General features: G+C 71.6%; 54 protein-coding genes (2 of these 54 running past the window's edge). 22 read left to right on the plus strand and 32 right to left on the minus strand.

The features are described from left to right. The 6 genes from ACIQNU_RS29910 to hemL form a co-directional block, all read right to left on the minus strand. Positions 1-1,580: the 5' portion of a cytochrome c biogenesis protein ResB gene (locus tag ACIQNU_RS29910; RefSeq protein WP_401372334.1), read on the minus strand. 193 nt of this gene lie to the left of the window's left edge; the window shows 1,580 of its 1,773 coding nt (coding positions 1-1,580); it begins with the start codon at positions 1,578-1,580; its stop codon lies off the left edge, out of view. A 3-nt stretch (positions 1,581-1,583) separates the two neighbouring features. After that, positions 1,584-2,348, minus strand: coding sequence for a cytochrome c biogenesis CcdA family protein (locus ACIQNU_RS29915; RefSeq protein ID WP_401372336.1), 765 nt, complete (start codon positions 2,346-2,348; stop codon positions 1,584-1,586). A gap of 5 nt (positions 2,349-2,353) precedes the next feature. Then, entirely contained in the window at positions 2,354-2,977 is a 624-nt protein-coding gene (locus tag ACIQNU_RS29920) for a TlpA family protein disulfide reductase (RefSeq protein ID WP_401372338.1), read from the minus strand. Between the two features lie 66 nt (positions 2,978-3,043). Further along, positions 3,044-4,447: a hypothetical protein gene (locus ACIQNU_RS29925; protein WP_401372339.1), complete on the minus strand. Its 1,404-nt coding sequence runs from the start codon at positions 4,445-4,447 to the stop codon at positions 3,044-3,046. Positions 4,448-4,596: 149 nt separating this feature from the next. Then, a complete protein-coding gene (locus tag ACIQNU_RS29930; RefSeq protein WP_401372340.1) occupies positions 4,597-5,316 on the minus strand; it encodes a histidine phosphatase family protein in 720 nt (239 codons plus the stop codon). Further along, a complete protein-coding gene (hemL, locus tag ACIQNU_RS29935; protein WP_401372341.1) occupies positions 5,313-6,647 on the minus strand; it encodes a glutamate-1-semialdehyde 2,1-aminomutase in 1,335 nt (444 codons plus the stop codon). Before hemL ends, ACIQNU_RS29930 begins: the two co-directional genes overlap by 4 nt. Before the next feature lie 456 nt (positions 6,648-7,103). Here hemL and ACIQNU_RS29940 point away from each other — a divergent pair, with 456 nt between their 5' ends. After that, positions 7,104-7,709 (plus strand): hypothetical protein, encoded by a 606-nt coding sequence (locus tag ACIQNU_RS29940; RefSeq protein ID WP_401372343.1) that lies wholly within the window; start codon positions 7,104-7,106, stop codon positions 7,707-7,709. A gap of 45 nt (positions 7,710-7,754) precedes the next feature. Here the strand turns inward: ACIQNU_RS29940 and ACIQNU_RS29945 are convergent, their stop codons facing one another. Both ACIQNU_RS29945 and ACIQNU_RS29950 read right to left on the minus strand, forming a co-directional pair. Then, positions 7,755-9,221: an ATP-binding protein gene (locus ACIQNU_RS29945; RefSeq protein WP_401372344.1), complete on the minus strand. Its 1,467-nt coding sequence runs from the start codon at positions 9,219-9,221 to the stop codon at positions 7,755-7,757. Between the two features lie 4 nt (positions 9,222-9,225). Beyond that, the gene (locus ACIQNU_RS29950) at positions 9,226-10,065 is read right to left on the minus strand and encodes a response regulator transcription factor (protein ID WP_401372346.1); all 840 of its coding nucleotides are present in this window, start codon (positions 10,063-10,065) and stop codon (positions 9,226-9,228) included. A gap of 285 nt (positions 10,066-10,350) precedes the next feature. Here ACIQNU_RS29950 and ACIQNU_RS29955 point away from each other — a divergent pair, with 285 nt between their 5' ends. Together ACIQNU_RS29955 and ACIQNU_RS29960 are read left to right on the plus strand one after the other, a co-directional pair. After that, positions 10,351-11,643 carry a glycosyltransferase family 4 protein gene (locus ACIQNU_RS29955; RefSeq protein ID WP_401372348.1) on the plus strand — a complete coding sequence of 431 codons (1,293 nt, stop codon included), beginning with the start codon at positions 10,351-10,353 and terminating at the stop codon, positions 11,641-11,643. 164 nt (positions 11,644-11,807) lie between these two features. Then, positions 11,808-13,403: a hypothetical protein gene (locus ACIQNU_RS29960; RefSeq protein WP_401372350.1), complete on the plus strand. Its 1,596-nt coding sequence runs from the start codon at positions 11,808-11,810 to the stop codon at positions 13,401-13,403. Positions 13,404-13,448: 45 nt separating this feature from the next. Here the strand turns inward: ACIQNU_RS29960 and ACIQNU_RS29965 are convergent, their stop codons facing one another. Next, on the minus strand, positions 13,449-14,111 hold the full coding sequence (locus tag ACIQNU_RS29965) for an FMN reductase (protein WP_401372352.1): 663 nt from the start codon (positions 14,109-14,111) through the stop codon (positions 13,449-13,451). Next, on the minus strand, positions 14,108-15,235 hold the full coding sequence (locus tag ACIQNU_RS29970) for an LLM class flavin-dependent oxidoreductase (protein WP_401372447.1): 1,128 nt from the start codon (positions 15,233-15,235) through the stop codon (positions 14,108-14,110). The genes ACIQNU_RS29965 and ACIQNU_RS29970 overlap by 4 nt, the downstream gene beginning before the upstream one ends. A gap of 196 nt (positions 15,236-15,431) precedes the next feature. Between ACIQNU_RS29970 and ACIQNU_RS29975 the strand changes: the two genes are divergently transcribed. From ACIQNU_RS29975 to ACIQNU_RS29985, 3 genes are all read left to right on the plus strand, one after another. Further along, a complete protein-coding gene (locus tag ACIQNU_RS29975; RefSeq protein ID WP_401372353.1) occupies positions 15,432-16,079 on the plus strand; it encodes a TIGR03086 family metal-binding protein in 648 nt (215 codons plus the stop codon). 70 nt (positions 16,080-16,149) lie between these two features. After that, a complete protein-coding gene (locus tag ACIQNU_RS29980) occupies positions 16,150-16,992 on the plus strand; it encodes a DUF6597 domain-containing transcriptional factor (protein ID WP_401372355.1) in 843 nt (280 codons plus the stop codon). 50 nt (positions 16,993-17,042) lie between these two features. Beyond that, positions 17,043-17,588, plus strand: coding sequence for a GNAT family N-acetyltransferase (locus tag ACIQNU_RS29985; RefSeq protein ID WP_401372356.1), 546 nt, complete (start codon positions 17,043-17,045; stop codon positions 17,586-17,588). 38 nt (positions 17,589-17,626) lie between these two features. On the opposite strand, the gene ACIQNU_RS29990 is transcribed toward ACIQNU_RS29985, so the two are convergent. Next, positions 17,627-18,547 (minus strand): NADP-dependent oxidoreductase, encoded by a 921-nt coding sequence (locus ACIQNU_RS29990; protein ID WP_401372449.1) that lies wholly within the window; start codon positions 18,545-18,547, stop codon positions 17,627-17,629. Between the two features lie 171 nt (positions 18,548-18,718). Between ACIQNU_RS29990 and ACIQNU_RS29995 the strand changes: the two genes are divergently transcribed. Beyond that, on the plus strand, positions 18,719-19,156 hold the full coding sequence (locus ACIQNU_RS29995) for a winged helix-turn-helix transcriptional regulator (protein ID WP_401372358.1): 438 nt from the start codon (positions 18,719-18,721) through the stop codon (positions 19,154-19,156). On the opposite strand, the gene ACIQNU_RS30000 is transcribed toward ACIQNU_RS29995, so the two are convergent. Continuing rightward, positions 19,144-19,656, minus strand: a complete 513-nt coding sequence (locus ACIQNU_RS30000) for a hypothetical protein (protein WP_401372360.1) — start codon at positions 19,654-19,656, stop codon at positions 19,144-19,146. The genes ACIQNU_RS29995 and ACIQNU_RS30000 overlap by 13 nt on opposite strands. Positions 19,657-19,923: 267 nt before the next feature. Between ACIQNU_RS30000 and ACIQNU_RS30005 the strand changes: the two genes are divergently transcribed. Beyond that, positions 19,924-20,262, plus strand: a complete 339-nt coding sequence (locus ACIQNU_RS30005) for a YnfA family protein (protein ID WP_401372362.1) — start codon at positions 19,924-19,926, stop codon at positions 20,260-20,262. 62 nt (positions 20,263-20,324) lie between these two features. Further along, positions 20,325-21,116 (plus strand): SDR family NAD(P)-dependent oxidoreductase, encoded by a 792-nt coding sequence (locus ACIQNU_RS30010; protein ID WP_401372363.1) that lies wholly within the window; start codon positions 20,325-20,327, stop codon positions 21,114-21,116. A 33-nt stretch (positions 21,117-21,149) separates the two neighbouring features. On the opposite strand, the gene ACIQNU_RS30015 is transcribed toward ACIQNU_RS30010, so the two are convergent. After that, positions 21,150-22,343: an RtcB family protein gene (locus tag ACIQNU_RS30015; protein ID WP_401372365.1), complete on the minus strand. Its 1,194-nt coding sequence runs from the start codon at positions 22,341-22,343 to the stop codon at positions 21,150-21,152. Positions 22,344-22,537: 194 nt separating this feature from the next. Here ACIQNU_RS30015 and ACIQNU_RS30020 point away from each other — a divergent pair, with 194 nt between their 5' ends. The 3 genes from ACIQNU_RS30020 (at position 22,538) to ACIQNU_RS30030 (ending at position 25,856) form a co-directional block, all read left to right on the plus strand. Continuing rightward, complete coding sequence (locus tag ACIQNU_RS30020; RefSeq protein WP_401372367.1) at positions 22,538-23,392, plus strand: DUF3558 domain-containing protein; 855 nt, start codon at positions 22,538-22,540, stop codon at positions 23,390-23,392. A 149-nt stretch (positions 23,393-23,541) separates the two neighbouring features. Beyond that, positions 23,542-24,321, plus strand: coding sequence for a DUF3558 domain-containing protein (locus ACIQNU_RS30025; RefSeq protein WP_401372369.1), 780 nt, complete (start codon positions 23,542-23,544; stop codon positions 24,319-24,321). Positions 24,322-24,413: 92 nt separating this feature from the next. Further along, positions 24,414-25,856, plus strand: a complete 1,443-nt coding sequence (locus ACIQNU_RS30030) for a DUF2637 domain-containing protein (protein ID WP_401372371.1) — start codon at positions 24,414-24,416, stop codon at positions 25,854-25,856. 54 nt (positions 25,857-25,910) lie between these two features. On the opposite strand, the gene lysS is transcribed toward ACIQNU_RS30030, so the two are convergent. Beyond that, on the minus strand, positions 25,911-27,641 hold the full coding sequence (gene lysS, locus ACIQNU_RS30035) for a lysine--tRNA ligase (protein ID WP_401372372.1): 1,731 nt from the start codon (positions 27,639-27,641) through the stop codon (positions 25,911-25,913). A 158-nt stretch (positions 27,642-27,799) separates the two neighbouring features. On the opposite strand from lysS, the gene argS reads away from it, so the two are divergent. Beyond that, positions 27,800-29,566 (plus strand): arginine--tRNA ligase, encoded by a 1,767-nt coding sequence (argS, locus tag ACIQNU_RS30040; protein WP_401372374.1) that lies wholly within the window; start codon positions 27,800-27,802, stop codon positions 29,564-29,566. A gap of 100 nt (positions 29,567-29,666) precedes the next feature. Here the strand turns inward: argS and ACIQNU_RS30045 are convergent, their stop codons facing one another. Together ACIQNU_RS30045 and ACIQNU_RS30050 are read right to left on the minus strand one after the other, a co-directional pair. Next, positions 29,667-30,902 (minus strand): PLP-dependent aminotransferase family protein, encoded by a 1,236-nt coding sequence (locus ACIQNU_RS30045; RefSeq protein ID WP_401372375.1) that lies wholly within the window; start codon positions 30,900-30,902, stop codon positions 29,667-29,669. Positions 30,903-31,005: 103 nt separating this feature from the next. Beyond that, entirely contained in the window at positions 31,006-32,268 is a 1,263-nt protein-coding gene (locus ACIQNU_RS30050) for a helix-turn-helix domain-containing protein (protein WP_401372377.1), read from the minus strand. A gap of 246 nt (positions 32,269-32,514) precedes the next feature. Here ACIQNU_RS30050 and ACIQNU_RS30055 point away from each other — a divergent pair, with 246 nt between their 5' ends. The 4 genes from ACIQNU_RS30055 to ACIQNU_RS30070 all read left to right on the plus strand — a co-directional run bounded on the left by ACIQNU_RS30055 (position 32,515) and on the right by ACIQNU_RS30070 (position 35,914). Beyond that, positions 32,515-33,246 carry a DUF4232 domain-containing protein gene (locus tag ACIQNU_RS30055; RefSeq protein WP_401372379.1) on the plus strand — a complete coding sequence of 244 codons (732 nt, stop codon included), beginning with the start codon at positions 32,515-32,517 and terminating at the stop codon, positions 33,244-33,246. A gap of 68 nt (positions 33,247-33,314) precedes the next feature. After that, positions 33,315-34,142, plus strand: a complete 828-nt coding sequence (locus tag ACIQNU_RS30060) for a DUF4253 domain-containing protein (protein ID WP_401372381.1) — start codon at positions 33,315-33,317, stop codon at positions 34,140-34,142. A gap of 39 nt (positions 34,143-34,181) precedes the next feature. Continuing rightward, positions 34,182-35,033, plus strand: coding sequence for a DUF3592 domain-containing protein (locus ACIQNU_RS30065; RefSeq protein ID WP_401372383.1), 852 nt, complete (start codon positions 34,182-34,184; stop codon positions 35,031-35,033). After that, positions 35,030-35,914, plus strand: a complete 885-nt coding sequence (locus ACIQNU_RS30070) for a glycosyltransferase family 2 protein (RefSeq protein ID WP_401372385.1) — start codon at positions 35,030-35,032, stop codon at positions 35,912-35,914. Before ACIQNU_RS30065 ends, ACIQNU_RS30070 begins: the two co-directional genes overlap by 4 nt. 117 nt (positions 35,915-36,031) lie before the next feature. Here ACIQNU_RS30070 and ACIQNU_RS30075 read toward each other — a convergent pair whose 3' ends face one another. The 5 genes from ACIQNU_RS30075 to ACIQNU_RS30095 all read right to left on the minus strand — a co-directional run bounded on the left by ACIQNU_RS30075 (position 36,032) and on the right by ACIQNU_RS30095 (position 40,073). Then, positions 36,032-36,385: a DUF805 domain-containing protein gene (locus ACIQNU_RS30075; protein WP_401372387.1), complete on the minus strand. Its 354-nt coding sequence runs from the start codon at positions 36,383-36,385 to the stop codon at positions 36,032-36,034. Positions 36,386-36,533: 148 nt separating this feature from the next. Beyond that, positions 36,534-37,775 (minus strand): ABC transporter permease, encoded by a 1,242-nt coding sequence (locus ACIQNU_RS30080; protein WP_401372389.1) that lies wholly within the window; start codon positions 37,773-37,775, stop codon positions 36,534-36,536. Further along, a complete protein-coding gene (locus ACIQNU_RS30085; protein ID WP_401372391.1) occupies positions 37,772-38,467 on the minus strand; it encodes an ABC transporter ATP-binding protein in 696 nt (231 codons plus the stop codon). The genes ACIQNU_RS30080 and ACIQNU_RS30085 overlap by 4 nt, the downstream gene beginning before the upstream one ends. Beyond that, a complete protein-coding gene (locus ACIQNU_RS30090; RefSeq protein WP_401372393.1) occupies positions 38,464-39,528 on the minus strand; it encodes a peptidoglycan-binding protein in 1,065 nt (354 codons plus the stop codon). The genes ACIQNU_RS30085 and ACIQNU_RS30090 overlap by 4 nt, the downstream gene beginning before the upstream one ends. Further along, a complete protein-coding gene (locus tag ACIQNU_RS30095; protein WP_401372395.1) occupies positions 39,528-40,073 on the minus strand; it encodes a hypothetical protein in 546 nt (181 codons plus the stop codon). The genes ACIQNU_RS30090 and ACIQNU_RS30095 overlap by 1 nt, the downstream gene beginning before the upstream one ends. A gap of 208 nt (positions 40,074-40,281) precedes the next feature. Between ACIQNU_RS30095 and ACIQNU_RS30100 the strand changes: the two genes are divergently transcribed. Continuing rightward, positions 40,282-40,938, plus strand: a complete 657-nt coding sequence (locus tag ACIQNU_RS30100) for a response regulator transcription factor (protein WP_401372397.1) — start codon at positions 40,282-40,284, stop codon at positions 40,936-40,938. After that, positions 40,935-42,347: a sensor histidine kinase gene (locus ACIQNU_RS30105; RefSeq protein WP_401372399.1), complete on the plus strand. Its 1,413-nt coding sequence runs from the start codon at positions 40,935-40,937 to the stop codon at positions 42,345-42,347. The genes ACIQNU_RS30100 and ACIQNU_RS30105 overlap by 4 nt, the downstream gene beginning before the upstream one ends. On the opposite strand, the gene hemB is transcribed toward ACIQNU_RS30105, so the two are convergent. The 6 genes from hemB to ACIQNU_RS30135 form a co-directional block, all read right to left on the minus strand. Further along, the gene (gene hemB / locus ACIQNU_RS30110; RefSeq protein WP_401372401.1) at positions 42,314-43,303 is read right to left on the minus strand and encodes a porphobilinogen synthase; all 990 of its coding nucleotides are present in this window, start codon (positions 43,301-43,303) and stop codon (positions 42,314-42,316) included. The genes ACIQNU_RS30105 and hemB overlap by 34 nt on opposite strands. 116 nt (positions 43,304-43,419) lie before the next feature. Continuing rightward, entirely contained in the window at positions 43,420-45,096 is a 1,677-nt protein-coding gene (locus ACIQNU_RS30115) for a uroporphyrinogen-III synthase (RefSeq protein WP_401372402.1), read from the minus strand. Beyond that, complete coding sequence (hemC, locus tag ACIQNU_RS30120) at positions 45,093-46,067, minus strand: hydroxymethylbilane synthase (RefSeq protein ID WP_401372404.1); 975 nt, start codon at positions 46,065-46,067, stop codon at positions 45,093-45,095. The genes ACIQNU_RS30115 and hemC overlap by 4 nt, the downstream gene beginning before the upstream one ends. Further along, the gene (locus ACIQNU_RS30125) at positions 46,064-47,470 is read right to left on the minus strand and encodes a glutamyl-tRNA reductase (protein ID WP_401372406.1); all 1,407 of its coding nucleotides are present in this window, start codon (positions 47,468-47,470) and stop codon (positions 46,064-46,066) included. The genes hemC and ACIQNU_RS30125 overlap by 4 nt, the downstream gene beginning before the upstream one ends. Next, positions 47,467-48,300, minus strand: coding sequence for a redox-sensing transcriptional repressor Rex (locus ACIQNU_RS30130; RefSeq protein WP_401372408.1), 834 nt, complete (start codon positions 48,298-48,300; stop codon positions 47,467-47,469). Before ACIQNU_RS30130 ends, ACIQNU_RS30125 begins: the two co-directional genes overlap by 4 nt. Before the next feature lie 374 nt (positions 48,301-48,674). Further along, the gene (locus tag ACIQNU_RS30135; protein WP_401372410.1) at positions 48,675-48,962 is read right to left on the minus strand and encodes a glutaredoxin family protein; all 288 of its coding nucleotides are present in this window, start codon (positions 48,960-48,962) and stop codon (positions 48,675-48,677) included. Between the two features lie 131 nt (positions 48,963-49,093). On the opposite strand from ACIQNU_RS30135, the gene ACIQNU_RS30140 reads away from it, so the two are divergent. From ACIQNU_RS30140 to ACIQNU_RS30150, 3 genes are all read left to right on the plus strand, one after another. Beyond that, positions 49,094-50,107 carry an HAD family hydrolase gene (locus ACIQNU_RS30140; RefSeq protein ID WP_401372412.1) on the plus strand — a complete coding sequence of 338 codons (1,014 nt, stop codon included), beginning with the start codon at positions 49,094-49,096 and terminating at the stop codon, positions 50,105-50,107. A gap of 326 nt (positions 50,108-50,433) precedes the next feature. Then, on the plus strand, positions 50,434-51,222 hold the full coding sequence (locus ACIQNU_RS30145) for an ECF subfamily RNA polymerase sigma factor, BldN family (RefSeq protein WP_401372414.1): 789 nt from the start codon (positions 50,434-50,436) through the stop codon (positions 51,220-51,222). 247 nt (positions 51,223-51,469) lie between these two features. Beyond that, complete coding sequence (locus ACIQNU_RS30150) at positions 51,470-52,732, plus strand: DUF5667 domain-containing protein (RefSeq protein WP_401372415.1); 1,263 nt, start codon at positions 51,470-51,472, stop codon at positions 52,730-52,732. An 85-nt stretch (positions 52,733-52,817) separates the two neighbouring features. On the opposite strand, the gene ACIQNU_RS30155 is transcribed toward ACIQNU_RS30150, so the two are convergent. From ACIQNU_RS30155 to ACIQNU_RS30175, 5 genes are all read right to left on the minus strand, one after another. Further along, entirely contained in the window at positions 52,818-53,864 is a 1,047-nt protein-coding gene (locus ACIQNU_RS30155; protein WP_401372416.1) for a lysophospholipid acyltransferase family protein, read from the minus strand. 109 nt (positions 53,865-53,973) lie between these two features. Beyond that, positions 53,974-55,119 (minus strand): NAD-dependent epimerase/dehydratase family protein, encoded by a 1,146-nt coding sequence (locus tag ACIQNU_RS30160; RefSeq protein WP_401372418.1) that lies wholly within the window; start codon positions 55,117-55,119, stop codon positions 53,974-53,976. 268 nt (positions 55,120-55,387) lie between these two features. Continuing rightward, positions 55,388-55,486, minus strand: a complete 99-nt coding sequence (locus ACIQNU_RS30165; RefSeq protein WP_003948845.1) for a 30S ribosomal protein bS22 — start codon at positions 55,484-55,486, stop codon at positions 55,388-55,390. A 139-nt stretch (positions 55,487-55,625) separates the two neighbouring features. After that, the gene (locus ACIQNU_RS30170; protein ID WP_401372420.1) at positions 55,626-55,835 is read right to left on the minus strand and encodes a helix-turn-helix domain-containing protein; all 210 of its coding nucleotides are present in this window, start codon (positions 55,833-55,835) and stop codon (positions 55,626-55,628) included. A 128-nt stretch (positions 55,836-55,963) separates the two neighbouring features. Further along, on the minus strand, positions 55,964-56,327 hold the 3' end of the coding sequence (locus ACIQNU_RS30175) for a phosphatase (protein ID WP_401372451.1). It continues 452 nt past the right edge of the window; only the last 364 of its 816 coding nucleotides appear in the window; its start codon lies off the right edge, out of view; its stop codon occupies positions 55,964-55,966.

Raw genomic sequence — 56,327 nt, forward strand, 5'->3', positions numbered from 1 at the left:
GCTCCGGTGGTGGCCCGCACCCACACGCGGCGGCGCTGGATGAACAGGGACCCGGCGAGTCCGGCGATGGCGGCGAGCGCACCGCCGAGCGCCCAGCCGCTGCCGGGCTGACGGGTGATCTGGAAGCCGGCCCACTCCCGGATGTCCTTCTCGAAGGTGATCGAGCCGGCGCCGTTCGGCAGCTTCATGGTCTCGCCGGGCCGCAGCCGCGTCTTCAGCAGTTCGCCCTTGGAGTCCTTGAACTCCTTCAGTTTGGTCTTGTCGAGCTGGTACACGTTCTGCGGCAGGCCCGCGTCGACGCCGAGGGAGCCGTGGTACGCGGAGAGCGCGAGGACGGGGTAGTCGAGCGCCGGGAACTGGGAGAGCATCTGGCCCTGGCCGAAGCCCGCGAAGGTCGGCACGAAGAAGGCGTTGAAGCCGAGCTGTTCCTTCTTGCCGTTCTTGTCGCGGTAGCCGTCGAGCACCTTGACGGCGCCGGACGAGGTGACGTTGGAGTCCAGCGGCAGCAGCGGCACGGCCTGGCTGAAGACGACCTTGCCGCGGCCGTCGCGGACGGTGACGACGGGCGCGTACCCGTGGCTGACGAGGTAGACCTTGGAACCGTTGATCTCCAGCGGCTCGTTGACCTTGATCCGCCGCTTCTGCTCGGCGCCGTCGACGCCCTTGCTGTACGTGACGTCCGCCTGGTAAGTGCGCGGGGTGCCCTTGTTGGGGCCGCTGGGCTCGTAGGTGCCGTCGAACTTGTCGAGGCGGAAGCTGAACGGTTCCAGCTCGTCCGGTGTGAAGAGGTTGCCGGACTTGAAGTCGTCGTACTGGGTGAGCGTGTTGGAGAAGCCGTCGCCCTCCAGGATCAGCTTGTTGCCCTCGGACTTGAGGAGCTGGCCTGCGGCGAAGGCGATCAGCATCACGATCAGCGCGATATGGAAGATCAGGTTCCCGGCCTCGCGGAGGTAGCCCTTCTCGGCGGCGACGGCGTCCCCGGCGAGGTGCGCGCGGAAGCGGCGCCGCTTCAGCAGGGCGAGCGCGGCCTCGCGTACCCGCTCGGGTTCGGCGTCGGTGCGCCAGGTCGCGTAGGCGGGCAGCCGGGTCAGCCGGCGGGGGGCGCCCGGCGGACGGCCGCGGAGCTGGCCGACGAACTGCCAGGTGCGGGGCACGATGCAGCCGATGAGCGAGATGAACAGCAGGATGTAGATCGCCGAGAACCACACCGAGCCGTAGACGTGGAAGAGGCCGACCTTGTCGTAGAGCGGGCCGAGTATGTCGTGGTTCTTACGGAATTCGTCGACCCGGAAGTCGTCGGTGCCGCTCTGCGGGATGAGGGAGCCGGGGATCGCGGCGAGGGACAGGAGCAGCAGCAGGATCAGGGCGACCCGCATCGAGGTGAGCTGCCGCCAGAACCAGCGGCACCAGCCGATGACGCCGAGCGCGGGGAGGTTGGGGAGGCCGGGGCCCGACTCCTCGACGGGGGCGGTGGACAACTGCGAGGCGGCGGCGCCGAGATCGCGGTCGTCGGCGGCTGCCCGGTCGCGGTCCGTCGCGGAACCGGCGCGCTCGTCGTCCGTCGTCCTGATGTCGCTCATGGATCAGATCCCCACCGTGAAGCCGTTGGACCAGACCTGCATCTCCTGGACGATGCTGTCCCACGCGCCGGTCAGCAGCAGCAGCCCGGTCGCGATCATCATGCCGCCGCCGATCCGCATCACCCACACGTAGTGCCGCTTGACCCAGCCGAAGGCGCCGAGCGCCTTGCGGAAGGCGATCGCCGCGAGGACGAAGGGGAGGCCGAGGCCGAGGCAGTACGCGACCGTCAGTAGGGCCCCGCGGCCCGCGCTCGCCTGGTCCATCGCGAGCGCGTTCACGGAGGCGAGGGTCGGGCCCACGCAGGGGGCCCAGCCGATGCCGAAGAGGGCGCCGAGCACCGGGGCGCCCGCGAGCCCCGCGGCCGGCCGCTTGTGGAAGCGGAACTCACGCTGGGTCAGCCAGGGCATCAGGCCCAGGAAGAACACCCCGAGCAGCACCATCAGCACGCCGAGCACCTTCGACAGGGTCCGCTGGTGCTCCTGGAGCGTCTCGCCGAAGAAGCCGAACAGGGCGCCGCCGGAGACGAACACGACGGTGAAGCCGAGCACGAACAGTCCGGCGCCCGCCGCCATCCGCCCGCGCCGGGCCTCCGCCAGGTCGGTGCCGGAGACCCCGGTGACGTAGGAGAGGTAGCCGGGGACGAGGGGCAGGACGCAGGGCGAGAAGAAGGAGACGAGGCCGCCGAGCACCGCGATGGGCAGGGCGAGCAGCAGGGCCCCGTTCAGGACGGTCTGGTTCGGGTCGCCGGCCGCGGCGAGTGCGCTCACACCGATCACTTCTCCGCGATCAGCGGCTTGAGGATGGAGCGCAGCTTCTCCTCGCTGAGCGCCGACAGCGACCGGACGGCGATCCTGCCCTCGCGGTCGAGTACGACGGTGGAGGGGATCGACTGCGGGTTGAGCGTGCCCTTCGGGAAGCGGAGCATCAGCTTCCCCATGGGGTCGTAGAGGCTCGGGTAGGTGACGCCGAAGTTCTTCTCGAACTCCTTGGCCGGGGCCCTGTCGGTGTCACGGGTGTTGAGGCCGACGAACTCGACGCCCTGCGCCTTGGTCTCCTTGGAGACCTTGGCGAAGCCGGGCGCCTCCGCGCGGCAGGGCGGGCACCACGAGCCCCAGACATTGAGGACGACGATCTTCCCTCTGAGGTCCGTGACGTCGAGCTGCTTGCCCTCCAGGGTCTCGCCGTCGAGCTGCGGACCGCTCTTGCGGTCGGCCGCCTTGACGGTGGCGATGCCGTCGGCCCCGGTGACGTAGTTGGTGTTCCCCGAGCCCCCGGAGGTGCCGCCCGAGGCGCACGCGGTCAGGGCGAGCGCGGCGGTCGCGGCGCCGGCGGAGAGCAGGGCGGCGCGGCCACTACGGGTGTGACGGCTCTGGGGGGTGCGGCGGGCGGCACTCATGTGAAAAGTTTCGCATGCCCGTTTCGGGGATCTTCCGCACCCCCCTCGGGGGAGAAAAACCCCCTATCAGGTGGCACTTCCGGTGTCCGGGGACGTGCTGGTGCCCGTGCTCGATCCGCTCGCCGGGGTCTCCTTGAGGAAGGCGTTCCAGCCGCCCGCCGGCTCCTGCCCCACGTCGAGCGTGCGGAGCTTGGCAAGGACCTCGGGGCGCTGGACGTCCAGCCAGTCCACGAACTGCCGGAAGGAGACCAGCCGTACATCCTTCTTGCCCGCCATGTGCTTGAGCGCTCCCTCGACGGCATCCATATAGATACCGCCGTTCCACTCCTCGAAGTGGTTGCCTATGAAGAAGGGCGCCCGGTTGCTCTCGTACGCGCGGCGGAACCCCGCGATGTACGCCTTGGTCGCCTGCTCGCGCCAGCGCGGGTAGTTCGCCGGGGGTGCCTTGGTCGAACTCTGGGACTGGTTGGCGAGGATGTTGTAGTCCATCGACAGGACCTCGAACGTGTGGCCGGGGAACGGGATGCCCTGGAGTGGCAGATCCCACACACCGCCCTTCTTCTGCGGCCACTGCTGCCGGCCGCCCGGCGATGACGCGTCGTACCGCCAGCCCAGCGCGCGGGCCGTGGGCAGCAGCTTGTCCTGGCCGAGCAGACAGGGCGTACGGCCGCCGACGAGTTCCTTGTCGTAGTCGAAGGGCAGCGCGGGCAGATCGGTCCAGCCCGAGTTGGTACGCCAGTTCTTGACGAAGGACTTGGCCTGGTCGATCTCGTCGCGCCACTGCGCCGAGGTCCAGTTGCCGACGGAACCGCTGCCTCCGCAGAAGTGCCCGTTGAAATGCGTGCCGATCTCATGGCCGTCGAGCCAGGCGCGCCGGACGTTCTTCAGGGTGTCCTTGATATGGGCATCGGTGAGGTACCCGATATCCGAGGCACCCACCGGGTTGTTCGGCGGGCGATAGAGCCGCTTCTTCGACTCGGGCAGCAGATAGATCCCGGAGAGAAAGAAGGTCATGTGCGCTTCGTGATCCTCGGCGAGCTGGAGGAAACGCGGGAAGAGACCATTTCCGACTTCACCGGCCCCGTCCCAGGAAAAGACCACGAACTGCGGTGGAGTTTCACCGGGTTCGAGCGGAACGGGCTTCGCGGGCTGCTTCGGCTGCTTTCCGGTGTACGCGGTCGAGCCGTCCCCGAGCGGCTTCACCGGGTGACCCGTGGGGCTGGGCCTGCCCCCGCCACCGCCACCGCCCGGCCGGTCGCCGCCCCCGTGCCCGGCCCCCGTACCGGAACCGGAACCGTCGCTGGTGCATGCGGCGAGGCCGAGCGCGGCGGCGGCCCCCGCGCCGATCCCGAGCGCGCCCCGGCGGCTGAGCCCCCGCCGCCGGGCGCCGCCCTGTCCGGCACCACCTTGTCCGCTGCCGCCACCGCTTCCCCTACGGCTCCGGTCTCCCCCGCGGTCGATGTCCCGCATTCCGTCCGTCCCCTTTTTCGTCGCGCCCCGTCGTGGTCCGTCCATTCCTGATGAACGACTTGTCAGAGGGCGCGCAGAACCCGCGGGTTCCGAACACGGGAACATATGCCGGGGATTTTGCGGAGATATAACTCACCGCAAGGCAATACCTACGCTCCGAATGCTTTGTCCTTGCCCTTGACCGGCTTGGCGCCCGCCAGGAGATGGGACGGGACGAGGTCCCTCGCCGGTTCCGTGTAGCCGACCGAGACGAGGTGGTCGCCCTCGTAGGTGAAGGACGTCAGTGACGCGAGGGTGCACTGGCGGCGGCGCGGGTCGTGCCACAGCCTGCGCCCCTCCATGGCGCTGCGCACGATCCAGATGGGCAACTGGTGGCTCACGCACACCGCTTCGTGCCCCCGCGCCGCGTCACGCGCCGACTCCAGGGCCGCCGTCATCCGGGCGACCTGCTCGACATAGGGCTCGCCCCAGGACGGCCGGAACGGGTTGACCAGGTGCTTCCAGTTCCCCGGGCTGCGCAGGGCGCCGTCGCCGACGCCGAAGGTCTTGCCCTGGAAGACGTTGCCCGCCTCGATCAGCCGCTCGTCGCTCGCCACGTCGAGGCCGTGCGCCTTGGCGATCGGGGACGCCGTCTCCTGCGCGCGCTCCAGCGGCGAGGCGACGACATGGGTGATGTCGCGGGTCGCGAGGTGTTCGGCGACCCGGTCGGCCATCTGCCGCCCCAGCTCGGAGAGGTGGTAGTCGGGCAGCCGCCCGTAGAGCACCCCGTCCGGGTTGTGCACCTCGCCGTGGCGCATGACGTGCACGACGGTGCGCTCGGCCCCGCGCCCGGTTCTGGCCCTGTCGTTGCTCGCCCTGTCGTCGCTCATCCGGCGACCTCCGTGGCCTCCGTGGCCTCCGCGGCGGCGCGGGCGGCGGCCGGGAGGGCCGCGGCGATGCGCTCGATCGCCCGCTCGTCGTGCGCCGTCGACACGAACCACGACTCGAAGGCGGAGGGCGGCAGATAGACGCCCTGCGCGAGCATCGAGTGGAAGAACGCGGTGAACCGGAACGACTCCTGCCGCTTGGCGTCCTCGTAGTTCCGTACCGGGCTCTCCGTGAAGAACACCGAGAACATGTTGGAGGCGTTCTGCACCTGGTGCGCGACGCCCTCCTTGGTGAGCGCGTCCCCGACGAGCCCGCGGAGCCGGTCCGAGACGGCGTCGACCGTGGCGTACGCGGCCTCGTCGAGGAGGCGGAGCTGGGCGAGGCCGGCGGCGGTCGCGACCGGGTTCCCGGAGAGGGTGCCCGCCTGGTAGACCGGGCCGACCGGGGCGAGCGCGGCCATCACGTCGGCGCGCCCGCCGAACGCGGCGGCCGGGAATCCGCCGCCCATCACCTTGCCGAAGGTCATGAGGTCCGGCTCGACCCCGTCGACCCCGAACCAGCCCGCCCTCGACGTACGGAATCCGGTCATCACCTCGTCGGAGATGTACAGCGCGCCATGGTCACGGCAGAGCTGCTTCAGCCCGGCGTTGAACCCCTCGCCCGGCGGCACGACGCCCATGTTGCCGGGCGACGCCTCCGTGATGACGCAGGCGATCTCACCGGGGTGCGCGGCGAAGGCGGCACGGACCGCGTCGAGGTCGTTGTACGGGAGGACAACGGTGTCGCCGGCCTGCGCACCGGTGACCCCGGGCGTGTCCGGGAGCGCGAAGGTCGCGACGCCGGATCCGGCGGCGGCGAGCAGCGCGTCGACGTGACCGTGGTAGCACCCGGCGAACTTGATCACCTTGGCGCGGCCGGTGAACCCGCGCGCGAGGCGGATGGCGGACATCGTCGCCTCGGTGCCGCTGGACACCAGCCGGACCTGGGCGACCGGCGACACCCGGGCCACGATCTCCTCGGCGAGCGCGACCTCACCCTCACCGGGCGTACCGAACGACGTGCCGCGGGCGACGGCCTCCTGGACGGCGGCGATCACCTCGGGCCTGGCGTGGCCGAGGATCATCGGACCCCAGGAACACACCAGGTCCACGTACTCCCGGCCGTCGGCGTCGGTCAGATACGGGCCCGTGCCGGACACCATGAAACGGGGCGTACCGCCCACGGCGCGGAACGCGCGCACGGGAGAGTTCACGCCGCCGGGCGTCACTAGGGCCGCGCGGTCGAACAGCGTCTGTGAGGCAGGGGCTTCATATCGATAGGGCAGTTCGGTCATGACCTGCGACTTCTCCGACTCCGGGGGCGGGTGACCTCCCCAGGGTAGGTCAGTGCTCCGACACGGCCACGAGCGGAAGAGCGGTGACCGAGGAGTGGGAGGAGGAGCGGAAGGAAGCGCGGGGCGAAGGGTGGGGCGAAGGGGGGAGGAAGCGCGGGGGAAGCGGGGGCGGCGCGGCGGAAGAGGAACGGAAGATCTCGGCCACCGAACGGCGTACGAACGCCCGCGTCGCGCCACGACCGGGCCTCAGCACGCTCGCGTCTGCGAAACTGGGGCCTCGTAGCTGCGGCTTCGTACGGACAGCTCGCACAAGCCATGGCGTCGGAGGCTTCCGTCATCCTGCGGACAGGTGTTTCACCGCACGTTTCACCGCGCGGACGTGGGGGAGGTCACTGACACGATGATCGGGTTGCGCGGCCGGGGCCGCGCGCCTTAGAAAAGCAGTCGGGTGGAGATATGCATCGCGGTGGCGGACTGGGCGAGGGGACCGACGACCTGGGTCCCGGGCGTGCCCGGCGGGGAAGGCACCGGCGCGAAGCGGAGGCGGCGGGAGCGGCGGGAGCACATGTCCCGTCGGCACGGGGCGAGGCGGAGCGGGCACACGCGGGAAGCAGGAGTGGGCGGGTGGGGGTGACGTACAAATATTTCGGTGCCCCGGACGGCGCCACAGCGGCACGCGTGCCGATCTCGATGCGCCCCGAGGAGCTGGGCGGCGACGAACTCGGCATGGGCGGCATGTTCACCAAGATCAAGCCGGAGACGATGGCCGCGATGGTCCTCACGGGCATCGAGGGCATACCCCTGTACGAGGTCCCCCCGCTCGAACTGGTCGTGCTCCACCCGGACTACGCGGTGGTGAGGCTCCCCATGACCGTCGTCGACCCGCTGCGCGGCATCGGCGAGGAGGCCGTGGGCGCGGCGGCGTTCATCTGGTCCACGGTCCCGGACCGCGGCGGCCCCCGCGACGCGTTCAACGTCTACCAGCTCCTGCACGAGTGGCAGGATTTCAGCCACCGCCTGCACGAGGCGGGCCACCAGCCTTACTGCCTGGTCTGGCCCTGAGTTCCCGATTGCCTTGTCCGGCCCTGAGTTCCCGGGTCGGCCGGTTCAGTCCCGCGAGGCGTCCGGTGGCGGGACCGTGAAGCCGATCGTGGCTCCGCCGCCCTCCCGGGGGGACGCGAAGGCCCTGCCTCCGTGGGCCGTGGCCACGTCCTGGACGATCGACAGACCCAGGCCCGAGCCGGGCAGGCTGCGGGCGTCGGCGGCGCGGTAGAAGCGGTCGAAGACATGGGCGAGGTCGGAATCGGCTATGCCGGGCCCCCGGTCCCGTACCTCGACGCGGCCCCCTCCACGGGCGTCGGCCGTGACCACGATCTCGATCGGCGCGGTGCCGTCCCGGTCGAATTTGGCCGCGTTCTCCACCAGGTTCGACAGCGCGCGCTGGAGCGCGGCCGGGCGGCCGAAGACGACCGGGCCGCCGGACGGGCCCGCCGAGACGGTCACCGTGCGGCCCGTGCGGCGCCGCGCCAGGGCCGCGACGTCCTGCGCGATGTCCCCGAGCGCGACCTCCTCGGGCGGCTCGTCGTCCTGCTGGCCCGCCGCGAGGTCGACCAACTCGTTGACCAGGTCGGTCAGTTCCAGGGACTCCTGGGCCAGGTCCGCGACCAGTTCGTCCCGGGCCGCCGGGGGCAGCTCCTCGATACGGCGCAGCAGCGAGATGTTCGTCCGCAGCGAGGTCAGCGGGGTACGGAGTTCATGGCCCGCGTCCTGGACCAGGCGCCGCTGGTCCTCCTCGGAGCGGGCGAGGCGGCCCAGCATCCGGTCGAAGGAGCGCCCCAGGCGCCCCACCTCGTCCCGCCCGGCGACCGGCACGCGCGCGTCCAGGATGCCGGTACGGGCCACGTCCTCGGCGACGCCGGTGAGCCGCACCAGGCGCTCGGTGATGCGGCGCGCGAGCCACCAGCCGACGATCCCGGCGGCGAGGACGACCGCCAGGGCGAACAGCAAGGTGCGCTGCTGGAGGGTCTGGAGCAGGTCCTCGGTGTCGCTCAGCTCCTGCGCGACCTGCACCGCGCCCCGCCCGTCGCCGAGCGACACGGTCGCCAACCGGTACTGGCCGTCCCCGGCCTCCGCGTTCCCGCGCACCGTCACGCCCGCCTCGCGCGCGTTCGCCACGGAGCGCTCCCGCTCCCCGACCGGCAGCTCGGGGTTGCCCTTGTCGGCGACCCGGCCGGCCGGGCCGAGGATCTGGACATCGGTGCGGGCGGGCCGGAACAGCTCGTCGCGCGGGCCGTCGTGGTCCGGGTCGGTCGTGGTGAAGTCCTGCGAGTTGAGCGAGTTCTGCACCACCTGCTGGCGCAGATCCTGCACCACACCGTCGAACACGGTCTGCTGGTCGACCCGGACCAGCCGGGCCGCCGCGTCGTAGCTGAGGAACCCGACGAGCAGCGTCACGGCGGCGGCGACCGCCGCGAACGACACCGCGAAGGTCGTCCGCAGCGACGCCGGAGGCAGCCGCAGCCACCGGCGGACCCGGAATCGCGCGAGAACGGCGCTCAGACGCCCGCGGAACACGGCGTCAGCTCTCGCGCAGGACGTAGCCGACGCCCCGCACCGTGTGGATCAGGGCAGGCCGCTCCGGCTCGTCGACCTTGCGGCGCAGATAGCCCACGTACACCGCGAGGTTCTTGGAGCCGGGGCCGAAGTCGTAGCCCCAGATGCGGTCGTAGATGGTGGCGTGGTCGAGGACGATGCCCTCGTTGCGTACGAGGAGTTCCAGGAGGTCGAACTCGGTGCGGGTCAGCTCCAGCTCGCGGTCGCCCCGCCAGACGCGGCGGGCCTGCGGGTCGATCAGCAGATCGGCGGCCGTCACCTGCCCGGCCGCCGGGCCGCCGTGCCCCCCGCCCGGATCACCCGACGGACCACCGGCTCCCTGACCCGCTCCCTGACCGGCACCGAGCGCGGAGGAACCCGTACCGGACGCAGTACTGATGGTGCCCGGCCCCGGACCCTCCCCACCGGACCCCGTACCGCCCCCGAAGCCTCCGCCGTCGCCCGTCCGCCGCAGCAGCGCCCGGAGCCGGGCGAACACCTCTTCGATGTCGAACGGTTTTACTACGTAGTCATCCGCTCCCGCGTCCAGACCCGCGATCCGGTCGGCGGTCTCCACGCGCGCGGTGAGCATCAGAATCGGCGTGCGGTCCCCCTCCGCGCGCAGGACACGGCACACCTGGAGCCCGTCGATCCCGGGCATCATCACGTCCAGGACGAGGACGTCGGCACCGTGCGTGTGGGCGCGCGCGAGGGCCGCGATCCCGTCGGCCACCGCGGTCACCTCGTAACCCTCCAGCGTCAGCGCGCGTTCCAGGGAATGGCGGATGGCACGGTCGTCCTCGGCGAGCAGCACAGTGTGGGGCACTCCCCCAGTGTGCCTACCCACGCGCGTCGCACGACCTGGCCGGCGCCCCAGCGGTGGTCTTCTTACCCGGCTCTCACCCGGGCCGGATGGTCGGCTTACCTCGCCCGGCCAGTCTGAGCCCGTACATACGCCGGGGGGTTCCGCGGGGGCCTGCCACACACAGGCCGTATGACGAGACGCGGAAGCCCCGGGAGGACATCGCGTGAAACCGCCGGAGGACGTGCAGGGACGCGGGCAGGACGACCCCGACCACACCCAGTCGACCGAGCCCACCGAGGACCCCGCATGAAGATCGTGTTCCTGCTCCACAACGCGTACGCGATCGGCGGGACCGTGCGGACGACCCTCAACCTCGCCGCCGCCTTCGCCGAGCGCCACGAGGTCGAGATCGTCTCGATGATGCGGCACCGCGAGGACCCCCGTTTCGGCGTCGACGCGCGCGTGGGACTCGTTCCGCTGGTCGACACCCGGGTGGGCAGCCAGGACTCGCGGTACGGGGCGTTCGCCGAGCCGGCCCGCGACTTCCCCGAGGAGGACAAGCGCCACCGCCAGTACAACCGGCTCATCGACATCCGCGTCCGCGAGTACCTGGAGCGTTGCGACGCAGACGTCGTCATCGGGACGCGCCCCGGCGTCAACGTCTACCTGGCGCTCTTCGGCCCCCGCCGCGCCCTGCGCGTCGCCCAGGAGCACCTGCGGCACGACGCCCACAGCAAGCAGCTCCGCGCGGTGCTCGCCCGGCACTACCGCACCCTGGACGCCGTCGTCACCATGACGGGCGCGGACGCGGAGGTGTACCGCGCGCGGATGCCGCTGCCGGGCGTCCCAGTGCAGTCCGTACCGAACATCGTGCCCGCGCCCCGCGACTGCCCGCCGTCCGACGGCTCGGCGCCGGTGATCGCGGCGGCGGGCCGGCTGGTCCGTGGGAAGCGTTTCGACCTGCTGATCGAGGCGTTCTCGGCGGTCGCCGCGAAGCAGCCCGACTGGCGGCTGCGGATCTACGGCGGCGGTGAGGACCGCGACCGGCTCCAGAGCCTCATCGACGGCCTCGGCCTCGACGCGCACGCGACCCTCATGGGCGCGCACTCCCCCATCGAGCCGCAGTTCGCGCAGGCGTCGCTCGTGGTGAGCGCGTCCGACGCCGAGTCGTTCGGGATGACCCTGGTCGAGGCGATGCGCTGCGGGGTGCCCGTGATCAGCACGGACTGCCCGCTCGGACCCGCCGAGATCATCCGCGACGGGGTCGACGGACGGCTCGTACCGGTCGGGGACGCCCAGGCGCTCGCCGAGGCGATGCTCGAACTGATCGACGACGGCGGCAACCGGCGCGCGATGGGCGCGGCGGCCCTGGAGAGCGCCCGCCGCTACGACCCGGACCCGATCGTCGGCCGCTACGAACTCCTCTTCGACGAGCTGCGGTCGACCCGGCTGCGCCGCTCCTGGCTGCGGACCAGCCACCGGTACTCGGCCTCGCTGCGCCGCCGTCGGCGCGCGCTCCTCCGCGCCGCCCGCGCGCTGCGCCGCCCCCGTCCCGAAACCCCGACCACCGCCCGTCGGAGCACCACCCGACGGGCATGAGCGCAGACGTCCCGTACGGAGAACCGCCTGACGGATGGCGGGCCCCCCGTACGGGCCGCCCGGGAGCCCCGTACCCGGGCACCCGGTCCCTGCCGGCCGGCCGCAGGTCCTCCTCGGCTCCGGTCCGGCCGGCAGGCACCGGCGTGGAAAGGGGGCGGGCCGACTTGAGCAGACGGTGGCGACCCGCCCCCCGCTCCACCGAAGCCGACAGCGGGTCCGCTCCCGGCGGGTCCGCTCCCCCCGGGTCCACGGCTGCCGGAACCGCCGTCCTGGGGCGCGCGGCACCCTTCGCGGGCCCCGACCGCGCAAACCCCTGGCGCCCCGACCGCGTCCCCTGGCTCGGGCTCGTGGCCTGCGCGTACGCGCTGCTCCAGCTCGTGCTCGTCGTACCGCGGCTCACCGGGGCGCTCGGCTGGGACGAGAGCGTGTACGTCTCGCAGGTCGACCCCCGCCACCCCGCCGCCTGGTTCAGCGCACCGCGCTCCCGGGGCACCAGCTTCCTGGTCACGCCCCTCGTCACGGCGACCCCGTCCGTCACGGCCCTGCGGATCGCGCTCGCGCTCGGCGCGGCGGCGGCGCTGTACGGCGCGTTCCGGGTCTGGCGGCGGCTGATCGGACCGGGCACCGCGGCGCTCGCGGCGCTGCTCTTCGCGGGCCTGTGGACGACGCAGTTGTACGGGCCCCAGGCGATGCCCAATGTGTGGGTGGCCCTGGCGTCGGTGGCCGCGGTCGGCTGGTTCCTGCGGCTGCCGGGTCACCCGCGCGCGGGGTGGTGGCTTGCCGGGTCGCTCGCGGTGGTGGCCCTGTTCCGGATCCATGACGCGGCCTGGCTGGGCCTGCCCCTGTTGCTGACGGCGGCCCTCGTCCGCGCCCGGCGCCGGGCCCTGCCGTATCTGATCGGCGGCCTCGCGATCGGCGCGGTGCCCTGGGTTGTCGAGGCCTACGCGCGCTGGGGCTCGATCCCGGAGCGACTGCGGGTGGCCGGCGCCACCGAGGGCGGCATGGGGCCGCACCTCAACGTGGGCAACGCCTGGCGCGCGCTGGACGGGCCCATGCTCTGCCGCCCCTGCACCGGGGAGCCGTTTCCGCCGGTCGGCGTCTCCCTGTGGTGGCTGAGCCTGCCGGTCCTCGCGGCCCTCGCGGTCGGCCTGACGCTGCGCGACCACCGCCGGACCGGCCGGACCGGCCGGAAAGGTGACGGCACGCGCGCGGGGGTGACACTGCTCCCGCTGGCCTGCGCCGCGAGCATGGCGGTGCCCTATGTGCTCCTGATCGGTTACGCGGCGCCCCGCTTCCTGCTGCCGGTGTACGCCTTGGCCGCACCGCCGGTCGCGGCGCTCGCGGTCCGGGGCGTACGGCGGTACGGGCGGCCCGCGGGTCTGATGGTGCTGCTGTTCGTGGTCGCCCAACTGGCCTCGCAGGCGGCCGTCACGGACCGGCTCGCGCCGCGCACGGCGGCTGTCGACCAGCGGTACCGTGCGGCGGCCGACGGTCTGCGCGCCCTGGGTCTGACCCCGCCCTGCCTGGTCACCGGGGACCGCGCCCTGCCGGTGGCGTACCACGCGGGGTGCGCGTCGGCGCAGATCAGCGGCAACAACGTCTCCGTGACCCGGGCCGAGTTGCTGCGCATGATCCCCCGGCAGCCGACCGCGGTTCTCACGGTCGGCGGCGAACGGCCTCCGTCGTACGCGCGCGACTGGACGCCGTATCCGCTGCCGGGCAGTGGGGGGTTGACGGCGTGGCGGGCGGCGGGCAGGTAGTCGGGCGGTGCGCGGCAGGGTGCGCCGGAGGGGGCTCCAGGGGTCCTAGAGAGCGCGTAGAGCGGCTAGTTGCTGCTCGAAGGGGATGACGGTCAGTCCGGGGGTTTTCGGGGCTGTGGGGGCCGCTGAGGCGGTTGGGGGTGCCGTGGGGGCTGTCCCGGTCGCCGGTTCGGGCGTCGTGGTGGCGGGTGCGGTGGCGGGTGCGGTGAGGGTCACCAGTTCGCGCGCGGCGCGGTCGATCCGCTCGGCGAGGCCTTCGGCGCCCCAGTCCTCGGACGCCGCGTACACGGCCGTCGGCACGACGACCGCCCGCAGATACGCGAACAGCGGGCGCAGCGCGTGCTCCAGGACCAGCGAGTGACGGCCGGTGCCGCCGGTGGCGGCGGCGAGGACCGGCTTCCCGGTCAGCGCGTCCTTGTCGATCACGTCGAAGAACGACTTGAACAGCCCGCTGTACGAGGCCGAGAACACCGGTGTCACGGCGATCAGGGCGTCCGCGCCTGTGACCTCGTCCAGCACATCGCTCAGCGCGGGCCCGGGGAATCCGGTGACGAGGTGGTGCGCGATCTCGACGGCGAGGTCACGCAGTTCGACCACGCGCACTTCGGTGCCGGGGGCCTGCCGCACGACCGCCTCGGTGAGACGGTCGGCGAGCAGACGGGTGGACGAGGGGACGCTCAGCCCCGCCGACACGACGACGAGCTTCATGCGGTGGTCACCTCCTGCCGGTCCTGCCGGCCTTCTGCGGTCCGGGCTTCCGTGTCGCGGGCGGCGAGGCGGGACGCGTGGGTCGGGGCGTCCGGCACACCGGCCGGGCGGTTCTTGGCGAACTCCTCGCGCAGCACCGGCACGACCTCCTCGCCGAGCAGGTCGATCTGCTCAAGGACCGACTTCAGCGGCAGTCCCGCGTGGTCCACGAGGAACAACTGGCGCTGGTAGTCACCGGCGTACTCGCGGAACGACAGCGTCTTCTCGACGACCTCCTGCGGCGAGCCCACGGTCAGCGGGGTCTGGCGGCTGAACTCCTCCAGGGACGGGCCGTGCCCGTAGACCGGCGCGTTGTCGAAGTACGGGCGGAACTCCCGTACCGCGTCCTGCGAGTTGCGGCGCATGAACACCTGGCCGCCGAGGCCGACAACGGCCTGCTCGGGGGCGCCGTGGCCGTAGTGCGCGTACCGCTCGCGGTACAGCTCGACCATCTTCCGAGTGTGGTCCTTCGGCCAGAAGATGTTGTTGTGAAAGAAGCCGTCGCCGTAGTACGCGGCCTGTTCGGCGATCTCCGGGGAGCGGATGGAGCCGTGCCAGACGAACGGCGGCAGCCCGTCCAGGGGGCGCGGGGTCGACGTGAACGACTGGAGCGGCGTACGGAACTTGCCGTCCCAGGTGACGACGTCCTCGCGCCACAGGCGGTGCAGCAGCGCGTAGTTCTCGACGGCGAGCGCGATGCCCTGGCGGATGTCCTTGCCGAACCAGGGGTAGACCGGGCCGGTGTTGCCGCGGCCCATCATCACGTCGACGCGGCCGTTCGCGAGGTGCTGGAGCATCGCGAAGTCCTCGGCGATCTTCACCGGGTCGTTCGTCGTGATCAGGGTGGTGGAGGTGGACAGCACCAGCTTCTCGGTACGGGCGGCGATCCAGCCGAGCATCGTCGTCGGCGAGGAGGGCACGAAGGGCGGGTTGTGGTGCTCGCCCGTCGCGAAGACGTCGAGACCGACCTCCTCGGCCTTCTCCGCGATCGCGACCATGGCCTTGATCCGCTCGTGCTCGGTCGGGACACGCCCGGTCGTCGGATCGGCCGTGACGTCCCCGACGCTGAAGATCCCGAACTGCATGCCGCTCATCCTCCGAGGTTTTTGTTGACGCTTCAATTACATGGGGGAACGGTACCCCGGGGTGGGGTATTCCCGCGAGTGGTCGGGGGGCGCGGGGGGCTGCCGGGGGGTGCGCGGGGTGGGACGTGCTCGCGCGCGTGGGGGGGTGTCGCGTTTCTTCAAGCCCCGCGCGCGGGTGCCCCCCTACCGTCGCCGTATGAGCGACCTCGACGATCTCCGGGCCACCACCCCGTCCGCCCCTGGCGCACCGCCCCTGGGGGACCTTCTGCGGGCATCCGGCGCGCAGGCGGTGCCCCTGGTCCGTGCGCTGCGGGACGACGGGCTGAGCGACCCGACGCCCTGCGCCGACTACGACGTACGGTCCCTGGTGAACCACCTCTTCCATGTGGTCACGCAGTTCACCGAGCTGGCCCGGAAGGGGCAGTCCGACTTCACGGTCACTCCGGACTACGTGGCCCAGGGCGAGGACGGAGACGGCGGCGACGACTGGCGCGAACGGTTCGCCACCGCCGTCGACACTCTGGTGGACGCCTGGTCCGCGCCCGGCGCCGAGGAGGGCACCACCGGGGCGATGGACATGCCCGCGCGGACCGTGGGCTGCATGGTCCTGCTCGACCTCACAGTGCATGTGTGGGACCTCGCGCGCGCGACGGGTACCGAGTACCGGCCCGACCCGCAGGACACCGGCGTGGTCGACACCCTCACCGGCGCGGTCGCCGGGCTCGCGCCGACCGCGCGCGCGATGGGTATGTTCGCCGACCCGGTGCCCGTGGCGGCCGACGCCTCCGCCTTCGACCTGCTGCTCGGCACCACGGGCCGCGACCCGCACTGGCAGCGCCCCTGATCCGGCACACGGCCCGTGCCGGCGCGATGTCGGCGGTCCCGATGTCAGTGGCCCGATTTACGATCGGCTCATGGCACCGCCACGCCGGGACACCAAGGGCATCGTCGACGCACGCGAGCTGTTCGCGCGCGTGGACTTCCGCCGCCGTGAACCCGCCGAGGCGCTGCGCCCGTACCTGGAGCACTACTGGCTGATCGACTGGGACCTGACCGAGCCCTACGCGTCGAACGTCGTGCCGCACCCCTCCGTGAACCTGGTCTTCCAGCGGTACACGGGCACCGCGCCCTTCGGTGAGGTGGCCGGCATCGACCCGCACCTGTTCACGAAGAAGCTGGAGCACCGGGGGCGGGTCTGCGGGATCACCTTCCGCGCGGGCGGCTTCCGCCCGTTCGCGCCGGGCCGGGCGGTGGCGGAGTGGACCGGGCGGTACGTACCCCTCGGCGAGGCGTTCCCCGACCGGGCGGACGCGATGGCCGCGGCCGTCGGCCTGGTCCTCGGTCCGGACGACGAGGACGCGCGCGTGGCGGCGCTCGACGCCTTCCTGCTCACCCTCGGACCGCACGGCCGGGGACCCGAACCCGATCAGCAGGCCGACCTCGCGATGACCCTGGCCGACCGCATCCGCACGGACCCGGCGATCCGGCGCGTGAGCGAGTTCGCGGAGGCCGAGGGGATGTCCGTGCGCGCGATGCAGCGGCTCTTCGCCGAGTACGTCGGGGTGGGGCCGAAGTGGATCATCCTGCGGCGCCGGATCCACGAGGCACTGGAGCGCGCCGAGACCCGGTCCGACGTCGACTGGGCCGGCCTCGCCGCCGACCTCGGCTATGCCGACCAGGCCCATCTCGTACGGGACTTCACGGCGACGGTGGGGGTGCCGCCGACGGCGTACGCACCGGGGGCGAACCGGCGCTGACCGGAACCGGGTCCGGGGCCGTTGTCAGTGGTGCCGCCTACCGTGGGGGGATGGACAGCGACACGACTCTCCCGGTGCGGCTGGAGCCCTGGTCGGAGGCCGACTTCGACCTGCTCGTGCGGAACAACGCGCCGGAGATGACCGAGCATCTGGGCGGCCCCGAGACCGAGGAGCAGGTGGCCGACCGGCACCGCCGCTATCTGGCCATGGACGGCGCGGGCGGCCTGATGTACCGGATAGCCCTCGGCGCGGCGGACACCGAGGGCGGCCGGGCCGGCACGGCGGACGCCGTCGGCGCGATCGGTTACTGGGAGCGGGAGTGGGCCGGGCAGCCCGCGTGGGAGACGGGCTGGGGCGTCCTGTCCGAGTTCCAGGGCCGGGGCATCGCGGCGGCTGCGGCCCGGCTCGTCGTGGCGCGCGCCCGTGAGAACGGCCGCCGCCGCACTCTGCACGCCTTCCCGTCCCAGGACCACCCCGCGTCCAACGGCGTCTGCCGCAAGGCCGGTTTCACGCTGATCGGCCCGAGCGACTTCGAGTACCCGAAGGGGCACTGGATACGGGTCAACGACTGGCGGGTGGATCTGACGCGGCCCTGACCGGTGGACGTCGGGACGTCGGGACGTCGGGACGTCGGCTAGGGGATCAGCACCAGCTTGCCGCGCAGGCCGCCCTCGGCCAGCCGGGCGTGCGCCTTTGCGGCGTCGTCCAAGGCATAAGTTCCGGCCACGCGGGGCGTCAGGGCGCCCTCGTCCACGAGTGCCACCAGCTCGGCCAGCCGCGCCCCGTCCGCGGCGACCGCGACGGCCGTCGACCGGACACCCCGTACCGGCGCGGGCGCCTGACCCGGGATGACGCCCACGTGGACACCGCCGTCGCGCACCGCGGCCAGTGCGGCGTCGCCGATGAAGGCGGCGTCCAGGACGGCGTCCACACTGCCGGGCTCCACCGGGAGCGCGGACGTGTCCGCGCGGGCGGCGTCCCGGGACACGAAGTGCGCCGCCCCGAAGCCCCGGACGAGCGTGGCGTCCGCGGTGCCCGCCAGCCCTGTCACGGTCACGCCCTGACGGGACGCGAGCTGGACCGCGTAACCGCCGACCGCGCCCGCCGCGCCCGTCACCAGCAGGCTCTGGCCGGGCTTCAGGTCGAGCAGATCCAGGGCCTGGGCGGCGGTGAGGGCGTTGAGCGGCACTGTGGCCGCGTGGACGGTGTCCACGGATGTGGGGGCGCCGGCCACCGCCGACGCGTCCACGACCACGTACTCGGCGTGGGCGCCGAGCGGGCGGACCGTGCCGTAGGACAGGGCGACCACGCGGTCGCCGACGGCCCAACCGGTACCGGCCGACACCGCGTCCACCACCCCGGCGACGTCCCAGCCAAGGCCGACGGTCTCGCCCGCACCCCCGAAGCCGCCTGCCCGCACCCCGGCGTCCACCGGGTTGAGGGCGGAGGCCCCGACCTTGATCCGTATCTGCCCGGGGCCGGGCTCGGGCACCGGGGTCTCCACGACCCGTACGGCGTCCGGACCACCGAATTCCGACACGACGACGGCGCGCATGACAGCACTCGTGACACTCATGACAGCTCTCCCTGAGGAACGGAAACGAAGAGATCGGGTGCGCTTTCTGAAGAGATGCGCTTTCCGATCCGCAGTGACAACCCTAGGAAGAGCAACTATCTTCTGGTAAGTAGGCACTTCCAGGTGCCTACGTCACCCGGAGGTGAGCCCATGGCCACGACGACGGCAGCCGCGCGGCGGGCGCGGGCCCGCGTCGAGTACGACGCGTTCCTGAAGAGCTGTCCGACCAACCAGCTGCTCGACCGGATCAGCGACAAGTGGGTCAGCCTGATCGTCAGCGCGCTCGCGCCGGGGCCCCTGCGGTACAGCGAGCTGAACCGCACGATCGCCGGGGTGAGCCCCAAGATGCTGACGCAGACGCTGCGTTCGCTGGAGCGCGACGGCATCCTCACGCGCGCGGTGACCCCGTCCGTCCCGGTGCGCGTCGACTACACGCTCACCCCGCTCGGCCTCAGCCTGAGCCACCTGCTGTCCGCCGTGAAGGAGTGGGCGGAGACCCATATCGAGCAGGTGCACGAGGCACGGGAGCGGCACGACGCGGAGGCTCAGGCGGCGGGGGCGGGCGCGGGGGCGGCTCAGAAGGAGTAGACATCCCCTGTGTCCAGGACAAGAACCTCGTGTCGGTTGTTGTCCGGGTTGACGTCCCTCGCGCCGCCGTTCCAAAGGGTGTCGATACGTACGGAGACCTCGGACCGCAGCCCCTTCAGGCGTACGGGCACGACGATCTCCTCGCCCCGGCTGCCCGCGGCGAGCGCACCCGTCCGGCACAGCACCGTCGTACGCGCCGACCGCACACAGGCCGCGGGAAGTTCCTGGCGGTCGACGAGCGGCACCGACCAGACCAGCCGCAGGGTGGTGTCGCCGACGTCGGACGGGCCGTAGTTGTGGGGCGTGAGCCGGACGGTGATACGGCCGTCGGCGAGGGAGAGGGTGCCGTGCTGGGCGATGTCCGCCTCGTGCGGGTCGACGGAGGACGGCGGCCCCGCCGGCAGCGGGGCGGGGCCGGGCGCCGGGGCCTGGGCACCGGACGACACCCGGGGCACCGGAATCGGCGCCGCCGCCCCGACGAGGAGCCCGACCACCGCCACGGCGACCCCGCCCCGAAGAACCCGAACCCGCCGCCCCGCCCCTTCCGCACACTCACCAACACACGCACGCACACGCTGCCGCACACACTCACGCATCGTCATGGCCACTCACTCCACCCACTCCGTACCCCTACGCATACGCACACACGAGATCTTCACATCACCCGATGTATCCCCCACATCACGCTCCGCAGGCACCGCCCATCAGGTGACCGTCGGATGGCCCTGGTCAACCGGGCGAATCGACGACCATGGCAGGCTGCGCCCATGCTCGTAGCCCGCTCCGTGATCCTTTTCGTCATCGCCGCCCTGTTCGAGATCGGCGGTGCCTGGCTGGTCTGGCAAGGCGTGCGGGAACACCGTGGCTGGCTGTGGATCGGCGCGGGCGTCATCGCGCTCGGGATCTACGGCTTCGCGGCCACCCTCCAGCCCGACGCCGAGTTCGGGCGGATCCTCGCGGCGTACGGGGGCGTGTTCGTGGCCGGCTCGCTCGTCTGGGGCGTCGTCGCCGACGGCTACCGGCCCGACCGCTACGACGTCACGGGCGCGCTGATCTGCCTCGCGGGCGTGGCGGTGATCATGTACGGGCCCCGGGGCGGCCAGTGAGGGTCGGCCTATCCTGACGGAACCGAGCCCGCCCGTACGCACCGCCTCCGGAGGAACCCCGCATGACCGCCCCGCAGGACGCGCCCGCGACCCAGCCCGCCACCGACCGCGTCGCCGTCGTCACCGGCGCGAGCAGCGGAATCGGCGCCGCCACCGCGCGGCAGCTCGCGGCGACCGGGCTGCACGTCGTCCTCACCGCCCGCCGCAAGGACCGTGTCGAGGCGCTGGCGGCGGAGCTGACGGCGGCCGGGCACCGGGCCACGGCGTACGCGCTCGACGTGACGGACCGGGCGGCGGTGCACGCGTTCGCGGCGACCCTCGACCACTGCGAGGTGCTGGTCAACAACGCGGGCGGCGCGCTCGGCGCGGACCCGGTGGCGACCGGCGACCCGGAGGACTGGCGGCGGATGTACGAGACCAATGTGCTCGGCACCCTCCACGTCACCCAGGCGCTGCTGCCCGCACTGACCGCGAGCGGCGACGGCACCGTGGTGATCCTGTCCTCGACGGCGGCCCTCGCGACCTACGAGGGCGGCGCCGGATACGTGGCGGCGAAGCACGCGGAACACGTACTCGCCGAGACCCTGCGCCTGGAGATCGTCGGCCAGCCGGTCCGGGTGATCGAGGTGGCCCCGGGCATGGTGAAGACGGACGAGTTCGCGACGACCCGGTTCCACGGGGACGTCGAGAGGGCGGCCAAGGTCTACGAGGGCGTGGCCGAGCCCCTGACCGCCGACGACGTGGCCGACACCATCACCTGGGCGATCACCCGCCCCGCCCACGTCAACATCGACCTCCTGGTGGTCCGCCCAAGGGCCCAGGCATCCAACACCAAGGTCCATCGCACCCGATGACCGCCGTATGCCCCCGTACGACCCCCGCAGGCGTCAGCCCTTCACGCAGATGACCTGCTTCAGCTTCGCCACGACCTCCACCAGGTCGCTCTGCTGCTCCATCACCTGCTCGATCGGCTTGTACGCGGCCGGGATCTCGTCCACGACGCCCGAGTCCTTACGGCACTCGACGCCCCGCGTCTGCTCCTCCAGGTCCTTCGTCGAGAAGCGGCGCTTGGCGGCGCCCCGGCTCATCCGCCGGCCCGCGCCGTGCGACGCCGAGTTGAACGCCTTCTCGTTGCCGAGGCCCTTCACGATGTACGAGCCGGTGCCCATCGAGCCCGGGATGATTCCGTACTCCCCGGAGCCCGCGCGGATCGCGCCCTTCCGCGTGACCAGCAGGTCCATGCCCTCGTACCGCTCCTCCGCCACATAGTTGTGGTGGCAGGAGATCTCCGGCTCGAAGGTCACCTTGGCCTTCTTGAACTCCCGGCGAATCACGTCCTGCGAGAGGGCCATCATGATCGCGCGGTTGTGCCGTGCGTACTCCTGGGCCCAGAACAGGTCGTTGCGGTAGGCGGCCATCTGCGGGGTCTGGGCGACGAACACGGCGAGGTCCCGGTCCACCAGCCCCTGGTTGTGCGGCAGTTGCTGCGCCACACCGATGTGGTGATCCGCCAGCTCCTTGCCGATGTTCCGCGATCCGGAGTGCAGCATAATCCAGACATTGTCGACTGAATCTATACAAAACTCCCAGAAGTGGTTGCCCGATCCCAGTGTTCCCATCTGCTTCACAGCCCGTCCCTCGCGGAACTTCACCGCGTCCGCCACGCCCGCGAAGCGGGACCAGAAGTCCGTCCAGCCCGCCGTGGCGAACCCGTGGAAGCGGGTCGGGTCGATCGCGCTGTCGTGCATGCCTCGGCCCACCGGAATCGTCTGCTCGATCTTCGAGCGGAGGCGGGACAGGTCGCCCGGCAGATCGTTCGCCGTCAGGGACGTCCGTACCGCCGACATTCCGCAGCCGATGTCCACGCCGACCGCCGCCGGGCACACCGCGTCGCGCATCGCGATCACCGAACCGACCGTGGCACCCTTGCCGAAGTGCACGTCCGGCATCACCGCGAGGCCCTTGATCCACGGCAGCGTCGCCACGTTCTGGAGCTGGCGCAGCGCGCCGTCCTCGACGGACGCCGGATCCGCCCACATCCGGATGGGTACCCGCGCACCCGGAACCTCTACATACGACATAGCGTCCTCATTCCCCCGTAATCGTTCAAAAGTCTGTAAGCGCAAATACCGGAGCCAAGGTCGTCGAATGGGATGACGGACCGGCGTCCACGGCCGTGCGTGCGATACACATTGTGGCGACAGGGCCCAGGTCGGCAGCAAACGAATAATCAGGTCGGCGGGCCAGGCGGCCCCCGTCGAGAGGAGCCATCACCGTGCAGCGGAAGGCGTACGTCCCGGGCGTCGTGGCGCTCCTCGCGGCCCTGCTCGCCGGGTGTACCGGCGGTTCGGGCGGGGGTGACCCGGCGACCGACGCCAAGCCGGGCGACCCCAGCGCGACGGTTCCCGCGGCGGCGCCCGGCAAATACCGCACCCTCCCCGAGCCCTGCGGCGCCGTCGACCACGGCACCCTCGACTCCCTCCTGCCCGGCATCCGGCAGCTCACGGACGAGGACCAGCGCGCGAAGGCGTACGAGGGCGCGGCCACGACGACGTACGACACCGACCGGCGCGTCGGCTGCCGCTGGAAGGTCGAGGCGGCGGGCGCCACGCACCATCTCCTGGTCGACTTCGAGCGTGTCGTCTCCTATGACCGCGCGGTCAGCGACGACACCCGCGCGGACGAGGTGTACACGGTCAAGCAGAAGGCCGCCGATCTGCCCGAACCGGCCGCGAGCACGACCGGCAGCGGCAGCACCCCCGGGGCCAAGGGCGGCGGCAAGGGCGGCGAGGGAGATCCCAGTTCTTCAGGGACCCCCTCCGGCAGCACATCGGCCCCCGGCCCCTCCGACTCCTCCGACCCCGGCTCGGGCGGCCCGGCGGCCGAGAACCTGCTCCCCCGCGTCCTCGGCAAACTGGGCGACGCCGCCTACCTCGACGACCGGGTCTCGACCTCCGCCTCGGCCACCCGTCAGCGCACCGTGACTGTGGTGTTCCGCACGTCGAACGTCATCGTGACGATCGCGTACGACGAGCAGCCGACGGTCCCGGACGTGCAGCCGGACAGCAAGGAGTTGCAGGACAGGGCGCAGAAGTTGGCCCACCGCCTGGCCGAGCGCTTCGCCGGCTGACGCCCTCGGCACCGCCCGCCGGGCGCCCCCGGTCCGGCGGGATCCGGAACGGCGCGGGGCGCGTTCGGCGTACGGTGGCCCCGTCCGTCAGAACGTATGAGCGTCAGAACAAGCGAGCGTCATACCAGAGCGACACGAGTGAAGGAACCATGCAGCGACCCGCCAAGCGACTCACCCGCATCCTTGTCTGCGCAGCCGCCGTCCCGGTGCTCCTCGCCGCATCCGGCTGCTCGTCCGACTCCGGCTCGGGCGACAGCGGCGCGAAGAAGGACTCCGGTGCGTCGGCGTCCTCGTCCGGTGGCTCCGACGGTGGTGCGGACGGCACGCCGACCGTGGAGAAGGCCGCGTTCGCGAAGCTGCCCGACCCGTGTGGAGCGCTGGCGAAGAAGACGCTCGGCGATCTGGTCCCGAAGGCCAAGTCGGGCAGCGCGGGCCGCTCCGACGACACCTCGATGCGCGGTACGTGCTCCTGGAACAGCCTGGAGAACAAGGGTGTCGACGGATCCCAGTTCCGCTGGCTGAACGTGTCGCTGCTGCGCTTCGAGTCGGACGCGGCCCGGGGCAGCGGGGCCAAGCTGGCCGGTGAGTACCAGGCGAAGCAGGTCAAGGACGCGCAGGCGACGGACGGCGCGGCGAACGTGAAGACGTCGGCGCTGTCCACGGGCGACGCCGCGCAGCTCGTGCGGTACGACCTGAAGAAGAAGGAAGGGTCCTTCAAGCAGCAGACGGTCGTGGCGCGGGTCGAGAACGTCGTGGTGACCGTCGACTACAACGGCGCCGGTCTCGCGGGCGACAAGGCGCCGAGCGCGGACACGCTGGCGAAGGCGGCGCAGAAGGCCGCGCAGGAGGCGGTGAACGCGGTGATCGCCGCGAACTCCGCGTCGAACGGTTCGCCGTCGCCCTCCAAGTCCCCCAAGGCAGCGAGCTGAACAGCGGGCGCTAAACGGCTCCGACCCCCCACCCCCCGCACACATGTGCCAGTCTGTTCCGCGCAACAAGCCGCACAGGGAGGGGAGTAACGGTGGCCGGGCCACTTCAGCTGACACGTACGCACCGGATCCTGATCGCGCTGGTCGTCACGGGCGCCGTCATCATCGCGGGCATCGGCTTCGCGGGCTCGTACGCGGCCGTACGGGAGTTGGCGATCCAGAAGGGGTTCGGGAACTTCAGCTACGTCTTCCCGATCGGCATCGACGCGGGCATCTGCGTACTCCTCGCCCTGGACCTGCTGCTCACCTGGATCCGTATCCCCTTCCCGCTGCTGCGTCAGACGGCGTGGCTGCTGACGGCCGCGACGATCGCGTTCAACGGTGCCGCCGCATGGCCGGATCCGCTCGGTGTGGGCATGCACGGCGTGATCCCGATCCTGTTCGTGGTCTCCGTCGAGGCGGCCCGGCACGCGATCGGACGGATCGCGGACATCACGGCCGACAAGCACATGGAGGGCGTACGGATCACCCGGTGGCTGCTGTCGCCGATTCCGACGTTCCTGCTGTGGCGGCGGATGAAGCTGTGGGAGCTGCGCTCGTACGAGCAGGTGATCAAGCTGGAGCAGGAGCGGCTCGTGTACCAGGCGCGGATGCGCTCCCGCTTCGGGCGCGCCTGGCGCCGCAAGGCGCCGGTGGAGTCGCTGATGCCGCTGCGCCTGGCCAAGTACGGGGTCCCGCTCGCGGAGACGGCACCGGCGGGCCTGGCGGCGGCGGGCATCGAACCGGCCCTGCTGCCCCCGGCCCCCGCCCCGACCCCGGCCCCGATCCCGGCCGCCGCCGAACTGGAACCGGCACCCCCGGCCCCCACCCAGCAGCAGCCCACCCTGCAGAAGACAGAGCCGCAGACACAACAACAGACACAGCAGCAGCCGCAGCAACAGCCCGAGGAGCCGGAGGAGTTGAACCCCTGGTTCGCCCCACCGCAGCCGGCCGCCTACGAGGGCGGCTACGACCCGGACTTCGTCCCCGAGGACCAGTACGCGCAGTACTACTCGGAACAGCAGCGGTACGAGGAGTACGCGGAACCCCAGTACGCCGAGCAGCAGCGATACGCCGAGCAGCAACAGCAGTACATGGACCCGCAGTACGCCGAACCGGAGTACGTCCAGCCGGAACCCCCGGAGCCGGGGTTCCGCGTCCCGTCGGGCCCCGGCCGCACCCGCCCCCTCGGCAACGCCGCCATCCCCTCCCCGCGCGCGGAACAGCAGCCGACGCCCGAGCAGCCGGACGTGGACGTCCCGCGCGAGGAGCGCGAGGAACAGCGGTTCGCGGACGACGCGTCACAGGAGGACGCGTACTACCAGGTGTTCCGGCAGTCGACGAAGAGCCAGGGCAGCATGCCGTCCCCGGCGTCGTTCGGCGCGGACATAGAGTCCTCTTTCGGCCACACCCTCACGGACAGCGTCCTGAAGCGCTACCTGAAGAACTTCGAGAACCGCCTGAACGCGGAACTGGCGGAGGACCACATCGCGTAGGGAAAGGCGTGAGGGGAGGAGACGCAGCCCCCTCCCCTCGCCTCCCTCCGAGAGCTACGCCGACAGCAGCTTCCGTACCCGCTCAACCCCCACCGCGAGCAACAGCGTCGGCAGCCGCGGCCCGGTGTCGCGCCCCACGAGCAGCCGGTAGAGCAGCGCGAAGAACGACCGCTGTGCGGCCTTCAGTTCGGCGGTGGGCCCGGCGTCGGCGTCCAGCCCTTCCAGCGTCTTGGGTACGCCGTAGACGAGCGTGGTGAGCCCGTCCAGCGACCAGTGGCTGTCGAGCCCTTCGAGCAGCAGCCGCAGCGACTCACGGCCACGGTCGTCCAGGGAGACGAGCAGTTCGGTGTCGGGCTCGGCCCGTACGACGGTCCGCTGCTCGGCCGGCACCTGCGTGTTGATCCACGCCTGCGCCTTGTCGAACCGGGGCCGCACCTCGTCCAGGGAGGCGAGGGGCCGCTCGGGGTCGAGTTCGCCGAGGATGCGCAGCGCCTGGTCCTCGTGGCCGCCGGTGATGTCGGCGACGGACGCGAGCGTGCGGTACGGCAGCGGGCGCGGGGTGCGCGGCAGCTCACCGGCCGCGGTGCCGATCGCGCGGGAGTACGCGGCGGCGTCGGCGGGCAGCACCGACGCGTCGGCGACCTTGGCGGCGAGCTTGTCCCACTCGTCGTAGAGCCGCTGGATCTCCTGGTCGAAGGCGATCTTGAAGGACTGGTTGGGGCGGCGGCGGGCGTAGAGCCAGCGCAGGAGCTGGGGCTCCATGATCTCCAGGGCGTCGGCCGGGGTCGGCACCCCGCCCTTGCTGCTGGACATCTTCGCCATGCCGCTGATGCCCACAAAGGCGTACATCGGGCCGATGGGCTGTTCGCCGCCGAAGATCCCGACGATCTGGCCGCCGACCTGGAAGCTGGAGCCGGGCGAGGAGTGGTCGACGCCGGACGGCTCGAAGATCACGCCCTCGTAGGCCCAGCGCATGGGCCAGTCGACCTTCCACACGAGCTTGCCGCGGTTGAACTCGCTCAGCCGCACGGTCTCCGAGAAGCCGCAGGCGGCACAGGTGTACGTCAGCTCGGTGGTGTCGTCGTCGTACGCCGTGACGGTGGTGAGGTCCTTCTCGCAGCTCCCGCAGTACGGCTTGTACGGGAAGTAGCCCGTCGAGCCGCTGCCGTCGTCCTCCGCGGCGGCGCCCGAGCCTTCGGCGGCCTCCAGCTCGGCCTCGTCGACGGGCTTCTGCGACTTCTTGCCGGGGCCCTTCTTCGTCCGGTACTGGCCGAGGATCGCGTCGATGTCGCCGCGGTGCTTCATGGCGTGCAGGACCTGGTCGCGGTAGACGCCCGAGGTGTACTGGGCGGTCTGGCTGATCCCGTCGTACGCGACGCCGAGCGCGGCGAGCGCGTCGACCATGGCGGCCTTGAAGTGCTCGGCCCAGTTCGCGTAGGGGGAGCCCTCGGGGGCGGGGACGGAGGTCAGGGGCTTGCCGATGTGCTCGGCCCAGGAACCGTCGACGCCCGGGATGCCGACGGGCACCTTGCGATACCGGTCGTAGTCGTCCCACGACAGCAGGTGCCGGACCGTGCGGCCCCGGCGGCGGATCTCGTCGGCGACGAGGTGCGGGGTCATGACCTCGCGGAGGTTGCCGAGGTGGATCGGGCCGGACGGACTGAGACCGGACGCGACCACTACGTCCTTGCCGGGGGCGCGGCGATCCGACTCGGCGATGACCTCGTCCGCGAAACGGGAGACCCAGTCGGTGGTCTCGGTGCTGCTCTGAGCCACGATCGGCACGTCCTTCTTTCCTGAGGGAGCCGCCGCACGGTCCCACGGGGCTGTCCGCCCATTCTCCCAGCTCCTGCCGCGAGCGCGAAAATGGCTTTTCCCCGCATGGAATACTTGAGTTTTGTAGCTACACCCGACTCAGGAACCCGAGCAGAACGGCATCCTTCATGGCCTCGGTCACGTCCCTCACCGCCTCCGTCGACCAGCGTCTCGCGACCGCTCTCCAGGCTGCTCTGCCGGATGCGGGCTCCGCGGACCCGCTGCTGCGACGAAGCGACCGGGCCGACTTCCAGGCCAACGGCATCCTCGCCCTCGCGAAGAAGGCGAAGGCGAACCCGCGCGAGCTGGCCGGGCAGGTCGTGGACGCGCTCCCGGCGGACGACGTGATCCAGGACGTCGAGGTCTCCGGACCCGGCTTCCTGAACATCACGGTCACGGACCGGGCGATCACCGCGAACCTGGCCGCGCGCGCGGCGGACGACGAGGGACGTCTCGGCGTCCCGCGCGCGGAGCACCCCGGTACGACGGTGATCGACTACGCGCAGCCGAACGTCGCGAAGGAGATGCACGTAGGGCATCTGCGGTCGGCGGTGATCGGTGACGCGGTCGTGCAGATCCTGGAGTTCACCGGCGAGTCGGTGGTGCGCAGGCACCACATCGGCGACTGGGGTACCCAGTTCGGCATGCTCATCCAGCATCTGATCGAGCACCCGCACGAGCTGGACCACGGCGAAGGCGACGCCCGGGACGGCCAGACCGCCATGTCGAACCTCGACCGGCTCTACAAGGCGGCGCGGGCGCAGTTCGACGCGGACGAGGAGTTCAAGACGCGGGCGCGCCGCCGGGTCGTGGACCTCCAGGCGGGCGACCCGGAGACGCGGGCGCGCTGGCAGAAGTTCGTGGACGAGTCGAAGCTGTACTTCTACTCGGTGTTCGACAAGCTCGACATGGAGATCCACGACGAGGACGTGGTCGGCGAGTCCGGCTACAACGACATGCTGGACGAGACGTGCAGGCTCCTGGAGGAGTCGGGGGTCGCGGTGCGGTCCGAGGGCGCGCTGTGCGTGTTCTTCGACGACGTGAAGGGCCCCGACGGCCAGCCGGTCCCGCTGATCGTGCGCAAGTCGGACGGCGGGTACGGGTATGCGGCGACGGACCTGTCGGCGATCCGGGACCGCGTCTTCCGCCTCAAGGCGAACACCCTCCTGTACGTGGTGGACGCCCGGCAGTCGCTGCACTTCAGGATGGTCTTCGAGACGGCCCGCCGCGCCGGCTGGCTGAACGACGACGTGAAGGCGCAGCAGCTCGCGTTCGGCACGGTCCTCGGCAAGGACGGCAAGCCGTTCAAGACCCGTGCCGGTGCGACGGTCCGCCTGGAGGACCTGCTCGACGAGGCGGTCGAGCGCGCGTCGGCGGTCGTCCGCGAGAAGGCGCGCGACCTGACGGAGGAGGAGATCGCCGAGCGGGGCACCCAGGTGGGTATCGGCGCGGTGAAGTACGCGGACCTGTCGACGTCGGCGAGCCGCGACTACAAGTTCGACCTGGACCAGATGGTGTCGCTGCACGGTGACACGAGCGTGTACCTCCAGTACGCGTACGCCCGGATCCAGTCGATCCTCCGCAGGGCCGGCGAGGCACGTCCGGTCGCCCATCCGGAACTCGAACTGGCCGAGGCGGAGCGGGCGCTGGGCCTGCACGTGGACGCGTTCGCGGAGACGGTGGCGGAAGCGGCGGCGGAGTACGCCCCGCACAAGCTGGCGTCGTACCTGTACCAGTTGGCGTCGCTGTACACGACGTTCTACGAGAAGTGCCATGTCCTGAATGCGGATACGAAGGCCCAGAAGGAAAACCGCCTGTTCCTCTGCGACATCACAGCGAAAACCCTCCACCAGGGAGTAGCACTACTGGGAATCAGGACCCCGGAACGCCTGTAGCCGACAGCCCCGTCGAGGGCAGACGCCCCACCCGTTCCACAACCCGCAACCGTTGTGGGCAGGCGTTCCGCACGGCGGAACGGGTGGGCACAACCCGGGACTACCCCAGCCCCGAAGCCAACGCCAACCCAAGCCGACCCAACCCCACCCGAATCTCATCCGGCGTATGCGTAACAAAGCACAACCGCAGGGTGCGCGGGTCCGGGGCGCCGGCATAGAACGGCGCCCCGGGCACGTACGCCACATCATGCGCAACCACCGACGCAAGCAGCGCAGCGCTGTCGTACCCCTCAGGCAACCGAGCCCACAGAAACATCCCCCCGGAGGGCCGACTCCAGGTGGCCCCACCAGGCAGCGCGCCCTCCAGACCCCCCAGCATCGCGTCCCGCCGCTCCCCGTACGCCCGAGCCACCCGCACCACATGCGCGTCGAGATCCCGGTCGGCGAGATACCGCGCGGCGGCAAGCTGGTTCACGGTCGGCGTGTGCAGATCGGCGGCCTGCTTGGCGACGACACAGGCGCGCCGCACCGCGTCCGGCGCCCGCAGCCACCCGAGCCGCAGACCGGGCGCCATCACCTTGGAGAAGGTCCCGAGGAGCACGGTCCGGTCCTCCGCGCCGGGGTAGGACGCGATCCACGGCACCCGTTCCCCCTCGAACCGCAGCTCCCCGTACGGATCGTCCTCCACGATCCACAGCCCGCGCCGGGCGGCGACGGAGGCGATGGCGGCGCGCCGTTCGCCGGGCAGGGTCCGCCCGGTCGGGTTCTGGAACGTCGGCACGGCGTACAGCAGCTTGGGCCGGTGTGCGGCGACGAGGGCGTCCAGGGCGTCGGGGTCGATGCCGTCGCCGTCGCACGGAACGGGCACCACGCGCGCGCCCGCGTAGGCGAACGCCTGGAGCGCGGCGAGGTAGCAGGGCGTCTCGACGAGGACGGTGTCGCCGGGCTCGACGAGCACCGTGGCGAGCAGCGAAAGGCCCTGCTGCGATCCGGTGGTGACGAGCAGGTCGTCGGGCGCGGTGGTGAGCCCGCGCGCGGTGGTGCGTTCCGCGAGGGCGGTACGGAGGGTGGGCTCGCCCTCGGTCGTGGCGTACTGGAGGGCCCGCGCGGGCGTGCGCGCGAGGACGTCCTGGAACGCGGCGGCGACGCCCTCGCTGTCGAAGAGTTCCGGCGCCGGAAGTCCGCCCGCGAAGTTGATCACCTCGGGCCGTGCGGTGACGGCAAGGATGTCCCGTACCGGTGAACCGCCGATCGCGGTGGCCCGCGCGGCCAGCGGGGGCGGCGCGGCAAAGGCGTGGACGGCGGGGGTGTGGCGGGCGGGCCCGGTCACGGTCACTGCGGCTCCTTCGGCACGGCACGGGCGGATGCCCGGAGCCTAAGCACCTGGATGCCGTCTACAAACATCGTTTCGCGATACGGACACCTCGCCGCGCGGTGTCTCAGGGGGTCTGCGGCCCGGGGTCGGGCCTCGTCTCCCAGCGTGATCCGCCCAGCGGGTAGTCGTAGTCCCCGGTGCCCCTGCCCGCGCTCGTGCGGAAGGGGACACCGTTGTCGTCGATCCGCAGCGTGCCCCGGCGGGTGCCGCTCGACCAGTCCAGCTCCAGGAACCAGCTCACATCGCGCGCCTGCGCGCGGGCGGTGAGGTAGAAGACCTCCGGGTCGCTCTCGCTGACCTTGTAGGGGAAGTCCCGCTGACCCCCGACCGGGTCTGCCGACGGGTGGCCCGAGTCGAGGGCGATGTCGAAGGCCTTGGTCTGGACTCCGCCGCCGCAGCCGACGCCCATGGCGTAGTCGTTCCAGGCGAGCGGGGCGCCGGACTTCACCACGCGCACGTGCAGGGCCTCCAGGACCACGGTCTCGCCGCCGGTGCCCTGCACGGTCAGCGCCACGTACTGCTGGTCGGCCGCGACGCCGCCCAGCGCGCTGACCCAGCCCCGGGCGTCCTGCTCGGCGGGCGGCGGCGGGACCTGCCCTGCCGGCCGGTCCACGAGGTAGTGCTGACTGCACGGGTTCTCCCACGCGTACGGGCGCGTGGCGACCGTCACGGGCGGTACGGAACTCTCCGTACGGGACTTCGACGGGGACGCGGATCCGGTCGGGGTCGGGTCTGTCGTGCGGGACGCGCGCGGGGAGGGCGATTTCGCCGAGGAGGACGCCGAGGGCGCGCCGGGGGACGGCGACTTGGAGGTGCCGGCGGCGACGGGGGCGCCGTCCGCCTGGGGTGCCGCGTCGGGGCCGGGCGGCAGCAGTTGCGTACCGAGGACGACGGCGCCGACGACGGCGAGGGCACCGGCCGCCACGTAAAGGCCGCGCCTACGCGCGCGGGGGGACGGCCGCGGCTCCCCCGGCCCGCTCGGCCGCCCCGGTTCCCCCGGTTCCCCCGGTTCCTGCGGAACGTCCGCTACCGGTTCCGGCACCGATTCCGCGACCGCCGTCTTCCGCCCCCGTACCGCGTCCGCGACGACCCACGCGCGGTGGATCTCCACCAGCTCGTCGGGCGACGCCTTGCAGAGCCGGGCGAACCGTTCCACGGCCGCGTACTCGGTGGGCACGGCGTCGCCGTTGCAGTACCTGTGCAGCGTCGACGTGCTCATGTGGAGCCGCTTGGCGAGCGTCCCGTAGCTCAGCCCGGACCGCTCCTTGAGGTCCCGCAGCCGCTCCGCGAACGCCGCCGTCTCGTCCCGTCCCGCTTCCCCCGGCACCGCTCCCCCTCATGTCGCTTCGTGTTCCTGCGTGTCCCGCAGGCACCCGCGCGTCCCGTCCCGGCGTTCCAGGCAATGGTTGTTTCCGCAGGTCGGAGCCGGTGGAACCGTTCCATTGTCCCTGATCGCCCGGCGGTCCTGGCGGCTGGGACAGATCTCGCCGCAAGCTCTGGTCATCCAAGCACGACACCTCCGCTCCGGCCGAACCCCGGCCGGACCAGGAACCGCGATCGAAAGGCACCAGCCATGTCCGTACGTACCTCCCGCCCCCGTGTCCGTCTGTTCGCCGCCGCCACCTCCGTCGCCCTGTCCGCACTCGCGCTGACCGCCTGCCAGGACGGTGGGGGCGTGCGGGACGAGGGTGCGTCCGCCGGGAGTTCGGCGGTGACGACGGGCGACGAGAAGCCGGCCGCGTCGGAAGCGAAGCCGGATGCGCCGAAGGCTCCCGAGGCCCCGGAGGTCCCGGCGGAGGCGTCCGGCAAGCAGAACGCGGCCGGCACGCAGGGCTCGACGACGGGATCGGGGTCGGCCGCCCGCAAGCCGTCCAAGCCGGCCAAGCCGGTCACCTGCACCTCCGCCACCATGCGGGTGACGGTGACGAAGGTTTCCCGGCCCATCAACCACCTGCTGCTGACCGCCACCAACACCGGCACGGCGCCCTGCTACGCGTACGGCGCCCCCTACCTCCGCTTCGACCAGGCGCAGGCCGCCGTCCAGTTCATCGAGGACAGCAAGCCGCAGGCCGTCGTCACGCTGGACCCGGGCCAGTCCGCGTACGCCGGGATCATCATTTCCTCTCCGGAGGGCGTCCACGGCTACACCGCGAAGAAGCTCGGCGTCCTCTTCTCGAACCGCGCCATGAACGGGTCGGTCGGCTCCCCGGCGAACCTGACCCTGCCGAACGGCGGCGTGTACGTCGACAGCTCCAACCAGGTCACCTACTGGCAGAGCGACCTCTCCGCAGCCCTGGAGTGGTGACGCCGTCGCGGAGGCAACGGGGGCTCCTGGCGGGGGCGTTGTCAGTGGGCGGCCGTATGGTCGGGACCATGGCGATGCTTCCGAACCCGCTCCCGTCCCTCGCGGACGACCCCACGGGCCGCGCCCTGGGCCTGGACCTGCCGCCCGGGACGCTGGTCGACGACACGATCGACGAGCCCTGGCACGAACCGCTGCTGTGGTACGCGGAGGCGCCCGCCGTGCCCGGCGACTGGCGGCGGCTGCTGCCCGCGCGCCGCACGGCGGGGCTGCAGCCGGTGCTGCTCGGCAGCATCGGGCCCACGGGCGGGCGCCCGGAGGAGTGGGACCTCAACCCGGAGGGGACGACGTACGCCGGGGACCATGACGCGGAAGAGGTCCTTGCGGAGGTCTGGGAGGCGTACGCACAGGACGAACTCTCCGGGGATCCGGCGTCCGGCGCCGCGCCCGTGGGCCCCTGGCCGGGTCTCGCGGCGCCCGGCTCGTCCGACTTCGACCCGGACGGCGAGGCGGCCGAGCTGGCGGACATCCTCACCCTCGGCGACTCCTGGCTCGGCACCCCCCGGCTCGCCCTCGTCCCGGCCCGCCGCAGCGCCGACATCCCGGCCGCGATCGGCTGGTCGGGGCCGCTGAACTTCGAGGACGACGTGGCCCGGCTCTCGGCGGTACTGCGGTCCTGGGAGGACCGGTTCGGGATACGGGTGGTGGCGCTCACCTTCGACCAGCTCGTCGTCTCGGTGGCGGCCCCGCCGACCACGACGGAGGCGGCGGAGGCACTGGCGGTGGAACACTTCGCGTTCTGCCCGGACAACATCCAGCAGGGCACGCACCCGACCTTGTCGGCGTACGCCAAACACCGGATCATCGACCAACCGACGTGGTCGTTCTGGTGGGACTAGAGTCCGCGGGGACTCGCGCGGGGGAACAGGGGGGAACGGATGAGTACGGTCGATCCGGTCGCCGAGCGGCGCCGCAAGCAGCGGGCGGCGCGTGAGCGGGGGCCCGGTGTGGGCACGTTCATCGGCGTCGTGCTGTGCGCCGGCTTCTGGTACGTGTGCGGGCGCGGGTTCGCCGACGCGGCGGCCTATCCGGTGGGCACCGGATATCTGCCGTCCGAGCTGGCCCCGCCCAACGCCACACCGCCGCTGCTGTGGATGCTCTTCGTAGGGCTGTTCGGCGGCCTGATCACCGGCCTGTCCGTACGCGCCACCCTGGCCGAACGGACAGGCCCGCTCACGAAGATCGCGCTCTCGTCGGCCATGACCCACCTCCCCCTCGCGGCCGGAGTGCTGATCGGCGCCCGCTCCTCCTGGATCCCCGCACCGGACGACCGCGGCTCCTGGGGCGTGGGCGCCTGGCTGTCCTGGACCTCGCAGTACTGGGTCCCCGCCCTCCTCGTGCTGTACGTCGTCCTCCGGATCACCGTCTCCGCCCGCGTACGGCGAGCCCGCACGCGCCGCGAGTCCCGCGCCCGCGAGGTCATGGCCACCGGCACCCGCACCCAGGGCGTGGTCACGGACGTGACGGAGACGGGCGCGGAGATCCGCCACCGCCCCCACATACGAATCGTCGTCAAGTTCACGGACCACGAGGGCGTAACCCGCTGGGTCACCAAGTCAGGCACGGTCCCCCGCCCCCGCATCCCACGTCAGGGCACCCCGGCAACGGTCTGGTTCGACCGGTCAACCCCGTCGGACGAATCAGCGATCCCGATAGCCCTGACCCCCCTGGAAGACACCGCACCCGACACCCCACCCGGCACACCCGAGGACACGCTCACCTTCCTATGACCCCCGCACCTCCGCCCCGCCTGGGCGTCGGCATCGTGACCATGGGCAACCGGCCCGAAGAGCTGGCCGCCCTGCTGGACTCGGTCGCCAAACAGGACGTCGCACCCGCGCACATCGTCGTCGTGGGCCAGGGCACCCGCCTGCCCGACCTGGGCGACGGCATCGACCAGTTGGACCTGGAGGAGAACCTCGGCTGCCCCGGCGGCCGGAACGTGGCGCTGGCCCGCCTGCGGGAACTGGGCGGCGTGGACGTCGTCGTGGAACTGGACGACGACGGCCTGCTGATCGACCCGGACGTGTTCGGCACCGTACGGGACCTGTTCGCCGCCGACCCCGCCCTCGGCATCGTCGGATTCCGTATCGCCGACGAAACCGGCGAGACCCAGCGGCGGCACGTACCCCGGCTGCGCGCCGATGACCCCATGCGGCGCGGCCTCGTCACCGCCTTCCTGGGCGGCGGGCACGCCTTCTCGATGCCGATGCTGGACGAGATCGGCGACTGGCCGGCCGACTTCTTCTTCACGCACGAGGAGACCGACCTCGCCTGGCGGGCGCTCGACGCCGGCTGGAAGGTCCTCTACGAACCGGCGCTGCTGCTCCAGCACCCGAAGACGTCACCGGCCCGGCACGCCGTCTACTACCGCATGACCGCCCGCAACCGCGTCTGGCTGACCCGCCGCCGCCTCCCGTGGCCTCTCGTCCCCGTCCACCTCGGCGTATGGATCGTGCTCACCCTCGCGCGCACACGGTCCTGGGCCGGACTGAGGGCCTGGGCGGGCGGGTTCGTGGAAGGGGTGCGGCAACCCGCGGGAGAGCGGCGGCCGATGAGGTGGCGGACCGTGTACCGCATGACCAGGCTGGGGCGCCCCCCGATCGTCTGAAGTGCCGGAACCGGTCGTCCGAAATGCCGGAACCGGTCGTCCGAAATGCCGAACGCGACCCCCCCGCGCGCCGAGCAGGGCGCGCGGAAAGTCGCGTCGGGTGGTGAACCGGTACCGCTAGACGGTCGGCGTCAGCTTCGGGTTCGGGCCGTACTGGTTCTCGTTGGGCTTGCCCTCGGTGGCCATGAAGACCAGGAGGATGATGCCGCCGACCAGCGGGATCAGACCTATGAGGAGGAACCAGCCCGACTTGTCGGTGTCGTGGAGACGACGGACCGCGACCGCGAGGCTCGGGATCAGGACGCCCAGCCAGTAGATGATGACGAAGAGGTTCATGCCGATCACGGCGTCGATGATCGAGAACACGATCACGGCGAGCACGTTGAACAGGACGAACATCCAGTACTCCTGCCGGCGCGCACGCCCGCTGAACACCGCGTACTTCTTGAGCACATCCAGGTACCAGTTCACAGCAGTCCCCCAAGGGCCAGTAAAACCTGTCCGAATGGATCAGGTCGGGCGCTGAACCTATGTGGCTTGATGCGAACTGGTCAAACTGTTACCTGGCGTTTGTCAACCTGACGCTCTCCCAAGGCGTCTCGGGGTTGTCGGGCGGGTGTCAGGGGGTCGCCAGCGCCTCCGTCGGCGCCAACCGCGAGGCGCGGATGGCCGGATACAGACCAGCGAGTCCGCCGATGAGGAGGGTCGCCGCGACGCCGAGCGCGACCGCCCACGGCGGCACCACCGTGGGCCACCCCTGGGAGAAGGCGTATCCGGAGGTCACGGCGGTACCGAGGACCGCGCCACCGATCCCGCCGAGCGCCGAAAGGAGCAGCGACTCGGTGAGGAACTGGGCGCGGATCTGCCCCCGGGTCGCCCCGAGCGAGCGCCGCAACCCGATCTCGGCGCGCCGTTCGAGGACCGAGATGACCATCGTGTTGGCGACCCCGACGCCGCCGACGAGCAGCGCCACCGCGCCGAGCCCGAGCAGCAGCCCCGTGAACGCCTTGCCCGCCGCCTGCTGCGCGGCGAGCGCGTCGGACGGCCGGGACACCTCGACCTCGTTCGGCGCCTGCGGGTTCGCGGTGGCGCCGAGCACCGCCTGCACGGCGGGTACGGCCGACTCGGCGGAGCGGCTGTAGATGGTCGTGGCGTGTCCGTCGAACCCGAGGTACGTCTCGGCGGCCTGCCAGCCGATGAGCGCGGCGGAGTCCAGTTCGGGCGCGAGCGGCGACGGTTCGAGGACGCCGACGACCGTGAACAGGCGCTGTCCGATGAGGACTTGGGTGTCGGTGCCGATCCGTCCGATGCCGAGCCGTTCCGCGGTGTCCGAGCCGAGGACGACCGCCGGATAGCGGCCGGTGACGGCGTTGAGCCAGGTCCCGGTACGGAGCCGCGCGCCGATCGTGGCCCGCAGATCGGTCCGGGCCGCGAACACGCCCAGCCCGTTGGTCTCCACCTCGGGGATCCGGTCGCTCCGGTACACCTTGGCGTCCTCGACCGCGCCGACCGCCGACACGGACTCGACGGGCGCGATCCGGCCGACCATCTTCTCCGCGTCCAGCGGCAGCGACGCCTGCCCGCCCGAAAAGGTCTGACCGGGCGACACGGTCAGCAGATTGGTGCCGAGCGCGGCGAGCGTACGGTCCAGATCGGCGCGCGACGACGACGAGATACCGACGACGGACACCATCGCGGCGATCCCGATGGCGATCCCGAGCGCGGACAGGAACGCCCGCAGGGGCCGCGTACGCAGGCCCACGGCACCGACCTTGACGACATCGCGCGGGCTCAGCCGGGCGGGCCGCAGCACTTCGACGGTCCCCGGCCCGGCCACCGGCCGCAGGGTTCCGGCGCTCATCGCGCCACCCCCGCGACCGGATTCCCGTACCGGCTGTCGTCGGCGATGACATGCCCGTCGCGCATCCGGACCTGCCGGGGCAGCGCGTCGGCGATCTCCCGGTCGTGCGTGATGACGACGACGGTCGTGCCGGACGCGTTCAACTCCCGCAGCAGCGCGAGGACTCCGTCGCCCGACACGGAGTCGAGTGCGCCGGTCGGCTCGTCGGCGAGGAGCAGCGCCGGGTCCCCGGCGACGGCCCGCGCGATGGCGACGCGCTGCCGCTCACCGCCGGACAGCTCGTGCGGCTCGTGGTCGAGCCGGTGGCCGAGCCCGACCCGCTCCAGGACGGCGCCCGCGCGCCGCCGCCGCTCACCGGCGCGCAGCCCGGAGTACAGGAGCCCGTCGGCGACGTTGTCGAGGGCCGACGTGCCCGGCGCCAGATGGAAGTGCTGGAAGACGAAGCCGATCCGCCGCGCCCGCAGCGCCGACAGCTCGGCGTCCTTCAGCGCCCCGATGTCGTACCCGTCGATCCGCACCCGGCCCGACGTCGGCCGATCCAGGGTGCCCAGGACATGGAGCATGGTCGACTTGCCGGACCCGGACGGGCCGACGATCGCGACGAGTTCGCCCGCAGCGACGGCGAGCGACACCGCGTCGAGCGCGGTGACACCCCCGGGGTACGTCCGGGTCACGTCCTCAAGGACGATCACTGCGGCACCCCCACCTTGGTGCCCTCGGCGAGCCCGTCACCGGTGATCTCGACCCGGCCGTCCGCGAACAGACCGGTCTGCACGGACACGTACCGCGACTCCGACCCCTCGACGACCTCCACACCGAACCCGCCCTCGGCCAGCGCGAGCAGCGCGGCGACCGGCACGGTCAGTACGTCCTTACGGGTGTCCGCCGTGAACTCGACGTCCACCGCGGCGAGCGCGTACGCGTCGGCCGCCTTCCGCGCCTTCGCGTCCGCGAGCCCGACGACGACCTCGACCTTCGTCTTCGCCTCGCCGCCGTCGGCGGCCGGCTGCACGACCGTCTCGACCTCCTCGACGCGGCCCTTGATCCGGCTGTCGTCGGGCAGGACCACCGCCACGTCCACGCCCTTCTTCGCCAGCGCCTGATCGGCCGGGTCGAGTTCGAGGGTGACGGCCTTCGCGGTGCCCGTGTACGTCAGCACCTTGCCGCCGGGCGCGAGGGCGTCACCCTTCTCCGCCTCCACGGCGTCCACGCGGATCGCGCCCGGCGCGAACACCACCCGGCCCAGCTCGACCGCCCCGGTCTCCTCCAGGCCCCGGTCCTCCTGCCACTCCTTCACGGCGTCGGCGGTCAGCTCGGTGAACTCGTCGTCGACGGTGAACCCGGTGTACCCGAGCGCATGGAGGTTCTTCTCCAACTGGCGTACGTCGGCGCCCTCGTCGCCCGTCTTCAGCGTCCGGTACGCGGGCAGCGACCCGTACATCAGCGTCACCGGCAGATCGTCCACCTCGAACAGCGCCTTGCCGCGCTTCACCTCGTCACCCGCCTGCGGTACGGAGGTCAGGGTGCCCGCGATGCGGCTGCCGACGGTGGCCGTGGCGCCGAAACCGAGCTGGCCGTCCTCGCTCTGGGTGTCCTGGAGGGTCCGCCGGACCACCTCGGCGGTCTTCGGCGGCAGGTCGCTCGCGCCCGCCCCGCCCGATCCGCCCTCGCCGCCGAGCCCGAGCGTGGCGGCGGTGACGGCGCCGCCCGCGAGGAGGACGACGGCCGCGAGGGCGATCCTCCGGCCCCGCATCAGCCCTTCTCCGACTGCAGGTTCGCGCCGCCGCCCCTGACGGACTGGCATGCCTTCTCGGCCTTCTTGAAGTCGGGGTCCTTCATGATCGAGCCGTCGAGCTGGATGCCGCCGCTCTTCGGGTCGGGGAACTCCTCGACGCCCTCGTCGCGCATGCACTTGGCGTACTTCCGCATGGTGTCGGGGATCTTGCCGCTGCCGTCGGGCGCGGTCCGCTGCGGCTCGAACTCCTTGCACGCCTCCATGGCCTTGTCGATCTCGGCCTTGCTCATCGGGTTCTCCCCGCCCCCCTTGATCCCGATGCCGCCGCCGGGCTTCGGGTCGTCCACGTCGAGGCCCTGCTTGCGCAGACACTGGGCGAACTTGATGCCCTGCTGGTCGGGGTCGAGGCTCGGCTTGGCGCTGCTGCCGCCCTTCTTGTCACCGCCGGCCGACGCCACCCCGTCGTCCTCGCCGCCGCCCCCGCATCCGGTGAGCGCCAGCGCCAGCGCCACCAGCAGCGCGGCGGGCGCGCCATGCCTCCGCAGTCGTGTCCCGTGGGTCACGTGTGTCTCCTCGTAGCCGTCACGTCCTCGCGACCGGCCCGCTGGCCGACCGTCTGGAGTGAGGGAACGCCCCACCGCGTTTCCCAGGCGTTTCCCCCACGCGCCGACACCACCTCGCCGCCCCCGCTCGCGCCCTCCCGCGCTCCCTAACGGAAACGAAACACGCCCGGAGCGACGATGAACCGTCCGGCGGAAGGGGCGGGGGCGCATGCGCGTACTGGTGGTGGAGGACGAGCCGATGCTCGCCGACGCGATCGCGGAGTGGCTGCGCGACGAGGCGCACGCGGTGGACATCGCGTACGACGGCGGCGCGGCCCTGGAGCGGCTGACGGTCAACGACTACGACGTGGTCGTCCTCGACCGCGATCTGCCCGCCGTGCACGGCGACGACGTGTGCCGGGAGCTGGTGGCGTCGGGCGCCGCGCCACGCGTCCTGATGCTGACGGCCGCCGCCGAGATCGCCGACCGGGTGGCGGGCCTGTCGCTGGGCGCCGACGACTACTTGACGAAACCGTTCGCGTTCCCCGAACTCGCCGCCCGGGTGCTCTCGCTGGGCCGCCGCTCCCGCCCGGCCGCGCCGCCCGTCCTGCGCCACGGCGGCATCACCCTGGACCCGGCCCGCCGGGAGGTCTACCGCGAGGGACGGTACGTACCGCTGTCGAGGAAGGAGTTCGCCGTGCTGACCGAACTGCTGCGCGCCGAAGGGGCCCCGGTGTCGGCCGAGGCGCTCCTGGAGAAGGCGTGGGACGAGCACGCGGACCCGTTCTCCGGGGTCGTCCGGCTCACCATCCTCAAACTCCGCCGCAAACTCGGCGGGCCACCGGTGGTCGAGACGGTGACGGGCGTCGGGTACCGCATCTCATGAACCCGCACCTCAGGAACCCGCAGCCGACGAACCCGCACCTCAGGAACCCGCAGCCGGCGAACCCGCCCCCCGCGACCCCCCGCCCGAAGCGCCCCCGCCGCATCACCCTCCGCGCCCGCCTCACCCTCCTCTACGGCGGCCTGTTCCTGGTCGCCGGAGTCGTCCTGCTCGGCGTCACCTACGCCCTGTTCCAGCAGCAGCTCACCGGCTCCGGGCCCCAGATGATCGCCGGGATGTACAAGGACGACTCCCACCGCCCCGACGCGGGCGGCTCCCCCGCCCCGACCCCCGGCGCCGGGGAGTCCGGCACCGCCCCGCCCGGCAAGGGCCCGCACACCCAGATCCGTACGGCCGACGGCACGGTCCTCACCGGGGACGCGGCGGCCAGATGGCTGCGCGAGGAGACCCAGAAGCTGCGCTCGGCCGCCACGACCTCGCTGATCACGCAGGGCGGTATCGCGCTCGCGGTGGTCGGCGCGGCGGCGGCGGGCTTCGGCTGGCTCGTCGCGGGCCGGGTCCTGGCGCCGCTGCACCGGGTCACCGACACGGCCCGCCGGATCGCGAGCGCCCCGGCGGCCGACCGGGGGCTGCACGAACGGATCGCCCTGCGCGGCCCGGACGACGAGGTGAAGGACCTCGCCGACACCTTCGACACCATGGTGGAGCGCCTCGACCGGTCCTTCGACGGGCAGCGCCGCTTCGTCGCCAACGCCTCGCACGAGCTGCGCACCCCGCTCACCCTGGGCCGCGCGCTGGTCGAGGTGGCGATGCACAGGAAGACGGCGTCCGACGACGTGCACCGGCTCGGCGAGAACCTGCTGGAGATCAACGCCCGCCACGAACGCCTGATCAGCGGCCTGCTGATGCTGGCGTCGTCCGAGAACACCCTCGCCGAACGCGCCCCGGTCGACCTCGCCGACATCACCGCGCACGTCGTCGCGCAGACCGCGCCGGAGGCCCGTACGGCGGGGGTCACCGTCCACGAGCAGACGGTCGAGACCCCGACGACCGGGGACGCGCTGCTCCTGGAGCGGCTGGTGCACAACCTGGTCGAGAACGGCATCCGCCACAACACGGGCGACGGCCACGGCTGGGTCCGCGTCGTCACCCGCGTCCGCGAGGACCACACGGAGGTCGAGGTCAGCAATACGGGCCCGGCCGTACCGGTCTACGAGATCCCGTCGCTGTTCGAACCGTTCCGCAGGGGCGGCGGCGACCGGCTGGCCCCGGGCCGGGGCGCGGGGCTCGGCCTGTCGATCGTGCGGTCCATCGCGCGGGTCCACGACGGCGAGGTCACGGCCCATCCGCGCGGCGGCGGCGGCCTGCACCTCACGGTCCGCCTGCCGAACCGGCCGCCGTACGGGCCGGTCCCGGCTCAGAGCCGGCGCGCGGCCTCGGTGGCCCAGTAGGTGAGGATGACGCTCGCGCCCGCCCGCTTGATCCCGAGCAGGCTCTCCATGATCGCCCGGTCCCGGTCGATCCAGCCCTTCTCGGCGGCGGCCTCGATCATCGCGTACTCACCGGAGATCTGGTACGCGGCCACGGGCACGTCGGACGCGTCCGCGACCCGGGCGAGGATGTCGAGATAGGGCCCGGCCGGCTTCACCATGACCAGGTCGGCGCCCTCCGCCAGGTCGAGCGCCAGCTCCCGCAGCGACTCACGGACGTTCGCGGGGTCCTGCTGATATGTCTTGCGGTCGCCCCGGAGCGACGACGCCACGGCCTCACGGAAGGGCCCGTAGAGCGCGGAGGCGTACTTGGCGGTGTACGCGAGGATCGCGACGTCCTCACGGTCGATCTGGTCGAGCGCGTCCCGTACGACACCGATCTGGCCGTCCATCATGCCGCTGGCGCCGACCACGTGGGCGCCGGCGTCGGCCTGGACCTGCGCCATCTCGGCGTACCGCTCCAGCGTCGCGTCGTTGTCCACGCGCCCCTGGGCGTCGAGCACCCCGCAGTGTCCGTGGTCGGTGAACTCGTCCAGGCACAGGTCGGACATGACGAGCAGCTCGTCCCCGACCTCGGCCCGCACCTCCCGCAACGCGACCTGAAGAATCCCGTCCGGATCGGTACCGACCGACCCGACGGCGTCCTTCTTGGCGTCCTCGGGCACCCCGTACAGCATGATCCCGGACACCCCCGCGTCCACGGCGTCGACCGCAGCCTTACGGAGGCTGTCCCGGGTGTGCTGGAGAACCCCGGGCATCGACCCGATCTCGACGGGCGCCGAAATCCCCTCCCGCACGAAGGCGGGCAGCACGAGATCGGCAGGATGCAACCGCTCCTCGGCCACCATGCGCCGCATCACAGCAGACCCCCGCAACCGCCGAGGCCGAGCCGAGGGAAAGGAACCGTACTTACTCACGCCAAAACTCCCGTACTCCCAGTTGTGGGCAGGCGTTCCGCACGGCGGAACGGGTGGGCACAACCCAAGGTAAACCCGCACCCGAATCCAACGCCCACCCGGTCAAGGCGAACCGCTCAGCTAGTGGTCCGCCTCCGCCGAGACCCCGGCCGCCGCTCACTCGGCCGGGTAACCACATCCCCGGCCTCCAAAGCCGCCGCCCGGCGCCCGGCGCCGAACTCCGCCAAAGCCGCAGCCAGCGTCAGCACGGACGGCTCAGGAGCCATCACATCCACCCGCAGCCCGTGCTCCTCGGCCGTCTTGGCCGTGGCGGGCCCGATACACGCGATCACGGTGACGTTGTGCGGCTTCCCGGCGATCCCGACGAGATTCCGCACGGTCGACGACGAGGTGAACAGCACCGCGTCGAACCCGCCGCCCTTGATCGCCTCCCGTGTCTCGGCCGGCGGCGGCGAGGCGCGCACCGTCCGGTAGGCGGTGACGTCGTCCACCTCCCAGCCCAGGTCGATGAGGCCCGCGACCAGCGTCTCGGTCGCGATGTCGGCGCGCGGCAGGAACACCCGGTCGATCGGGTCGAAGACCGGGTCGTACGGCGGCCAGTCCTCCAGGAGACCCGCGGCGGACTGCTCACCGCTCGGCACCAGGTCCGGCTTCACACCGAAGGAGACGAGCGCCTGAGCGGTCTGTTCGCCGACCGCCGCGACCTTGATCCCGGCGAAGGCACGCGCGTCGAGCCCGTACTCCTCGAACTTCTCCCGGACGGCCTTCACGGCGTTGACGGAGGTGAAGGCGATCCACTCGTACCGCCCGGTCACCAGGCCCTTGACCGCGCGCTCCATCTGCTGGGGCGTGCGGGGCGGTTCGACGGCGATCGTGGGTACCTCGTGCGGCACGGCGCCGTACGAGCGGAGCTGGTCGGAGAGCGAGGCCGCCTGCTCCTTGGTCCGCGGTACGAGGACGCGCCAGCCGAACAGCGGCTTGGACTCGAACCACGAGAGCTGGTCGCGCTGCGCGGCCGATGACCGCTCACCGACCACGGCTATCACCGGCCTGCCGCCCTCGGGCGACGGCAGCACCTTGGCCTGCTTCAGGGTCTGCGCGACGGTGCCGAGCGTCGCGGACCAGGTCCGCTGCCGCGTCGTCGTACCGCCGACCGTGACGGTCATCGGGGTGTCCGGCTTGCGGCCCGCGGCCACCAGCTCCCCGGCAGCCGCCGCGACGGTCTCCAGGGTCGCCGAGACCACGACGGTGCCGTCGGACGCGCCCGCCTCGGTCCAGCAGCGGTCCGGGGCCGTACGCGCGTCGACGAACCGGACATCGGTGCCCTGCGCGTCCCGCAGCGGCACCCCGGCGTACGCGGGTACGCCGACGGCGGTGGCGATGCCCGGGACGACCTCGAACGGCACACCCCCCGCGGCGCACGCCAGCATCTCGCCGGCGGCATATGTGTCCAAGCCAGGGTCGCCCGAGACGGCACGGACGACCCGCTTGCCACCCCGTGCGGACTCCATGACAAGATTGGCCGCGTCCCTCAACACAGGGGCACCGACGGAAGTTGACGACGTGTCAGCACTGGTCAGACCCGGTGCGGCCGTGTCGATCACGGTCACACCCGGCCTGGCGTGCGCGCGGATCACATCGACCACGTCGGGCTCGGCGACCAGGACGTCCGCACTGCTCAACGCCTCGACGGCGCGCAGTGTCAGCAGCCCCGGATCCCCGGGTCCGGCACCCAGGAAGGTGACGTGCCCGTGTGCGGGTCCAGCGGAACGGTTCGAGGTGGTGGGGCTCAAAGTGCTCGCTCCCCCATCAGACCGGCCGCGCCCTTGGCAAGCATCTCGGTGGCGAGTTCGCGACCGAGCGCCAGCGCCTGGTCGGATGTCTCGGGCACGGGACCGGTGGTGGACAACTGCACCAGCGTCGAGCCGTCGGTCGTGCCGACGACGCCGCGCAGGCGCATTTCCTTGACAATCTGCCCGTCGCTCAGCAGGTCGGCCAGCGCACCCACGGGTGCGCTGCAGCCGGCCTCCAGGGCGGCGAGCAGGGACCGCTCGGCGGTCACGGCGGCCCGGGTGAACGGGTCGTCGAGTTCGGCGAGCAGGGCGGCGAGGTCCGCGTGGTACGCGGCGCACTCGACCGCCAGCGCCCCCTGACCGGGGGCGGGCAGGACGGTGTCGACCGACAGGAAGTCGGTCACCTCGCCGATCCTGCCGATGCGATGGAGTCCGGCGGCGGCGAGCACGACGGCGTCGAGTTCTCCGCTGCGGACGTAGCCGATACGCGTGTCGATGTTCCCGCGGATCGGGACGGTCTCGACGGCGAGGCCGTGGCTGCGCGCGTACGCGTTCAGCTGGGCCGTGCGGCGCGGCGAGCCGGTGCCGATGCGGGCGGGCCCGCCGTGCGAGGCGGCGCCCAGCTCGGCCAGGGTCAGCCCGTCGCGGGCGACCAGCACGTCCCGGGGGTCCTCGCGCCGCGGCACGGCGGCCAGCGTGAGGTCGTCGGACTGCGTGGTCGGCAGGTCCTTCAGGGAGTGCACGGCGAAGTCCACGTCACCGCGCAGCAGCGCGTCGCGCAGCGCGGTCACGAAGACGCCGGTGCCGCCGATCTGCGCGAGGTGCTCGCGCGACGTGTCGCCGTAGGTGGTGATCTCGACCAGTTCGACGCCCCGCCCGGTCACTCTCCTGACGGCGTCCGCGATCTGACCGGACTGGGCCATGGCGAGCGTGCTGCGCCTGGTCCCCAGCCTCAGTGGCTTCTCAGTCATGCCCGCCCTCGGTTCTTGCCGTTCGTGACGTTCGGGACGCCGGTGACGCGCGGGGCGTCGGCATCGTTCAGGTCCGCCCGCGACACGGAGGCGACGGCCTCCGGGTCCAGGTCGAACAGGGTCCGCAGCGCGTCCGCGTACCCGGCGCCACCGGGCTCGGCGGCGAGCTGCTTGATCCGTACGGTCGGCGCGTGCAGCAGCTTGTCGACCACGCGCTTCACGGTCTGGGTGATCTCGGCGCGCTGCTTCGCGTCGAGTTCGGGGAGCCGCCCGTCGAGCCGGGCGATCTCACCGGCGACGAGGTCGGCGGCCATGGTGCGCAGCGCGACGACGGTCGGCGTGATGTGCGCGGCGCGCTGCGCGGCGCCGAACGCGGCGACCTCGTCCGAGACGATGCCGCGCACCTGGTCGACGTCGGCGGCCATCGGCGCGTCGGCGGACGCGTCGGCCAGCGACTCGATGTCGACGAGCCGGACGCCCTCGACGTGGTGGGCGGCGGCGTCGACGTCGCGGGGCATGGCGAGGTCGAGCAGCGCGAGCGGGCGGCGCCCGCCGGCGGCGGCGCGGGCCTCGGCGGCGACGGTGACGTCCCGCGCGGTCAGGACGAGGCCGGCCGCGCCGGTGCAGGAGACGGCGATGTCGGCACGTGTCAGCTCTTTTGCGGTCGCGCCGATCGGGACGGCGCGGGCGGACACCCCGGTGCCGCCGGGCTCGCTGAGGATCGCGGCGAGCCGTTCGGCGCGCTCCAGGGTGCGGTTGGCGATGGTGACCTCGGCGACTCCGGCGCGGGCCAGTGTCGCGGCGGCCAGCGCGGACATCGAACCGGCGCCGATGACCAGGGCGCGCTTGCCCTTGGCCCAGGCGTCGACGGCGTCGCCCGCGGCGAGCTGCTGGAGGCCGAAGGTGACGAGGGACTGTCCGGCGCGGTCGATCCCGGTCTCGGAGTGGGCGCGCTTGCCGACCCGCAGGGACTGCTGGAACAGGTCGTTGAGGAGGCGGCCCGCGGTGTGCAGGTCCTGCGAGGTGGCGAGGGCGTCCTTGATCTGGCCGAGGATCTGGCCCTCGCCGACGACCATCGAGTCCAGTCCGCAGGCCACCGAGAACAGATGGTGGACGGCGCGGTCCTCGTAGTGCACGTAGAGATGCGGAGTGAGTTCGTCCAGGCCGACGCCGCTGTGCTGGGCGAGCAGCGTGGACAGTTCGGCGACGCCCGCGTGGAACTTGTCGACGTCCGCGTACAGCTCGATCCGGTTGCAGGTGGCGAGGACCGCGGCCTCGGCGGCGGGCTCGGCGGCGACCGCGTCCTGGAGGAGCTTGCCCTGGCTGTCCGGGGACAGCGTGGCCCGCTCCAGCACGCTCACCGGCGCGCTGCGGTGGCTCAGTCCGACGACGAGGAGACTCATGCCGGCATCACGGCGGGTACGTCCCCGTCGGGTCCCTTGGCGGTGTCCCCGGCAGCCCCGGCGGTCCCGGTGGCGGCCTCGGCTTCTGCTGCGGCGGCCTTCCCGGTGTCCGCGGCCTGGGCGGCCTCCAGGGCGCGCGCGGCCTCGGCGGCGGCGTGCTCGTCGGCCTCACCGGCCTTGCGCTGCTCGTGGAAGGCGAGGATCTGCAGCTCGATGGAGAGATCGACCTTGCGTACGTCGACACCGTCCGGGACGGTCAGGACGGTCGGCGCGAAGTTCAGGATGGAGGTCACACCGGCGGCGACCAGCCGCTCGCAGACCTGCTGGGCGGCGCCGGCCGGGGTCGCGATGACTCCGATCGACACCCCGTTGTCGCTGATGATCTTTTCCAGCTCGTCGGTGTGCTGCACCGGCATACCGGCGACCGGTTTCCCGGCCATCGCCGGGTCGGCGTCGATGAGCGCGGCGACCCGGAAGCCGCGGGAGGCGAATCCGCCGTAATTGGCGAGGGCGGCGCCGAGGTTACCGATCCCGACGATCACGACCGGCCAGTCCTGGGTGAGGCCGAGTTCGCGGGAGATCTGGTAGACGAGATATTCGACGTCGTAGCCGACACCGCGTGTTCCGTACGAGCCGAGGTAGGAGAAGTCCTTGCGCAGCTTCGCGGAGTTGACCCCCGCGGCGGCGGCCAGTTCCTCGGACGAGACCGTGGGTACCGAGCGTTCCGACAGTGCGGTGAGGGCGCGGAGGTACAGCGGAAGCCTGGCGACGGTGGCCTCGGGAATCCCTCGGCTGCGGGTCGCCGGTCGGTGAGTTCGGCCAGTTGCCACGGTGCTCCTGCGGGTAGAGCGGGGCTGCAGGCGGTCACACGTCCCAGGACCGCCCCGTCGCATGCAGGCTATGTCTTTGTGAACGCGTGCACAAAGATGGTGTCCGATTTGCCCGCCCAACGTGACCGGGGTCACGCACCCCCGGCGCACTCTCCGGGAACCGGCGCACGGGCTCACACGACGCTCACCTTCTGGGGGCAAAGCGGTACACACTCCTCAACAGGCCCTCGCCCCCGAAGCCAAACCGCCTCGATGGTAAACCCTTTCCGGCGCAAAGAACCGCGTCGTCACGGGCCGTTACAAGGGCAAAGGCACGCCCATTCGGTCATTCGGTTCGCCATTCGGTTCCACACGAGGTTCCGCATGAGGTTCGGTCATTCGGTGAGCGCACGCCGCAAGCGATCTTCCTTCACCCGCCAGAAATCGTGCTGCGCCCCGTCCACCAGCACCACCGGAATCTGCTCCCAGTACTTACGGTGCAGTTCCGCGTCCTGCGTGATGTCCTTCTTCTCCCATACGGCCCCCAGTTCCCCGCAGACCTTCTCGACCACCATCTGCGCGTCGTCGCACAGATGACACCCCGGCTTCCCGATCAAGGTGACCACCCGGTCCTGCGGCGGCTTCTTCGGCGTACGTCGAAACATCGGACTCATACGGCCCATTCTCGCTCCGGGCCCCCGCACCCGCCGCCACCCGTACCGCATGAGTTGTTTAACGGGACGGTCGCGGAGAGTTCACAGCACCGCATCCTCGCGACTGAGGAACCTCCGAACAGACTGGCTATGCTCACGGCATGGCCGCTCTCGGATGGCTCACTCCCCGTAGGCGCTCCGCCACGGCGCGGAGCGTGTTGGCAGGCGAGGCCTCGGCGGAGGCGGCGCGCAAGTCCTCGCAGGAGCTGACGTCCGCCCAGGAACCGGCACCGGCCGCCGCCGACGCCCCGGACCAGGTCACCCGGAAAACCTCCGAAACGGAATCACCCGAGACGGAATCGACGGATTCCGCCGGGCGGGAGCCCGATTTCCCCGTCGCCGGAGACGACCGCGCCGCCGCCTTCTTCGACCTCGACAACACCGTCATGCAGGGCGCCGCCCTCTTCCACTTCGGCCGCGGCCTCTACAAGCGGAAGTTCTTCGACACCCGCGACCTGACCCGCTTCGCCTGGCAGCAGGCATGGTTCCGGCTGGCCGGCGTCGAGGACCCCGAGCACATGCAGGACGCCCGCGACTCCGCCCTGTCCATCGTGAAGGGCCACCGCGTCTCCGAGCTGATGTCCATCGGCGAGGAGATCTACGACGAGTACATGGCCGACCGCATCTGGCCCGGCACCCGCGCCCTCGCCGAGGCCCACCTGGAGGCCGGCCAGAAGGTGTGGCTGGTCACCGCGGCCCCCGTCGAGATCGCCACCGTCATCGCCCGCCGCCTGGGCCTGACCGGCGCCCTCGGCACGGTCGCCGAGTCCGTCGGCGGCGTCTACACCGGCAAACTCGTCGGCGAGCCCCTGCACGGCCCCGCGAAGGCCGAGGCGGTCCGCGCCCTGGCCACCGCCGAGGGCCTCGACCTGACGCGCTGCGCCGCCTACAGCGACTCGCACAACGACATCCCGATGCTGTCCCTGGTCGGACACCCGTACGCCATCAACCCCGACGCGAAGCTGCGCAAGCACGCGCGCGCCCGTGACTGGCGGCTGCGCGACTACCGCACCGGGCGCAAGGCCGCCAAGGTCGGCATCCCCGCCGCCGCGGGCGTCGGCGCGGTCGCGGGCGGCACCGCGGCGGCCATCGCCCTGCACCGCCGCCGCCGCTGAAGCCCCCGGCACACCGCGCACCCGGCAATCCGGTCCCCCTTACCCGGCTCATCCCCCCGCCAGTCCCGCCGATACCACTCGGGCACAACACGCCCCGGACTCGGACGGAACGTGACCTTATCTGATCAACAACCGGTCACTCTCGGGTACTTGAACAGGTGAGGATCGGTTACAGAAGCGACGTAATCGATGATTTGAGCAACTGGGTGTAGCACTGCCTGTACGAAGCGTTATTCTCCTCAGACGCAAACCGGTACCCACCCGCCACCACGAGGGGTGAACGGTTCCGCACTGCACGTGATGGAAGCTCTGCCTCTGGGAGTCCCGTGTACCCACACGTCGGGGTTGACGCCTCGGGCCTGGCTACGCTGCGCGCAACGGTCCTCGACCACTTGCGCGGCTTCGTCCCCACCGCGTACGCCGTCCCCGCCCTCGTCGCGCCGCGCCTTGCCACAAGCGGCCCGGCCGCCCCCTGCTATGCCCTGGCGGACGGCAGCGCGGCAGTCGGCCGACGGAGCCGCTCCGGCTCCGCGACCACCGCCGCGCGCCGTCCCGCCGCCGACAGCGACAGCGCCCGCATGATGGAACTCGTCGAGCGCGCCCAGTCCGGCGAGGCCGAAGCCTTCGGACGCCTCTACGACCAGTACAGCGACACCGTCTACCGCTACATCTACTACCGCGTCGGCGGCAAGGCCACCGCCGAGGACCTCACCAGCGAGACGTTCCTGCGCGCCCTGCGCAGAATCGGTACGTTCACCTGGCAGGGCCGCGACTTCGGCGCCTGGCTGGTCACCATCGCCCGCAACCTGGTCGCCGACCACTTCAAATCGAGCCGCTTCCGGCTCGAAGTGACCACCGGCGAAATGCTCGACGCCAACGAGGTCGAACGCAGCCCCGAGGACTCCGTCCTGGAGTCCCTCTCCAACGCCGCCCTGCTCGACGCCGTGCGCCGGCTCAACCCCCAACAGCAGGAGTGCGTGACCCTGCGCTTCCTCCAGGGCCTCTCCGTCGCCGAGACCGCACGCGTCATGGGCAAGAACGAGGGCGCGATCAAGACCCTCCAGTACCGGGCCGTCCGCACCCTGGCCCGCCTGCTCCCGGACGACGCCCGCTGACCCCCGCACACAGACCGGACACGGACAGCGATCCCCAACTCACCCTGCGTACAAGCAAGTTGCTTCGACGGTCGGATCATCTTTCGTCCGTAACCCAAGTACCGCGCCGCTCGTTGTGCGGGATACAGGCTCCCTGTGGTCACTCCCCGGCTGCCCGCACTCACTCGAACGAGTGGGAGCGGACCGGGGACGCAACCCTCAGGACCCCCTGGGGAGTCGACCGTCTTGACGAGAGGAGGTGCCGCCAGTGATCGCAAACGTATCGGCGCACAGGCGGGCGAACGCCTTCGCCCAGGCCCTGGAGGAACCGTCCGACCGGGCCCCGGCGGCCGAGCAGTCCGATCCGCCGGCGACCGGAGGGCCCCCGCCCCCCGCCCCCGCGCCGGGCAACGCCGACCAGGCCGAGCGGAGCCGCATGCTGGCTCTGGCGGGCGGACTCGGCGACCTGCCGAAACCGGAGCTGGACCCCGAGGTCAAGGTCGTCCAGCGCGCCCAGCTCGTGGCCGCCATGGAGACCATGCTCCTGGAGGGCAGGGCCCCGGGCGGCGAAGCCACGGACCCTTCGGTGCCCGAACAGCGATCCCGCAGGGGGGCCAAGGGCGCCCACCGGGCCAGTCCCCTGCGGAAACTGCGACCCCGCTCCCGCCTGTCGAAGAGCCTCGCTGCGGGCGGACTCACCGTGGGTGTGGCGGCGGGCGCCTTCGGCGGAGTCGCCGCTGCCAGTACGGACGCCCTGCCCGGTGACTCCCTCTACGGCCTCAAGCGAGGCATGGAGGACTTCAAACTGGGCATGGCCGACGGCGACACCGACCGCGGCCAGATCTATCTGGACCAGGCGTCCACCCGGCTCAACGAGGCACGCAGACTCATGGAGCGCGGACGCAGCGGCCACCTCGACCACGAATCCCTCGGCGAGATCCGACGCGCCCTCTCGGGCATGCAGCACGACGCGTCGGAAGGCCACCGCCTCCTCCTCGCCGCCTACGAACGGGACGGCTCCATCGGCCCCATCCAGGCGCTCTCCGTCTTCTCGCAGTCCCACCGCGGCAGCTGGAGCGCCCTGCGCGACCGACTCCCCGTCCAGCTCGGAGACGTCAGCCAGGAGGTCAGCTCGGTCTTCGACGCCATAGACCAAGAGGTCGACCCGCTGCGCTCCCTGCTGCCCCAACCGCCCGCCAAGGGCGGCGGCAGCACCGTCCCCGGCAGCGGCCAGGACACCACGGGCACCTCCGGTACGAACCAACCGGAGCCCGGCAGGTCCAAGGCATCCACCGAGACCGGCAAGGGCCACCAGGACACCCGCCCCCACCCCTCCGCCTCGGACAGCGGCAAGAGCGACGGCCTGCTCGGCGGCAACACCGGCGGCCTGCTCGACCCACCGAAGGACACCCCGGGCCCGAGCCTCCCCGGCAAGAACGCCCTCCCGAGCAAACCCGACGTCACCCTGCCACCCCTGCTCCCCGGCCTCCTGCCGGGCCTGGGCATCGACGCGGAGGACGCCGGCCAGTAGGAGTGGTTGTTCGTTACGTGTGTGGGGGCGCCCTCCGACCGGAAGGGCGCCCCCACACACGTGCGTACGGGTAGGTGCGTACGGGCTAGAAGAACACCGACCGGCGCTGCACCAGCAGTTTGTACAGGGAGTGCTGGATCTGCTCGCGGACCTGGTCCGTCAGGTTGAACATCAGCATCGGGTCCTCGGCCGCCTCCGGCGGATACCCGTCCGTCTCGATCGGCTCACCGAACTGAATCGTCCACTTCGTCGGCAGCGGTACGGCGCCCAGCGGACCGAGCCACGGAAACGTCGGCGTGAGCGGGAAGTACGGGAACCCCAGGAGCCGCGCGAGCGTTTTCGCATTACCGATCATCGGGTAGATCTCCTCGGCCCCGACGATCGAGCAGGGCACGATCGGCGTCCCCGCCCGCAGCGCCGTCGACACGAAACCGCCCCGCCCGAACCGCTGCAACTTGTAACGCTCGCTGAAGGGCTTGCCGATGCCCTTGAAGCCCTCCGGCATCACCCCGACCAGCTCACCGCGCTGAAGCAGCCGTTCCGCATCCTCGGCGCAGGCAAGCGTGTGCCCCGCCTTGCGCGCCAGCTCGTTGACCACCGGCAGCATGAACACCAGATCCGCCGCCAGGAGCCGCAGATGGCGCTGGTGGGGGTGGTTGTCGTGGACGGCGACCTGCATCATCAGCCCATCCAGCGGCAGCGTCCCGGAGTGGTTCGCGACGATCAGCGCGCCACCGTCCGCCGGAATGTTCTCGATGCCCTTGACCTCGACCCGGAAGTACTTCTCGTACACCGGCCGCAGCAGCGACATCAGGACCTGGTCCGTCAGCTCCTCGTCGTACCCGAAGTCGTCGACCTCGTAGTCCCCCGTCAACCGCCGCCGCAGAAAGGCCAGACCCCCGGCCACCCGCCGCTCCCAGCCACCGCCCTGTTCCCCGCCCTCCGCGCCCGGCTCCCGCACCTCTCGCTCCACCGGCACATCATCCTGCGGAATCTGCGGGGCGGGCAGGGGCTGGACCCCGCGTACCTGCGCGGGCCGCCGGCCGGACACCGTGGTCCGGCGGCGCGGCGGGCGCTGGGCGCCGCCGCGCGACCGGTCGTCGTCGAAGGGAATGACCTTGGCGTCCGCCATCGTTGATGCGCTCCTCGCTTGGCGCTCTGCGTCAGGTGGGCTCTTCGTCGGGTGGGCTCTGCTGCGGTAGGGCTGTGGTCGGGTGAGGTCACGCGGGGCTCTGGGTTTGTCAGGTGGGGCTCTGGGTCGGGATGGTCGGGCCCTGGGCCGACGGTTTCGGGGTACGTGCTGCCGCCGTGCCCGGGACCGGTGCCGTCGCACTCCGGTCCGGTGCCGGGCGCCCACCCCGCAGGACCGGCAGGGCGGCGATCCGGTCGACGGCCTCCGCCACGGCCTCCGGCGACAGCAGCCCGGGACCGCGGCTGCGCGCGAACTCCGCGAAGGTCTCCGCGGTCGTGAACTCCGGTACGTAGCCCAGCGTCTCCCGCATCTGGTGCGTGGCGACCATCCGGCCATGCGTCAGCAGCCGCAGTTGCTCGGGCGAGAAGTCCGTCATGCCCAGCGTGCGCAGCGCCGACCCCAGCCAGGTCACGGCCGGCAGCAGCACCGGCACCGTGGGACGGCCCAGGCGCCGCGCGCACTGCGACAGGAGCAGCACCCCGTCCCCGGCGATGTTGAACGTGCCGCTGTTGAGTGTCCCGCGCGCGGGATCGTGCGAGGCGATCCGCAGCACCTCGACGACATCGTCCTCGTGCACGAACTGGAGCCGCGGGTCGTAGCCGAACACGGTCGGCAGCACCGGCAGCGAGAAGTACTCGGCGAGCGGCGAGTCCGCGGCCGGACCGAGGATGTTGGCGAACCGCAGCACACAGACCGCGACGTCCGGGCGCCGCCGCGCGAAGCCCCGCACATAGCCCTCGACCTCGACGGTGTCCTTGGCGAAGCCGCCGCTCGGCAGCGACTTGGGCGGTGTGGTCTCCGTGAACACGGCGGGGTCGCGGGGCGCCGAACCGTACACATTGGTCGAGGACTTCACGACGAGCCGCTTCACGGTCGGCGACTTCTGGCAGGCGCCGAGCAGCTGCATCGTCCCGATGACGTTGGTCTCCTTGAGCGTGGCCCGGCCGCCACTGCCCAACGGGGTGCCCGTGACGTCCAGGTGCACGACCGTGTCGACGGAGTGCTCGGCGAGAACCCGCGCGATCGTCGGCTGCCGGATGTCCGCCCGTACGAAATCGGCGCCGCCCAGAGGGTGCCCGGGGGCCACCGCGTCCACGGCGACGACCCGGTCGACCTGGGGATCACGCAGAATCCGCCGGACGAATCGGCCCCCCAACTGCCGGGCCGCCCCGGTCACGAGCACGACCTTGCCCAAGATCAGCGCCTACCTTCCGCGTCCCCGCGCTCTGCCCTTGCCGCCGCCATAATCGCCGCCATCGGCTGCCATCGGCCTCTGGCGGCCACGTTAGCGGGTCGGTGTTGCCCTGTGATGACCGCACGATGCACGAAGCCACGACAGCCACCGATGGCGGACAGGGGGAGTACGGGGCCGGGGCAAGGGACCGCACGACGGGGCCGGAACGTGCTGTGGCCCCTCCACCATCCGGTGAAGGGGCCACAGAGCGCGCTGTCGCAGCGGTCGCTTACTTCTTGTTGCGACGCTGAACGCGAGTGCGCTTGAGCAGCTTGCGGTGCTTCTTCTTCGCCATCCGCTTGCGCCGCTTCTTGATAACAGAGCCCACGTCAACCCTCGCTCACTTCTCGGACAACCCCCGCGTACGGGGACAATCACTCGGTGCGGGGCTGCAATGGGGCCCACACGACCTACGAGGGGCCTAGCCTACCCCGCCCGGGTGCCGAGGCTGTAATCGAGGGTGACGATCAGGCGGTGTCCACCCCCACATACGACTCGCGAAGGTACTCGTGAACCGCGTTCTCAGGGACCCGGAACGACCTACCGACCCTGATCGCGGGCAGATGACCGCTGTGCACCAACCGGTACACGGTCATCTTGGACACTCGCATCACCGCGGCGACTTCCGCCACAGTGAGAAACTGAACCTCGCTGAGAGGCCTCTCGTCAGCAGCCATCACACACCTGAACCTTCCACACATGACGGGCACCGGCTTCCCCTCCGGTGACTCCTCGTCGCTGTGCGCTCACTCCCCAGACTAGGGGCGGGTGATGCGAGTGGGGAAGAGGAGCAGCCATCGGCCGCCTACTGTGACAGACACGCTCGATTGAGTACATAGCGAGTAAGCGGCCGGTAGTAATCAGACCGCACAGCGTCATCAAGTGGAACGACCACGGACACCCGCCCCTCGGCCTCACCCACGAACAGCGCGGGATCATCCGTATCGGCCAGCCCCACGGCGTCAAACCCCAGCTGACCTGCCCCGCACACCCATCCATGGTCCCCCACGACCAGCCCCGGAAGCGGTCCCCCGGCCTCCGCGGCAACCCCCAGAACGGTACGAACCGGGAGCGGAGAGTGGGTATGTGCGCCGGTCCCACTCGCAGCGCCCCGCGCGCCGGGTTCCCGCACCAGCGCGACTCCCCGTACGTAGTCAAGGTTGTACGTA

It is taken from the genome of Streptomyces sp. NPDC091292 (assembly GCF_044757265.1).
Lineage (GTDB): Bacteria > Actinomycetota > Actinomycetes > Streptomycetales > Streptomycetaceae > Streptomyces.

Coding starts and splice junctions, on each gene's coding strand:
- ACIQNU_RS29965 (WP_401372352.1), bottom strand. CDS start 14,111: ATGAAGCTCGTCGTCGTGTCGGCGGGGCTGAGCGTCCCCTCGTCCACC.
- ACIQNU_RS30155 (WP_401372416.1), bottom strand. CDS start 53,864: ATGGCGGACGCCAAGGTCATTCCCTTCGACGACGACCGGTCGCGCGGC.
- ACIQNU_RS30090 (WP_401372393.1), bottom strand. CDS start 39,528: ATGCGGGGCCGGAGGATCGCCCTCGCGGCCGTCGTCCTCCTCGCGGGC.
- ACIQNU_RS30060 (WP_401372381.1), top strand. CDS start 33,315: ATGGCGATGCTTCCGAACCCGCTCCCGTCCCTCGCGGACGACCCCACG.
- ACIQNU_RS30100 (WP_401372397.1), top strand. CDS start 40,282: ATGCGCGTACTGGTGGTGGAGGACGAGCCGATGCTCGCCGACGCGATC.
- hemC (WP_401372404.1), bottom strand. CDS start 46,067: ATGACTGAGAAGCCACTGAGGCTGGGGACCAGGCGCAGCACGCTCGCC.
- ACIQNU_RS29930 (WP_401372340.1), bottom strand. CDS start 5,316: ATGAGCGACGACAGGGCGAGCAACGACAGGGCCAGAACCGGGCGCGGG.
- ACIQNU_RS30005 (WP_401372362.1), top strand. CDS start 19,924: ATGCTCGTAGCCCGCTCCGTGATCCTTTTCGTCATCGCCGCCCTGTTC.
- argS (WP_401372374.1), top strand. CDS start 27,800: ATGGCCTCGGTCACGTCCCTCACCGCCTCCGTCGACCAGCGTCTCGCG.
- ACIQNU_RS29990 (WP_401372449.1), bottom strand. CDS start 18,547: ATGCGCGCCGTCGTCGTGTCGGAATTCGGTGGTCCGGACGCCGTACGG.
- ACIQNU_RS29920 (WP_401372338.1), bottom strand. CDS start 2,977: ATGAGTGCCGCCCGCCGCACCCCCCAGAGCCGTCACACCCGTAGTGGC.
- ACIQNU_RS30105 (WP_401372399.1), top strand. CDS start 40,935: ATGAACCCGCACCTCAGGAACCCGCAGCCGACGAACCCGCACCTCAGG.
- ACIQNU_RS30135 (WP_401372410.1), bottom strand. CDS start 48,962: ATGGGCCGTATGAGTCCGATGTTTCGACGTACGCCGAAGAAGCCGCCG.
- ACIQNU_RS30015 (WP_401372365.1), bottom strand. CDS start 22,343: ATGTCGTATGTAGAGGTTCCGGGTGCGCGGGTACCCATCCGGATGTGG.
- ACIQNU_RS29985 (WP_401372356.1), top strand. CDS start 17,043: ATGGACAGCGACACGACTCTCCCGGTGCGGCTGGAGCCCTGGTCGGAG.
- hemL (WP_401372341.1), bottom strand. CDS start 6,647: ATGACCGAACTGCCCTATCGATATGAAGCCCCTGCCTCACAGACGCTG.
- ACIQNU_RS29980 (WP_401372355.1), top strand. CDS start 16,150: ATGGCACCGCCACGCCGGGACACCAAGGGCATCGTCGACGCACGCGAG.
- ACIQNU_RS29940 (WP_401372343.1), top strand. CDS start 7,104: ATGCATCGCGGTGGCGGACTGGGCGAGGGGACCGACGACCTGGGTCCC.
- ACIQNU_RS30070 (WP_401372385.1), top strand. CDS start 35,030: ATGACCCCCGCACCTCCGCCCCGCCTGGGCGTCGGCATCGTGACCATG.
- ACIQNU_RS30140 (WP_401372412.1), top strand. CDS start 49,094: ATGGCCGCTCTCGGATGGCTCACTCCCCGTAGGCGCTCCGCCACGGCG.
- ACIQNU_RS30055 (WP_401372379.1), top strand. CDS start 32,515: ATGTCCGTACGTACCTCCCGCCCCCGTGTCCGTCTGTTCGCCGCCGCC.
- ACIQNU_RS29995 (WP_401372358.1), top strand. CDS start 18,719: ATGGCCACGACGACGGCAGCCGCGCGGCGGGCGCGGGCCCGCGTCGAG.
- ACIQNU_RS30125 (WP_401372406.1), bottom strand. CDS start 47,470: ATGAGTCTCCTCGTCGTCGGACTGAGCCACCGCAGCGCGCCGGTGAGC.
- ACIQNU_RS30025 (WP_401372369.1), top strand. CDS start 23,542: ATGCAGCGACCCGCCAAGCGACTCACCCGCATCCTTGTCTGCGCAGCC.
- ACIQNU_RS29925 (WP_401372339.1), bottom strand. CDS start 4,447: ATGCGGGACATCGACCGCGGGGGAGACCGGAGCCGTAGGGGAAGCGGT.
- ACIQNU_RS30170 (WP_401372420.1), bottom strand. CDS start 55,835: ATGGCTGCTGACGAGAGGCCTCTCAGCGAGGTTCAGTTTCTCACTGTG.
- ACIQNU_RS29955 (WP_401372348.1), top strand. CDS start 10,351: ATGAAGATCGTGTTCCTGCTCCACAACGCGTACGCGATCGGCGGGACC.
- ACIQNU_RS30010 (WP_401372363.1), top strand. CDS start 20,325: ATGACCGCCCCGCAGGACGCGCCCGCGACCCAGCCCGCCACCGACCGC.
- ACIQNU_RS30065 (WP_401372383.1), top strand. CDS start 34,182: ATGAGTACGGTCGATCCGGTCGCCGAGCGGCGCCGCAAGCAGCGGGCG.
- ACIQNU_RS29975 (WP_401372353.1), top strand. CDS start 15,432: ATGAGCGACCTCGACGATCTCCGGGCCACCACCCCGTCCGCCCCTGGC.
- ACIQNU_RS30080 (WP_401372389.1), bottom strand. CDS start 37,775: ATGAGCGCCGGAACCCTGCGGCCGGTGGCCGGGCCGGGGACCGTCGAA.
- ACIQNU_RS29970 (WP_401372447.1), bottom strand. CDS start 15,235: ATGCAGTTCGGGATCTTCAGCGTCGGGGACGTCACGGCCGATCCGACG.